Raw genomic sequence first — 56,927 nt, 5'->3', positions numbered from 1 at the left:
GTTAAGCGCGCTTGTAAAGGGGCGCTCCGTGTCCTCGTGCCGAAGGATCCGGTACTGGTCGTCGGTGAGGGCTGCCCGCCATTCGGCATCAGATTTGACGACCTCGAAGGGCTCGATTCCCGCTGCCCATGCAAGCGGCGTGAGCCCGCGCAACGCGAATGCTGCGGCCAATGCCGTGCCTGCCATCAGGAAGACGCGCCGGCTGATCATGCTAACCTCCCACTTGGCCTAAAGCGCGTCACGATCATTCGCGCGGAGCGCTGTACGTTGTCGATTTGTCGGATGTCGCGATAGACGATACCGCCCGGACACACCCGCTGCAAAACAATGCCGTTCAAAGCATCGTGACGCGGTGAAAGGCCATCGGTGATACGACCTATGGTAAGCGCCAGGCCGCCGGCAGCGGCCAGGCGCCGCCGAACTCAGCCTTTCGGCAGGAGCACCTTGTCGATCACATGGATGACGCCGTTCGACTGCTTGACGTCGGCGATCGTTACCGTCGCCATACCGCCGGTTTCATCGGTCAGCATCAGCTTGCCGCCGTCTTCCCTGGCTTTCAGCACACAGCCGCCGACCGTTTTGACGTCATGCTCGCCGCCGTCCTTCTTGATCATCTCGGCAATCGTCGCCGACATCGCGTCGGCGGCAACGACATGGCAGGTCAGGACCTTGGCGAGCTTGTCCTTGTTCTCTGGTTTCAGAAGCGTGTCGACGGTACCGGCCGGCAGTGCGTCAAAGGCGGCATTCGTCGGCGCAAACACCGTGAACGGCCCCTTGCCCTCCAGCGTCTCCACCAGCCCGGCTGCCTTGACGGCGGCGACCAGCGTGGTGTGATCCTTGGAATTAACGGCGTTCTCGACGATGTTTTTCTCCGCATACATCGGCGCGCCGCCGACCATCGGATTTTCGGCATGGGCGACGAAGGCACTTGCTGCGAGGACGGACGCTGTTGCGACCAAGCGGATGGCAGACGTGAACATCTTCTCTTCCTTCCTGTTGAGGGAGGCGGCGCATGGGCCGCCCGCCGAAACTGCCGTTCCCTGCGGGGGAACAAGACAAGCAACGGAAGGACGAGAGAAAGAGTTTCAGGAATTTTCAGGAAAGTTAGTCGATTGATAAATAAGGGTATTTATCGAGATTACGCGCTCAGAGGTTTCGCGCCTTGCCGAGCGCGATGATCGGTCCGGTGGCCACGCCGGTCGGCGAACCGCCGAGCGGCTCGACGCTGACGGCAAGAACCGAGCCGGCGGAGATCCGCGAGCGGAAGGTCGACGGCACGGCGATTTCGCCCTCCCCGGTCTGCGGCAGGACACCGAGCGAGATTGCCGGATTGCTGCCGTTGATCAGCCAAAGTTCGAGGGATTTCTGTTCCGCCTGGCTGGCGGCCACCGGCGTTACCTGCAAGCGGCCCGATGCCCGGTCGAAGCGGGCGACGAGATCGATGGCGCTGCCTTTCCCCGAGAGCTCGGCAACAAGCGAGGCACCGGTCGACCGCGTCTCGAACAGGCCGGCCATGGAGGCGCCCATCACCAGCAGCGCGGCGAACGAGGCAAGCGCCAGTCCTCGCCAGAGCGCCAGCGAGTGCCAGAGCCCGCGGGACCGTACAGGTTCCGACCGCAACGTATCGAAAAGCTGCCGTTCGATCGCGGAGAACGTCCTGGGTGGGGGCACCACCGGATCATAGGCGTCGTCGAAGGAGGAAAGGTTGCTCTGCCAGCGGTCGACCATGGCGGCAAAGTTGCGATCGGAAGCAAGCCGGGCCTCGACCTTGCGGCGATCGTCGGCAGACAACACGCCGAGCACATACTCGCCCGCGATCACCTCGTCGCGGCGAAAGTCCCGGCCCTCTGGGGTTGGTGTCGTCATCGCTCCATACACTCTCGCAACTTCAGGAGACTGCGCCTCAACCAAGTCCGCATAGTGTTCAGCGGCACCGCGAAGACGTCAGCCAGTTCCTGGTAGCTCAGGCCTTCGACGTAGGCGCGCCGCACCGCTTCCGCGCGGTCTTCTTCAAGCTCCTCCATGCAGGCGTCGATCCGCCTGCCTTCTGCTCTCACGACTGCCAACTTTTCCGGATCGGCAGCAGGATCAGCCAAATCGTAGGCTTCGTCAATCACATTGGCAGCCGGTTTGCGCGCCCGGATGAAGTCGATGGCCTGATTACGCGCTATTGCCGCCAGCCAGGAACCCGCAGCCGCCTGTCCTTGCGAAAACCGGCCGGCCCGCTGCCAAATCTTGACGTAGATTTCCTGCAGCGCTTCTTCTGCCTCGCCCCGATTGCCAAGAATACGCAGGCAGATGCCGAAGAGTTTCGGACTGGTCTGCCGATACAGTTCGGCGAAGGCGTCGCGATCGCCGAGCGAAACGCGGCCAAGCAGGCCGGCCATATCCTCATCGATCATAGAACGCGCCCCGAAGCCTCATCTCTCCAGAGATAGGGCGCAGTTCACTTTGAACCAGCCGTATCGTCATTCGGCCTTTATGTTGCTCTCCGATCATTCCATCGATCCGGAACTTGCGCTAAACAGCAGCCGGTATTTTTCGAGGGTCCGCCATGTCCGCCAATGAAAGTGAAATCCAGGCACGCCTGCTCACCCAGGCCCTGCCCTACATGCAGCGCTACGAGAACAAGACGATCGTCGTCAAATATGGCGGCCACGCCATGGGTAACAGCGAGCTCGGTCGCGCTTTTGCAAGCGACATCGCGCTTTTGAAGCAGTCGGGCGTCAACCCGATCGTCGTGCATGGCGGCGGCCCGCAGATCGGCGCCATGCTGACGAAGATGGGCATCGAATCGAAGTTCGAAGGCGGCCTGCGCGTCACCGACGAAAAGACGGTCGAGATCGTCGAGATGGTGCTCGCCGGCTCGATCAACAAGGAGATCGTCGCGCTCATCAACCAGACGGGTGAATGGGCGATCGGCCTTTGCGGCAAGGACGGCAACATGGTCTTCGCCGAAAAGGCACGCAAGACCGTCAAGGATCCGGATAGCAATATCGAGCGCGTCCTCGATCTCGGTTTCGTCGGCGAAGTGGTCGAAGTCGACCGCACGCTGATCGACCTGCTCGCCCGCTCGGAAATGATCCCGGTGATCGCGCCGGTCGCGCCCGGCCGTGACGGCCACACCTACAACATCAACGCCGACACCTTCGCCGGCGCCATCGCCGGGGCGCTGAACGCCACGCGCCTGCTGTTCCTGACGGACGTTCCCGGCGTGCTCGACAAGCAGGGCAACCTGATCAAGGAACTCTCTGTATCCCAGGCCCGCGCGCTGATCGCCGACGGCACGATTTCCGGCGGGATGATCCCGAAGGTCGAGACCTGCATCGACGCGATCAAGGCGGGCGTTCAGGGCGTCGTCATCCTCAACGGCAAGACGGCCCATTCGGTGCTGCTCGAAATCTTCACCGAGCGCGGCGCCGGCACGCTGATCGTGCCCTGACGCACCCCGATCGGCAATGACATGACGAGGATCCGGAAGCCGTCTCACACAGCTTCCGGATTTTTTATGCGGCCTCGCTGTCCGATGGATGGCGCCTGCGGGGCGGTAACATCGATTCCTCCTCGGCCTCCTGCGGCGCTCCCCAGAACACCTCAAGCGACGGCCCGGCGGCGAAATGGCGGCGGCGGAAGACGAATTCGTAGAGCTCGTGAAACCAGACCCTGCGCCCCATGCGGGTGTACCACCGCATCGAATGGCGCTGCTGCGGGTCGCGGTGCAGGAGGACGCGCGCAAGGGCCTTTGGCCGCGCCTGGATCGCGACCTCGATCAATTTCACGCTCAGAAAAAGCACGACCGGGTGAAGGTGCTTCATCTTCAGCACCTGATGCTTGTAATCCCACTTGCGCATGTCCGGCTCGATGACGGTGCGATCCCTGGCGAGGCCAAAGAACGGGGTCCACCGGTGCGGCGTGACGTAGAGCGCCTGGATCTGGTCCGGGTCGTAGGAAAGAAGTTGCCTGAAACCACGCCAAAGATCGCTCAGGCGTTCCTCCTCGAAGCCGACCACCCAGGTGGCCATTGAAAGAATGTCGTGCTGGCGCAGGAGCGCGATTGCCTGCCGGTCGCTCGTGGTCGTCCCGCCCTTTTTGATCAGCTTCAGCGTCGCGTCATCAGTGTTTTCCATTCCGAGCAGCCAACGCACGACACCGGCCTTGCGATAGAGGTGCAATATGTCGGCATCGCGCACGATATCGTCTGCCCGCGTCGAGCCGACGATCTGCACCGGCACGTTCTCGGCGATCATGGCGTTCAGGAAGGCGAGCCAGCCCTTGCGCGACGAGGTCGGGTTTTCGTCGGCGAGATTGATCAGTTCCACGCCCTCTTCACGGTGGAGGCGGGCGATCTCCTTAGCGAACGCGACCGGATCCCGGTGCCGCCATCGCGTCCAGAAACCGCGCTGGCCGCAATAGTTGCACAAATGCGGGCACCCTCTCGAAAACTGCAGCACGACAGCGCGTTTTCCGCCCCAATAACTGTAGTGCCGATGCTCGATCAACTCCCAGCCGATGCGGTAGGCATCGAGATTGGCGATCGCCTCGGTCGGACGGGTGGCGAGCGCAACCCCGTCATCATCGCGATAGGCGATGCCCGGAACCTCGCTCAAGGGTTCTAAGGATGACAGGGCGCGCACGAGCCGTCGCACTGTCTCTTCGCCCTCTCCCCTGACGATGTAATCGAAGGCGCCGCCCTCGCTTAGAACCTCGCGCCAATGATAGGTCGGGAACACACCGCCATAGATCACCCGGACGGACGGTGCGGTCATTCTGACATCGCTGGCAATACGCTTGGCCGTCGGGTGGGCCGACGTCGACCCCGAATGACCGATCAGCAGAAGATCCGGGCAGTCGTCGAGCACGCGTGCGACAATCTCTTCGAAGCCCAAAGGGCCGAATTCGCAATCGATGAGCCGCACGGCGTGGCCATCATCGATGAGCGGCCCGCCAACGGCGAGCAGGCCGAGCGGCGGAAGATGATCGTCGGGAATACGGCTGCCGATGGCCGTATGCGGCGGATTGAGCAGAACAATCTTCATACGGTGCCTCTTGGGTCGCAAAGAATTGCCAGAGACACGATAAAGCTGAAGATTGCGGAAATAACAGCTCCAGGCTGCGGCCAAAAACGTACGTTTTCGCGGTGAAATCGCGCAACTTGCGCAGCGCGATTTCATCGAGCCCCGAGCTCAGCGCGGAGCGTAGACCTCGGTCGCCGCCGCCTTCAATTCTTCCATCATCACGCGGTATGGGCCCGGACCGTAGCTGGCGCGTGACACGCCGGCGCGGGCGAGCGTCTTCAGGTCGGGTGCGGCCGGGCGCATCATGATGTTGACGGGCAGGATCGAGGCGGCGCAGACCTTGGCGATCAGCGCCTCGTCCACCAGCCACGGTACGAAGAAGCCGCTGGCGCCCGCTTCGGCATAGGCCTTGCCGCGGGCGATCGCCTCGTCGACGAGGCCGGCATGCCGGCTCTCGTCACCCTCCTGCAGGAAGAGATCGGTGCGGGCATTGATGAACAGGGGGATGCCGCGCCGGTCAGCCATCTCGCGGATGGCGCGGATGCGCTCCGCCTGCTTTTCGACCGGGTGCACGCCGCCCTTGCCGACGATCTGGTCCTCGAAGTTGATGCCGATGGCGCCGACGTCGAGGATGCGCGAGACATTGGCGGCACCGGTCGCAGCGTCGTCGGAGTAGGCGCCTTCGAAATCGATGCTGACGGGCAGGTCGGTGCTCGCCACGATCAGGCGTGCGATATCGGCAAGCCAGGCCAGAGGCACCTTCTCGCCGTCGCCGAAGCCGTGGGCGGCCGCCACCGACCAGCTTCCGGTCGCAAGCGCCTTGGCACCGGCCTCTGCCACGGCCTTGGCGCTGCCGGCGTCCCAGATGTTGTAGAGCACTACCGGGTCACCCTTCTTATGCAGGGCGGCGAAGGCGAGCGCCTTTTCCTTCTGGTTCATTGTGTTTCCTCCACCAACAGGCTGACTGGTTTCATTTTCGCCTCGTGCCGAAGCAGCCACTGTTTCCGCCAGAGCCCGCCACCGTAACCGGTCAATGAGCCATCCGCGCCGATGCAACGGTGGCACGGAATGACGATGGCGATCCGGTTGGAACCGTTGGCCTTGGCGACCGCACGTGCGGACTGGATCGTAGCGACCTCGCGGGCAATGTCACCATAGGAACGCGTCCCGCCGGCGGGAATCTTCACGAGCTTCGCCCACACGTTGCGCTCGAAGGGCGTTCCCCCGGGCGCAAGCGGAGTTTGAAATCCGCCCGCCTCGCCGGCGAAATAGCTCTTCAACTCGCCTTCGATCTGATCGATCGGCGCCGTCCGGCCGGGGACGATGGCCGAGCGCGTCGCGCGCTTCAGCGCCTCCAGTTCCGTCGGCAGCGCCTTGCGTTCGTGGAACTCCAGCAAATGGAGGTGCGTCGCATCGGCAACCGCGACCATCGGCCCGATCGGCGTTTCGATCCAGTCGGACGAGAGCAGCGCCCTCCCCTGCGCTGCCGCCGGCGCATCGCCGAGCAGGCGCTGGAAGGCTGCGCGAAACCCGCTCGGCGACTCGTAGCCGGCCTCGAGCTGGGCGTCGATCACCCGACCACCGTCGGCGAGCTGGCGGGCGGCGAGCCCCAGGCGACGATGGCGCGCGAGATCGAGGAAGGTGATGCCGAGCGCGCGCTTGAAGGCACGCCGGACGGTCGAGGGATCAAGCCCGCGGCACACGATGTCGTCCTCGCTCCAACGGCGCTCCGGTGCTGCTTCCAGCGCCTGCAGAAGCTCCTGGACGAGCGGATCCTTGGCGCCGAACGTGGCAAGCGGCCGGCAGCGCTGGCAGGGACGGAACCCCGTCTCCAGGCAGGTGCCGATAGAGCCGACGAAGATCGTGTTTTCCCGCTTCGGCTTGCGGGCCGGGCAGGACAGGCGGCAGAAGACGCCTGTTGTCTTGACGCAGACGAAGGCCGAACCTTCGTATTCGCTGCTGCGCGCCATCAAGGCGTCGTAGAGCGTTTCATCGGAGGGAAGATCGAACAACATGCCGCGGTTCTAGCATGACCACGGCTCGGGAGACGCCGGTTTTCGGGCGTCTATTTTTCAGATCAGCACCAGCATGACGACACCGAGCACGATCAGCAGGCAACCCAATAGCTCCAGTCTGTTGATCCATTCGCGGAAGATGAAAAAGGACGAGGCGAAGGTGAAGAGCATTTCCACCTGGGCGACGACCTTGACGACGGCCGCCTGCTGCAGGGTCATCGCCATGAACCAGCCGAAGGAGGCAGACGCGCCGACGAAACCGACGACAAAGGCCGGCTTCCAGGCAGCCGCGATGCGCGGCAGCTCGTCGCGTTCGCGCACCACGATCCAGATCAGCATGACCACGGTCTGCAAGAGGATGACGAAGCCGAGCGTGAAGCTTGCCTGCATCATGTAGTCGGGTGCCGGCAGGCTCGGCGCCAGTGCCAGCGACGCCGAACGGTAGGCGACGGCCGAAAGGCCGAAGAAGGTGCCGGACAGCAAGCCGATGCCGGCCGTGCGCGAGAATACCGAGGTCACCAGCGTGCGCGCACTCAGGGTCGTGCGCGCCACCGAAATCAGCATCACGCCGACGACCGAGATGGCGATTGCCACCAGCGTGCCCTCGCTCGCCTTTTCGCCGAGGAAAATCAGGCCGAAGAGCGCTGCCTGCGCCGGTTCCGTGCGCGAATAGGCGGTGCCGACGGCGAAGTTGCGGAAGGAGAAGAGATGGACGAGCAGGAAGGTTGCGGCGATCTGCGCCAGCCCCCCGATCACCGCCCAAAGGAAAAAAGTGCCGTTCGGCACCGGAAGCGGACGGCCCACCACCTGCCAGAGCACAACGAGATAGAGGAAGGCGAACGGCAGGCCGAAGCCGAAGCGCACGAAGGTCGCGCCCGTCGTGCCCATGACGCCTTTCAAGTGTTTCTGCATTGCGGAGCGGACGTTCTGAAGGAAGGCCGCGGCGATGGTGATGAGGACCCAGGTTTCCATCGTTTCGAGCTAGCATGCAGGCCGGCTCGTTGCCAAGGACCACCTAACGGACCGGTTGCTAGTCCGCCCTTTCCCGCGCCTCTGCGAGCTCCGTGCTCTCGCTGATCGTGATCCGGGGCGCCTCGTCCTCGAAGGTCTTTACCCGCTGATCGTAGTTCGGCGCGAGCGTTCCGAGCACACGGTCCCAGAAGGAGAAGTAGTTGGCGTAATTGTACCTGAAGCCCGAATGGTGCTGATCATGGAACGTCGTGCACAGCAGCGGAGACGGGTAGCGCGCGGTGGAGGCGGCAAAATACTCGAAGCCGCAATGGCCGATCATGCCGTTGAAATGTTCGAACAGCCGATGGGCGATGAGCACCAGCGGCGGAAACGGCACGACGAAAACGACGACGGCCGAAAAGCTCTGAAGCAGGAAGTTGTCGAAGACGTCCTCGGAATAGGTGCTCCAGATCGTCGGCGCCACGCTTTTATGATGCAGGGCATGCAGCGGATAGAGCCACTTGGTGTGCAGCAGCCGGTGCATGAAATAGAACCAGGCATCGTAGAGGATCATGCTGAGCACGAAGAGCGGCAGGGCGTTCCACCAGGTAAGCGTCCAGGGCGCCGGCGCCCAGCCCTTCTGCTGGGCGTAGAGTCCGATCGTCAGCGGCAGGCAGGCGCTGAACATCGATTTGAGGCTCTGGCGGATCTCGGCGCTGCGGCGCTTGTCGGAACCGCGTCCCTTCTGGATCTTTCGCTCGGGATTGCGCTCGTTGAGCCATGTGATGCCATAGCCAAGCGCGAAATAGGTAACGACGGTGAACGTGTAAAACCCGAACAGAAAGAGCAGATAGAATACTTCGTTCGACATTGGCATCCGCATCCCCGAGCCAAAAACCGCGCGAGCCGGAAGATGCCACGCACAACCGCCAATTCAAAGCGCTAATCTATGCGCCAGCATTACGCCCGGCCCCGCATCGCCATTTTCCCGTTTGCCGCCACGGTCGGTCGTGTCATAAGGCGGTCATGAAAAAGCTCGACCGCCTGCCGACCCGCTCCGAATTCGCCCATGTCACCGACTGGGTCTTCGACCTCGACAACACGCTCTATCCCCACCACGTCAACCTGTTTGCGCAGATCGACCGCAACATGACGGCCTATGTGGCGAAGCTTTTGTCGCTCGATCCGGCCGACGCCAAGAAGCTGCAGAAGGACTATTACCGCGACCACGGCACGACGCTCAAAGGCCTGATGGTCCATCACGGCATCGACCCGAACGAGTTCCTCGAGCAGGCCCATGCGATCGACTATTCGATCGTTCCGGCCGACCCGGCGCTCGGCGAAGCGATCAAGTCGCTTCCCGGCCGCAAGTTCATCTTCACCAATGGCAGCGTTGCCCATGCGCAGATGACGGCCCGGGCGCTCGGGATCCTCGACCATTTCGACGACATCTTCGATATCGTCGCCGCCGACTTCGTGCCGAAGCCCGCGGGCGAGACCTATGACAAGTTCATGAGCCTGCACCGGGTCGATACCCGCAATGCCGTGATGTTCGAGGACCTGCCGCGCAATCTCCTCGTGCCGAAGGCGCTGGGCATGAAGACGGTGCTGCTGGTGCCGCAGAACCTCGAATACACCTTTGCGGAATCGTGGGAAAAGTCGAACGACACCGACGAGCAGATCGACTACGTGACGGAAGACCTCACCGGCTTCCTGCGGAGCCTCCTCACAGATCTCTAGAGTGGCGCTGGCGGACGCCGCAAAGACGGCGTCCCGCCCGCTGCGACACAATTTTGCCGCCGAAAAACCCCTTTTCGGCCAATGACTTAAATTACCAAAGTTTAACTGGCGTCGGCTGCACCCGCGTCTATCCTTGCGATCAGAAACAACCGATCGAAAGGACGCATGATGCCGAACAAGACCCTGATCCTCGGCGTGGCTGCACTCTCCGTCGCCGTCACCGGAATGGCCTCCCCCTCCTTTGCTGCCCGCGAAAAGATGACGCCCGAGCAGCGCGGCCAGCGCATGATAGAGCGCCTCGACACCAACAAGGACCAGAAGGTTTCGCTCACCGAGTTCCAGGCGCGGATCTCCGACAATTTCAAAACCTTCGATACCAATGGCGACGGGCAGATCAGCGCCGAAGAAATGAAGGTCAAGCGCGAGGCCTTCCGTGAGGCGCGCAAGGCCTGGAAGGACGCCAAGGCAAAGACCGGCACGGAGCGCGAGACCGCCCTTGCCAAGCTGAAGGAAGCCCGCCCGGCCATGCTGCCTGGCCTGCGGCCCAAGGCCTTCAAGCGCGTCGATACCGACGGCAACGGCTCCTTGAGTGCCAGCGAGGTTTCAGGCGCCGCGGAAGCCATGTTCAAGCGGCGTGACAAGAATGGCGACGGCGTCATCGACGCGGCCGACTTTACCAAGAAGATCTGACGGGAGCTCTTCTCTCTCCCCACCGCCCGGTGGAGAGGCTCCCGGCTAGCCCATAGCCCCTTGCTCCCCCCAGCGAGGGGCTATGCGCATTGTCGGAGGCGTTCCGCGCGAGATCGTTTCAGCGGCGGCCGTTCGCCATCGGCACCGACTTCGGATCGACCGTTTCGTAGAAGCGGGAGATGATCTCCCAGGCTTCCTCGGCCGTTTCGACGAAGTGGACTAGGTCGACATCGTTGGGCGCGATCGTGCCGAACTCGGCAAGCGCCTCGAAATTGACGATCGAGCGCCAGAATTTTTCCCCGAAGAGAATGAGCGGAACCAGCGCAAGACGCCCGGTCTGCATCAGCGTCATCGTCTCGAAAAGCTCGTCCAGCGTGCCGAAGCCGCCCGGGAAAACGGTGACGGCCTTGGCGCGCAACAGGAAGTGCATCTTGCGGATGGCGAAATAGTGGAAGTTGAACGACAGTTCGGGCGTCACGTAGCGATTGGGCGCCTGCTCGTGCGGCAGCACGATGTTGAGGCCGATCGACGGCGCGCCGACATCATCGGCGCCGCGATTGCCCGCCTCCATCACGCCCGGCCCGCCGCCGGTGACGACGACATATTCCTTGTAGTGCAGCTTGGCCGAATGCTCGGAGCAGAGCCGCGCGAACTTGCGTGCTTCCTCGTAATAGACCGAGGCGGCTTCGAGGTTCTTGCGCTGCGTCTCGTTCTTCGCCGCCCAGGCGTCGCCGCCGGGCTCAGGAATGCGAGCGCCGCCGAACATGACGACGGTGGAGTTGATGCCGCGCTCTTCCAGCATCATTTCGGTCTTCAGGAGTTCGAGCTGCAGCCGGATCGGGCGCAGTTCCTCGCGGCAGAGAAAATCGTCGTCGATATAGGCGAGGCGATAGGAAGGCGAAGCCGATTGCGGCGTGACCGGAACGGTCTGTGCGCGTTGCCGGCTCTGCGAGCTGTCGGCCAGCGGATCCCAGACCCCATCTTTGCGGCGCAGAGCGCGCTTCTTCATGCGTGCCATATTCTCGTCTTTCCCGTCGCGTTCCGGACAATCGGCATCTCGTCCAGACGCGTCCTATCCTCAATCCTCGGTCATGAAGGTCGCAAGCGCATCAGCGCGCTGCGGCGGCCTTTGCGTATCCCGAACGGGTACGCGGCGCTGTAGTGCCGTGTTCGCCTCAGTTTGCCAAGCCCCGGCCACTCCAGGGACCTGAAAAGCCCTTCAACTTTTCAGGATCACGTCGTGCAGCCACCGCCGCTCAGGACGTGTCAAGGTCGCTGCAGCAGCTAGATCTGCTGCATAATTTTGTCCTTAAATCGATTCCGATTTTCGGATTTATGCAGTAGAGCTTTCGCAGGATAACCGCCGAACTTTAAGGAATTCCGATGACGAACCACGACCTCGCCTCCCTGTCGCAGACGATCGAAGCCGCCTTTGAAGACCGCGACTCCGTCAACACCGGAACGCGCGGCGCGGTGCGCGATGCCGTCGAGACGGCGCTGAACCTGCTCGACAGCGGCAAGGTCCGCGTTGCCCAGTGCGGCGAAGACGGCAACTGGACGGTCAATCAGTGGCTGAAGAAGGCCGTGCTGCTCTCCTTCCGCCTCAACCCGATGGAAATCGTCAAGGGCGGCCCGGGCCAATCGGTCTGGTGGGACAAGGTGCCCTCGAAGTTCGACGGCTGGAGCGTCAACGAGTTCGAGAAGGCCGGCTTCCGCGCCGTTCCGAACTGCGTCGTGCGCCGCTCGGCCTACATCGCCCCCAACGCCATCCTGATGCCCTCCTTCGTCAATCTCGGCGCCTATGTCGGCGAAGGCACGATGGTCGATACCTGGGCGACCGTCGGCTCCTGCGCCCAGATCGGCAAGAATGTGCACCTTTCGGGCGGCGTCGGCATCGGCGGCGTGCTGGAGCCGATGCAGGCCGGCCCGACGATCATTGAAGACAACTGCTTCATCGGCGCCCGCTCGGAAGTCGTCGAAGGCTGCATCGTGCGCGAAGGCTCGGTCCTCGGCATGGGCGTCTTCATCGGCAAGTCGACCAAGATCGTCGACCGCGCCACCGGCGACGTGACCTATGGCGAAGTGCCGCCCTACTCGGTCGTCGTCGCAGGTTCGATGCCCTCGGGCTCGACCATGGGCAACGGCCAGCCGGCGCCGAACCTCTATTGCGCCGTCATCGTCAAGCGCGTCGACGAGAAGACCCGCTCGAAGACCGGCATCAACGAACTGCTTCGGGACTGATCGCGATGACACCGGAGGGGCCGCAGCCGAGCATGACCTGGCTGTTCTTCAGCCCCTCCGGTCGCATCGGCCGCCTGCCCTTCTTTCTTTCCTGGCTGTTCTGGTTCCTGATCGGCGGCTTCATGGTCGCCCGGATGGTTGCCAACGAGGGCAATGAGACGGTGCTGGCGCTCTGGACGCTGGCATTCGTCGTCTCGAGCCTCGTCTCGCTGCCCTCCATCGCCATGCTGGCGATCAAGCGCCTGCACGATATCGGCTATCCCGGCCCGCTTTCCCTCACTCTGTTTATCCCGGTCTTGAGCCCGGTCGTCTTCATCGCCCTTTGCCTCTGGCCGGGCGATCAGGGGCCCAACGAGTTCGGCGCGCGCAGCGACGAACCCGGCCCTTGAACCCTTCGCCCCTGTACAAGAACCGCGTGAGCGCGTATGTAGCGCGCCATGACAGGCCCGCGACGTGTTGGCCGCGGCAATTGGCGCCGAGACGATCCGTTCGTCCTGGGCTCTACGACCGATATCCGAAAGACAAGATATGACTGAATTCGAAGGGATCGCGCCTGCGATCGCCGAGGCGTTGGCAAAACGCGGTTACAACGAATTGACGCCGGTTCAACAGGCGATGCGCGATCCGGAACTCGCCGGGCGCGACGCCCTGGTTTCGGCGCAGACCGGTTCCGGCAAGACGGTCGCCTTCGGCTTGGCGCTGGCGCCGACGCTGCTTGGCGACGAACGCCGCTTCGGGCCTGCCGGTGCCCCCCTGGCGCTCGCCATCGCACCGACGCGCGAACTGGCGCTTCAGGTCAAGCGCGAGCTTGAGTGGCTCTACGGTGAGACCGGCGCGACAATCGCCTCGTGTGTCGGCGGCATGGACATGCGCACCGAGAAGCGCACGCTGGAACGCGGCGCCCACATCGTCGTCGGCACGCCCGGTCGCCTTTGTGACCATATTCGCCGCAACTCGCTCGACATTTCTTCGCTGCGCGCCATCGTTCTCGACGAAGCCGACGAAATGCTCGACCTCGGCTTCCGCGAAGACCTCGAATTCATTCTCGAAGAGTCCCCGGACGATCGCCGCACCCTGATGTTCTCGGCGACCGTGCCGAAGTCGATCGCAACGCTTGCCAAGAACTACCAGCGCGACGCCGTACGCATCAGCACCGCTTCCGAACAGAAGCAGCATGTCGATATCGAATACCGCGCGCTCACCGTTGCGCCGAACGATCGCGAAAACGCGATCATCAACGTGCTGCGCTTTTACGAAGCGCGCAACGCCATCGTGTTCTGCTCGACCCGCGCCGCGGTCAACCATCTGACCGCCCGCTTCAACAACCGCGGCTTCTCGGTGGTGGCGCTTTCGGGCGAGCTCAGCCAGAACGAACGCACCCACGCCCTTCAGGCCATGCGCGACGGCCGCGCCCGCGTCTGCATTGCGACCGACGTTGCCGCCCGCGGCATCGACCTACCGGGCCTGGAACTGGTCATTCACGCCGATCTGCCAACCAACTCCGAGACGCTGCTTCACCGCAGCGGCCGCACCGGACGCGCCGGTCAGAAGGGCGTCAGCGCCCTTATCGTGCCGGTCAACCAGCGCCGCAAGGCTGAGCGCCTGCTCGACGGCGGCCGGATTACCGCGACCTGGGCACGCCCGCCGTCGGCCGACGAGGTCAGCCAACGTGACGACGAGCGCCTGCTTGCCGATACGAGCTTTGCCGAGCCGATCCGCGAGGACGAACAGGCGATCGTGGCAGCACTTATCGAGCGCCACGGTGCCGAGCAGATGGCCGCCGCCTTCGTACGCCAGTTCCGTTCCGGACGGTCCGCTCCGGAAGACCTGATCGAAGTCGCTGTCGGCGCCAAGCCGCGCCGCGACGAACGCGCACCGCGCGAGGACTTCGGCGCCGAGCGGGCCGATTTCAGCGACGGCAGCTGGTTCTCGCTGTCCGTCGGCCGCAAGCAGAGTGCGGAGCCGCGTTGGCTTATCCCGATGCTCTGCCGTCACGGCAAGCTGACCAAGCGCGACATCGGCGCGATCCGCATGCAGCAGGAAGAGACCTTCGTCGAGATGACCGCCGAAGGCGCCGAACGCTTCCTGTCGGCGATCGGCAAAGACAAGATGCTGGAGAAGGGCATCCGCGTGAAGCCGCTCGCCGGTGCGCCGGATCTGTCGCAGCAGCGCCAGGAAAAACCGAGTTTCTCGAGGGACAAGCCGAACTACTCCAAGGATAAGCCGGGCTTTGCCAAGAAGCGCCCCTATTCCGACGACGCCCCTCGCAATGACGACCGCGGCGACTTCAAGCCGAAGCGCAAGTTCGAAAAGAAGGCCGCCTATAGCGATGGGCCCGCCCATACCGAGGACAGGCCGCCGGCGAAGGGCGCCGAAAAGCCCTGGGGCAACAAGAAGAAGGGCAAGCCGGACGCTGGCAAGGACGGCGGCTTCAAGCCCAAAACCAAGCCGAAGGGCAACGCCAAGAACCGCCAGGGCTGAGCCCGGCGACGGCAACCCAAAAGCCAATCAACAAGGCGCTGCGATCCGATCGCGGCGCCTTTTTTTGTTACTCCGACGACCGGGGAGCGAGCGGTCCCGGCACTCCGCCCGGACGCTCAGCGCAACGCGGATCATGCATGGCACCGAGCCAGCGCGCGTGACGGTCAGGCAGCGTCGAGCTGCGACTGGGCGACAATCTTGACCACCCAGTCGGCAAAGACGCGCAGCCGGCTGCTCAGGTGCCGGTTCGGCGGATAGACGAGATAGATCGGCATGGGCTCGACTTCCCAATCCTCCAGCACCGGCCGCATGGCGCCGGTCTCGAGGTCCTCGCGCACCATGAAACGCGGCGCCTGAATGACGCCGAGGCCGGCTCGCGCCGCCGCGAGATAGGTGGTGGCTTCATTCGCCGCCACGGCATAGCGGCCGTTCACCTCAATCTCCTCGTTGCCGCGCTTGAAGTAGAACGGCAACTGCTGCCCGGTCTGCGGCCGGAAGTAGCCGACGACGTAGCAGTTCTTCGAGAGATCCGAGGGATGCTGCGGGATCGCGTGGCGCGAGAGGTAATCGGGCGCTGCGCAGGCGACGAAGCTCATCTCGGTGATGCGGCGCGCGATCAGGGACTGGTCGGTGAGCGCACCGACGCGAATGGCGCAATCGACATTCTCGGCCACGTAGTCCACCGTCCTGTCCGAGACCCCGAGGTCTATCTGGATGTCGGGATAACGCTTGTGAAACTCCGGTAGCGCGGGGATCACGATCAGGTTGGCAATCGCGCTTGCCATCTCCACCCTGAGCCGTCCCTTCGGCAAGGTCTGGGCGCTCGAAAGACTGCCGTCGAGTTCGTCGAGGTCGGTCAAAAGGCGTGCAGCGCGTTCGTAATAGAGCGCGCCATCGGGCGTTACCAGCACCCGGCGGGTGGTGCGGTTCAGAAGTTTTGTGCGCAGATGCGCCTCCAATCCCTGGATGAGATTGGTCAATGTCGCCTTGGGCATATTCAGCGAAGCGGAAGCGCGGGTGAAATTTCCGGTTTCGACGACCCGGAGAAAGGCGCGCATGGCCGTGAGCTGGTCCATTTTCAAGAGCCGTAATTGTTCGAGAATACGAATAGTGTAATCAGATTGAAAAGACTATTCCAGACAGAAGACAATGCTATTCTCCTATCGTGGCGTGTTGTCGCCACATGTGGGTTTGGCTCGGGCCGAAGGCAAGAGAGATGGGCGAACAGTTCAAAGTGGAGACGATGCAGACGGGCCAAGGCTCGTGCACCGCACGCGTCTACCGCGGCGAGACCCTGCTCAATCCGCCGCCGATCGTACTGCACCTGCATGGTGGCTCCTTCGTCGGCGGAACGATCGCTGCCGGCGAGCGCGTTGCCGAGGCACTCGCGGCAGCCGGAGCGGTGGTGATATCTCCGGAATATTCCGCGGCCTGCCTCAACCCCTTTCCCGCGGCCCTCGATGTCGCCTATGCCATGCTGTCGTCGATGCGCGCGCGCTGCCCGCAGTTCGCACACAAGAAGTCGTCGCTGTTCGTGGCCGGCGAAGAGGCTGGCGGCAATGTCGCCGCCGGGGCCGCGCTGATGGCGCGAGACCAGTATCTGACCGATCTCAAGGGCCAGATCCTGCTGTCGCCGATGCTGGATCCGTGCCTGGCAACGGCATCGTTCCGTCAATACTGTCCCCAGTCCTCGGCGCAATCGATCGCCGACGGCTGGCAGCGCTATCTCGGCCAGAACGGTGGCTTCACCCACCCTTACGCCGCGCCGGCCCACTGTACGCGGCTCGCCGGCCTCGTGCCTTCGCTGATCGTGACCAGCGAAGAGTGCCCGATGCGCGACGAGGCTGAAGCCTATGCCGAGCGCCTGCGCAAGGCGGGCGTGGCGGTGGAATCCCACGTGCTGCCCGGACGCGCCGGATGGTTGCCGCAGAACGCAGGCACCGGCGAAAGCTGGTCGGCACAGCAGAAGGAAATTACCGGCATCTTCGCCCGCTTCTTCCAGAAGGCGGGGGCAAAGCCGGCGGAAATGACGGTGCGTTAGGCGGGGCCGCTCAGAGGCTCATTCCCCGATCTGGCATCGAACGCAAAGCGCCGGCTCCCAACCGGCAAGGAGAGAAAAGATGACATCGACAGTGACCCGCCGGGCCCTCTGGGGCGCCGGCCTGAGTATCCTTTTGTCTGTCGGCGGCGGCGCCGCCGTCATGTTCGGCCTGCCGCAGCATTTCGAGGCCGATGCCGCGACCGATGCGTCCGCCGCTCCTCCGCCGGCCGTGCCGGTCTCGGTGGCGCGGGCGCAGTCCAAGCGCATCACCACCTGGGAGGAATTCTCCGGACGCCTTGAAGCGATCGAGCGTGTCGAGGTGCGCCCGCGCGTCGGCGGCGCCATCCTGAAAGCCCACTTTCGCGAAGGTGCGCTGGTCAAGCAGGGCGACCTCCTGGTGACGATCGATCCCGAGCCCTATGCCGCAGCCGTCGAGCGGGCAAAGGCCCAGGTCGAGGCTGCCGAAGCGCGTGTTTCGCTCGCCAAGATCGAGCTCGAGCGCGGCCGCAAGCTGGTGACCACCAGCGCCGTGCCGCAGAGCAGCGTCGACCAGCGCGCCAGCGCCTATGACGAAGCTCAGGCGGAGGTGCGTTCGGCCAAGGCGGCGCTGCGCACGGCCGAACTCGATCTGCAATACACAGAGGTCCGTGCGCCGATCTCCGGCCGCGTCGGCCGGCTCGACGTCACCGCCGGCAACCTCGTTGCTGCCGGTTCCGCCTCGCCTGTGCTGACAACGCTCGTCTCGGTCGATCCAATCTATGCGAGCTTCAACGCCAGCGAAGAAGTGGTCACCACCGCTCTCGCCCGGCTCGCAGCATCGGCCGGCGGCAACGCGATCGAGCGCCTGCCGGTCCAGGTCGGCACCGCCGCCGACGAGGGCACGCCGATCTTGGGCCATATCCAGCTCATCAACAACGAGGTGGATGCGGCAACCGGCACGATCCGGGTACGCGCGGCGCTTGAAAACGCCGACGGCAGGCTGATCCCCGGACAGTTCGTCCGCATCCGCATCGGCGAGCCGGACCCCGAGGAAAAGCTTGTGATCAGCGACCGCGCCATCGGCTCCGACCAGGACAAGAAATTCGTCTTCGTCGTCGGCACCGACAACAAGGTCGAGTATCGCCAGGTGAAGCTGGGGCCGAATTCCGACGGTCTGCGCATCGTCGAAAGCGGCCTGAAGTCCGGCGAGAACATCGTCGTCAACGGCCTGCAGCGGGTTCGCCCCGGCGTCGTCGTGGCGCCGCAGCAGGTCGAGGAAACGACCGCCTCTATCGCCAAGTAATCCCGGCGCCTCTTCGCCCGGTGTGAAGAGGCTCCAGCCAAGGCATCACTCTGCAGACATGGCCGCGCGGCGCGTTTTTTCGCCGCGCCCGCCGGAGGTCTGCCCGAACGCATCCCAAGGGGGATACCATGAACTTCTCACGCTTCTTCGTCGACCGCCCGGTCTTCGCGGGCGTATTATCGGTCCTGATCTTCGTGGCCGGCCTGATCGGCATGACCGGTCTGCCGATCTCCGAATATCCCGAAGTCGTCCCGCCGCAGATCGTCGTGCGCGCGCAATATCCGGGCGCAAACCCGGCCGTCATCGCCGAAACGGTGGCGACACCGCTTGAAGAACAGATCAACGGCGTCGAAGACATGCTCTACATGCAGAGCCAGGCGACCGCCGATGGCCTCATGACGCTGACCGTCACCTTCGCGCTCGGCACCGATCCGGACCAGGCGCAACAGCTCGTCCAAAACCGCGTCTCGCAGGCCGAGCCGCGGCTGCCCGAGGAGGTGCGCCGCCTCGGCGTCACCACCGTCAAGAGCTCGCCCGACCTTACCATGGTCGTGCACCTGCTTTCGCCCAACGGCCAGTACGACATCAACTATCTGCGCAACTACGGTGTGCTCAACGTCAAGGACCGGCTGGCCCGCATCGAAGGTGTCGGCCAGGTGCAGATCTTCGGCGGCGGCGACTATTCGATGCGCATCTGGATCGACCCGCAGAAGGCAGCCGAGCGCGGCCTTGCCGCAGGCGACATCGCCAACGCGGTGCGCGGCCAGAACGTCCAGGCGGCGGCCGGCGTCATCGGCGCCTCGCCTTCCGTCCCGGGTCTCGACCTGCAGCTTTCCGTCAACGCGCAGGGCCGTCTGCAGACGCCTGAGGATTTCGAGAACATCGTCGTCAAATCCGGCGCCCAGGGCGAAGTGACTCGGTTGGGCGATGTCGCCCGCGTCGAAATGGGCGCGTCCGAGTACTCGTTGCGCTCGTTGCTAGACAACAAGCCGGCCGTCGGCATGGCGGTCTTCCAGGCACCTGGATCGAACGCGATCCAGATTTCGGACGACGTCCGCAAGGCCATGGCCGAGATGAAGCTCACCATGCCTGAAGGCGTCGACTACGGCATCGTCTACGACACGACACAGTTCGTGCGCGCCTCGATCGAATCCGTGGTCGACACGCTGCTCGAGGCGATCGCGCTGGTCGTGCTCGTCGTCATCATCTTCCTGCAGACCTGGCGCGCCTCGATCATCCCGCTCGTCGCCGTTCCGGTCTCGATCGTCGGCACCTTCGCCGTCATGTATGTCTTCGGCTTCTCGATCAACGCGCTCAGCCTCTTCGGCCTCGTGCTTGCGATCGGCATCGTCGTCGACGACGCGATCGTCGTGGTGGAAAACGTCGAACGCAACATCGAGCAGGGACTGTCGCCGGTCCAGGCGACCTACCGCGCCATGCAGGAAGTCTCGGGTCCGATCATCGCGATCGCGCTGGTGCTCGTCGCGGTGTTCGTGCCGCTCGCCTTCATCACCGGCCTCACCGGCCAGTTCTATCGCCAGTTCGCGCTGACGATCGCCATCTCGACCGTGATCTCGGCGCTCAACTCGCTGACGCTCTCCCCGGCGCTGGCTGCCCTTCTCTTGAAGGACCACCACGCGCCGAAGGACTGGCTGACGCGGGTGATGGACAGGCTTTTCGGCTGGTTCTTCCGCGGCTTCAACCGCTTCTTCGGGGCAAGCTCGGAAGCCTATGGCCGCGGTGTGGGTCGCATCCTGACACGCAAGTCGCTGATCATGGTGGTCTATGTCGTGCTTCTCGGCGTCACCTTCACGCTGTTTCGCGCGGTCCCCGGCGGCTTCGTACCGGCGCAGGACAAGCAGTACCTGATCGGCTTTGCCCAGCTTCCGGACGCAGCCACGCTCGACCGCTCGGAAGACGTGATCAAGCGGATGAGCGAAATTGCGCTCAAGCACCCGGGCGTCGAAAACGCCATCGCCTTCCCGGGCCTGTCGATCAACGGCTTCACCAACTCGTCGAACTCCGGCATCGTCTTCGTCGCGCTCAAGCCCTTCGAGGAACGCAAGACGCCTGAACTGTCCGGCGGCGCGATCGCCATGCAGCTCAACCAGGAATTCGGCGTCATCCAGGATGCTTTCATCGCCATGTTCCCGCCGCCGCCCGTCCAGGGTCTCGGAACGACCGGCGGCTTCAAGCTGCAGCTCGAGGACAAGAACGGCCTCGGTTACCAGGCGCTCGACGAGGCGACCAAGGCCTTCCTCGCCAAGGCCTACCAGGCACCGGAGCTGGCCGGTCTCTATTCGAGCTACCAGATCAACGTGCCGCAGCTCTATGCCGACCTTGACCGCGTGAAGGCACGCCAGCTCGGCGTGGCCGTCACCGACGTCTTCGAGACGCTGCAGATCTACCTCGGCTCGCTCTACGTCAACGACTTCAACGCCTTCGGCCGCACATACAGCGTGCGCGTCCAGGCGGATGCGAACTACCGCAGCCATGCCGACGACATCGGCAAGCTGAAGGTGCGTTCGCAATCCGGCGAGATGATCCCGCTGTCAGCGCTTCTCAAGGTCGAGCAGACGGTCGGCGCCGAACGGGCGATCCGCTACAACGGCTTCCTGTCGGCCGACATCAACGGCGGCCCGGCACCGGGTTTCTCGTCCGGCCAGGCGCAGGAAGCCATCGAACGCATCGCCGCTGAAACCCTGCCTCCGGGCATCGGCTACGAATGGACGGACCTGACCTACCAGCAGATCCTGGCTGGCAACTCCGGCATCCTGGTCTTCCCGCTGGCGCTGTTGCTCGTCTACCTCGTGCTTGCGGCCCAGTATGAGAGCCTGACGCTGCCGATCGCCATCATCCTGATCGTGCCGATGGGCATCATGGCGGCACTCGTCGGTGTCTGGCTGACCGGAGGCGACAACAACGTCTTCACCCAGATCGGTCTGATCGTCTTGGTCGGGCTATCGGCGAAGAATGCCATCCTCATCGTCGAGTTCGCCCGCGAACTGGAACTGTCGGGCAGCACGCCGGTCAAGGCGGCGATCGAAGCGAGCCGGCTGCGTCTGCGCCCGATCCTGATGACCTCGATGGCCTTCATCATGGGCGTGGTGCCGCTTGTCATGTCGACCGGCGCCGGTGCGGAAATGCGCTCGGCCATGGGTATCGCGGTCTTTGCCGGCATGATCGGCGTCACCGCCTTCGGCATCTTCATGACGCCGGTGTTCTACGTGCTGATCCGCAAGCTCGCTGGCGAGCGGCCTCTGAAGCACGCGGGAGCCCATATCGAGGCGCCGCATCTCGCACCCGGAGAATAAGCCCTTCTCCATTCCCTTCGCGATCTTCAGGCGGGCCGGATCCTTCCGGCCCGTTGAAGCTGCGGCGCTGCGCCTCCGCCCAGGCGCGGCGCCGTTCTGCGTTCGACGTCACAGTTCCCGTCTCGCGTGCCCCATCCTGCGTGACAGTTCGCTGGCGATCGGATAAACCAGCAGCCTCCATTCCCAAGGCCCTTCGTGGCCATGCAGACGGCATAACGTTAGATGACCTCCACCGATCCGATCGCCAATCTCGCCACCCTCATTCGTTGCCCCTCAGTCACCCCGGCCGAAGGCGGCGCGCTTGCAGCCCTTGAAGCCATGCTGAAGCCGCTCGGCTTCGCGGTCGACCGCGTGATGGCCAAGGAGGCTGGCACGCCCGACATCGAGAATCTTTATGCGCGGCTTGGAACCGAAGGCCCGCATCTGATGTTTGCCGGGCATACGGACGTCGTTCCCGTCGGCGACGAGGCCGCCTGGAGCCACGGTCCGTTTTCGGCCGACATTTCCGGCGGCGAGATGTATGGCCGCGGCGCCGTCGACATGAAGGGCGGCATCTCCTGCTTCGTCGCGGCAATCGCCCGCCATGTCGAAAAGCATGGCGCTCCGAAGGGCTCGGTCTCCTTCCTCATCACCGGCGACGAAGAGGGACCGGCGATCAACGGCACCACCAAGCTCTTGCAATGGGCGGCCGACAAGGGCGAGCGCTGGGATGCGTGCCTGGTCGGCGAACCGACCAACCCGGAGAGCCTTGGCGACATGATCAAGATCGGCCGGCGCGGCTCGCTGTCCGGCCGCATCACCGTTCATGGCGTGCAGGGGCACGCGGCCTATCCGCACCTTGCCGACAGCCCTGTGCGCGGCATCCTGCAACTGACGCAGGCGCTGATGGACCCGCCCTTCGACAACGGCACCGAGAGCTTCCAGCCGTCCAATCTCGAAGTGACGACGATCGATGTCGGCAACAGTGCCGTCAACGTCATTCCGGCCAAGGCGACGGCCGCCTTCAACATCCGCTTCAACGACACATGGACGGCGGATAGCCTGATGGCCGAGATCATCGCCCGGCTCGACCGTGCCGCGGCAAGCGGTAGCCTGCGTCCGGACCGCGCCCCCGTTCGCTACGAAATCGTCTGGGCCGAGCGCCCGAGCCACGTGTTTCTCACACGCAACAACGCGCTGATCGATTCGCTCTCCGGCGCGGTCGAAGCCGTCACGGGGCGCCAGCCGAAGCTGTCGACGACCGGCGGAACCTCGGATGCGCGCTTCATCAAGGACTATTGCCCGGTGGTCGAGTTCGGCCTCGTCGGCCAGACGATGCACATGGTCGACGAACGGGTCGCCGTCGCCGACCTCGAGACCCTGACCAATATCTATGAAACCTTCATCGCCCGCTGGTTCGGCCATGCCGCTGCTTGATGAGGTGCTTGCCTATATCCGGGGGCTCTGGCTCCTGGCGCAGGGTAACGAAGAAGGCTTCCGCTGGCTCGATTTCAGCGAGAGTGGCCTCTGGCGCTCGTTCACGTCCATGCTCTGGTGCCTGCCGGCGATCGCCGTCACCTGGGCGTCCTGGCGGCTCTACTACCTCTCGGTCATGCCTGATGGCACCACGATCGGCATCGGCTTCATCTTCAAGCTGCTCGTCGTCGATCTCGTCAGCTGGCTCTTGCCGCTGGTGCTGATCGCCGTTCTCTCGCGCCCACTCGGATTTGCCGGAGCGGTGGTACCGATCGTCGTTACCACAAACTGGCTCTCGGTTCCGCTCTCCTACGCCATGGCAGTGCCGGCGGCGATCCGTGTCGTCATTCCCGGGAGCCAGGGGCTGACGAGCTTCATCTGGTTGACGCTGCTCGTCATCAGCGTTGCGGTGCTCTTCCGGCTCTTGCGCATGGTGACCGGCAACCAGACGCTGCTTGCCTCGGCGCTGACGGCGCTGTTCCTGTTGCCGTCGATGATGATCGGCGATCTCTTGCAGCGCTTCTTCGGTCTGATCCCGACAAGCTAGGACTTCGGGATCAGTAGTCCACCTGAAGGAAATAAAGCCCATCGGGCGGCGCCACGGGGCCGCAGGCCTTGCGGTTGCGGGCCTCAAGCGCTGCCTGCAGATCATCCGGCGTCCACTTGCCTTCGCCCGCCAGCTTCAGCGAGCCGGCGAAGGAGCGGATCTGGTTGTGCAGGAAGCTCTGCGCCGTTGCGCGGATCTCTATAACGCCGGCGACAAGCGCGACGTCCAGCCGATCGAGCGTGCGCACCGGGCTCGCCGCCTGGCAATGGGCGGAGCGGAAGGTGGTGAAGTCATGATGGCCGACGAGGCGCTGGGCGCCTGCATGCATGGCTTCATGGTCGAGCGGCTTCGGCACCCACCAGGCGCGCCGGGCTTCAAGCGCCAGCGGCGCGGGCCGCGAGATAATGCGGTAGAGATAGTGGCGGCGCAGCGCCGAGAAGCGCGCGTCGAATTCCTCGGACACTTCCTCGGCCCCGAGGATCGCCACCCGCTCGCCCGCAAGCCCCAGATGGGCATTTAGCGCGTTGCGCAGCGTGTAGGGCTTCCACGGACGCGTGAGATCCGCATGCATGACCTGGCCACTGGCGTGCACACCGGAATCGGTGCGGCCGGCGCCGCGGATCGACACGGTCTCTCCGGTCAGCGACAGGATCGCCTTTTCGATCGCCCCTTGGACGGACTCTCCGTTGTCCTGCCGCTGCCAGCCGACATAGTCCGAGCCGTCATATTCGACGGTCAGCTTGAACCGCGGCATCAGCCGACCCTCGTGCCGGGCGCAACCGGCGTTCCGCGCAGGAAATCGGCCACACCCAACGCCTTGCCGCCGGCGCGCTGCAGGCGGGTGAGCCGAACGGCGCCCTCGGCGCAGGCAATCGCCAGGTTGTCGTCGAGCACCGTGCCGGCCTCGGCCTCGCCGGAAGCAGGCTCCGAGTTCAGAACCTTGATGCGTTCCGGCTTGCCAGCGATCTCAAGTTCGAACCAGGCGCCCGGGAATGGCGACAGGCCACGGATATGGTCGTGCACCTCGCGGGCGGGACGGGTGAAATCGATGCGGGTTTCCGTTTTGCTGATCTTCTGGGCGTAGACGACGCCGTCCTCGGCCTGGACCGTCAGCGGCAGATCGCCGGCCTCGAGCTTCGCCATCGCTTCCCGCATCAGACTGGCGCCGACCTGCATCAGGCGATCGTGCAATTCACCCCCGGTCATCGTCTCGCCGATCTGAACCGTCTTGGTGAGGGCGACCGGGCCGGTATCGAGCCCCTTTTCCATCTTCATCACCATCATGCCGGTCTCGTGGTCGCCGGCCATGATCGCGCGCTGGATGGGCGCTGCACCGCGCCAGCGCGGCAGCAGCGAGGCGTGGCCGTTGTAGCAGCCGAGCTTGGTGCCGGTGAGGATGGCCTCAGGCAGAAGCAGGCCATAGGCGACGACGACGGCGACGTCGGCGTCGAAATCACGGAAGGTCTGGCGGTCCGCCTCGTCCTTGAAGTTGACTGGCGTCAGCACCGGAATGCCCAGAAGCTCGGCCGCCTGGTGCACCGGCGATTTCTGCAGATCGAGCCCGCGGCGGCCACCCGGCCGCGGTGGCTGGGTGTAGACGGCGACGATCTGATGACCGGCCTCGGCAAGTGCCGCCAGTGTCGGCACCGAAAATTCCGGTGTGCCCATGAAGATGATGCGAAGCGACAAGGCGGTAACTCCGTCCTTTCAGATCACTTCATGCGGGGAAACGGCGAAATGATCTCATTCTCTAAAAACAGGACAATTCCAGGAAAGCCGTTTCACGCTCTTCCTGGAATGTTCAATGGGTTCCCGCCTTCAAAATTTCGCGTGATCTTCCGCGATTGAAGGCTCAGATCGCCTTTGCGCCGCGCGTCTTGGCAGCCTTGGTGAACTTGCGGATCACCATGTCGCGCTTGAGCTTGGAGATGTGGTCGATGAACAACACGCCGTTCAGGTGGTCGATCTCGTGCTGCAGGCAGGTGGCGAGCAGGCCTTCGGCCTCGATCGTCTGTTCCTTGCCGTCGCGGTCGAGGTGCTTGACGGTGATGACGGCGGGGCGCTCGACCTCGGCGTAGTAGTCCGGGATCGACAGGCAGCCTTCCTCGTAAACCGAATAGGTGTCGGACGAAGCGACGATCTCGGGGTTGATGAAGACAAGCGGCGTCTTCTCGTCGCCCTCTTTCGAAACGTCGAGCACCAGCATGCGCCTGGCGACACCGATCTGGATCGCGGCAAGGCCGATGCCGGGGGCATCGTACATGGTTTCGAGCATGTCATCGGCCAGACGGCGGACGTCCGCGTCGACGGTTTCGATCGGCGTTGAAACCTGGCGAAGCACAGGATCGGGAAGGATGATAAGCGGCTTGATGGTCATGATGCTCCCATAGCCGATCTTTCCATCGACGCGCAAGGAAATTGCCTTGCCACCTGCGGCACCCGCTCGTCCCTCGTCGGGCGTTAACCGCCGCGCACACATGTTCTCGTTTTGATCTACACTTCGCGAGAGAATCTGTTAGGTTTGGCGCATGGAACCCGCGCCCCTTCCCTTCGCCCAGCCGTTGTTTTTCATCGGCACCCTGCCGATTACCCTGGGCCATCTGGCGATTGCCGCCGGCCTTGTGCTGGCTGTTGCCGGCCTGATGGCGCTCTCGCGCCGGCGCAATCCCCGCGACGACGAGCGGCAGGAACAGATGGCAATGCTGCTGGCAGCACAGACGGAGATGCAAGGGCGGGTCGCGGCCATGGCCGAGGTGTTCGGCGCCCGGCAGGCGGAGCTCAACCAGACACTCAGCCAGCGCATCGACGGCATGACCCATCGCATCGGCGCCTCGATCAGCGAGCAGACCAAGGCGACACACGAGAACCTACGCCGGCTGCAGGAGCGCCTCGCGGTCATCGACACGGCCCAGAACAACATCCAGTCGCTCGCCAAAGACATGGCCGGACTTCAGGCGATTCTATCGAACAAGCAGACGCGCGGCGCCTTCGGCCAGTCGCGCATGGAAGCGATTATCGCCGACGGGCTGCCGATGGGTGCCTTCGAATTCCAGGCGACGCTGTCGAACGGGGCGCGGCCCGACTGCACCATCCGCATGCCGAACGGCCAGCCGCCGCTGGTCATCGACGCCAAATTTCCGCTCGAAGCCTGGAACGCGATGCGGGATGCTCCGACCCCGGAGCGGCGCCTGCAGATCGCCCAACTCTTTCGCCGCGACATGGAAACGCACGTGCGCGACATCGCCGGCAAGTATCTGATCCCGGGCGAGACGCAGGACACCGCCTTCCTCTTCGTACCCTCGGAATCGATCTTTGCGGAGATCCACGAGCATTTCGAAGCGATCGTGCAGAAGGCGCATCGCCAGCGGATCGTCATCGTCTCGCCCTCCCTGCTGCTGTTGTCGATCCAGGTGATCCAGGCAATCCTCAAGGATGCGCGCATGCGCGAGCAGGCGCACCTGATCCAGGGCGAAGTCGCGCGGCTGATGGAGGATCTCGGCCGTCTCGACGAGCGCGTGCGCAAGCTGCAGGGCCATTTCGCCATGAGCCAGAAGGATGTCGAGGACATCCTCGTTTCCTCCAGCAAGCTCACCCGCCGCGGGGCCAAGATCGAGGCCCTAGAGCTGCAAGCGGAAGGCGGCACACGGGACGCGGACGAACCACGTGCCGCGGTCGACAATCGGGTCGGGCAATTGCGCCTGCGGGTGGTTGACGAGGACTGAGGCTGTCGGGCACTCTCCGGCCCAATTCGCAAAGCCGACAGGATAGTTTCACATGATTACTGTTTTTGGGTCCATCAACATGGATCTGATCGCCACCACCGCACGCCTTCCGAAGCCCGGCGAAACCGTCGCCGGCACCAGCTTCTCAACCGCCGCCGGCGGCAAGGGCGCAAACCAGGCGCTGGCCGCACGGCGTGCCGGCGCGACGGTGCAGATGGCAGGCGCAGTAGGAAAGGACAGCTTTGCTGACGGCGCGCTCGAGCTGTTGAAGGGTGCGGGCACCGACCTGTCGTTGACCAAGACGGTCAGCGAGCCGACCGGCACCGCCCATATCCTCGTCGGCGGCGACGGCGAAAATGTCATCGTCGTCGTCGCCAGCGCCAATGCGACGGTCGATGAAGCCGATGCGGTGAAGGCCGTCGACGGCATGAAGCCCAGCGATACCTTGATGCTGCAGCTCGAAATTCCGGCCGCCTCGGTCGAGAAGGCGCTCACCGCCGCCAAACAGAAGGGCGTGCGTTCGGTCATCAACATCGCGCCGCTGACACCGGAGGCAGCCCGCCTCGGCCGCCTCGCCGATATCGTCATTGCCAACGAAACCGAATTCGAACTGCTGGCCGGCAAGAGCGGTATCGGGAGTACTGAGCGCGAAGAAGCGATGAAGGCGCTGCACGCGGAGACCGGCCAGACGGTCATCGTCACGCTTGGCGCCGAAGGCGTGGTGGCCGTACATGAAGGCGAGATCCAGCGCGCCAAGGGCCTGAAGATCGAGCCGGTCGATACCGTCGGCGCCGGCGACACCTTCTGCGGATATCTCGCAGCCAGCCTCGATGCCGGCATCGCCTTCCCCGACGCTCTGCGCCGCGCAGCAGTCGCCGGCTCTCTCGCCTGCCTGAAGAGCGGCGCCCAGCCCTCGATCCCGCTTGCTGCGGACGTGGCCTCGCGTCTCTAAATCCTGCGCGAAAAAGCACGCACTTGAGACGGGCGAAGTCGCCCGTCTCATTTTTCCCAGGCCCTGGCCCGCATAGATTTCACCCTCCCGACGGCCGCTTGCGCAATCCGGACAGCCGATGTCGCGGACATAAAACTTTGCGTGCAATTTTATGCAAGCGATGCGTAAAACAGCGTCCGTGTTGGCCCTATCTTAAGAATCTCCAGTCTATTCAGGACCGTGAGAAAACCGGCCGAAGCGCCTGGTCGTCTCCAACATGCCGGTCGGCATCTGACGCTCCATGATGGAGTTCACCCCCATTGCGAAATGCGTCCACCGCAGGTGAAAACCTGCGAACCTCCCAGCACGTGAGGATTTCATGTTCAAGTTCCAAGCCAAATCGCTGGCGACCAAACTGATCGCGGTGACAGGCGGCACGATCGCACTTGTCCTGCTTGCCTCGAATTTCGTTCTCATATCCCAGACCCAGGACCGCGTCGAAACGCTGGTCCTCGAACAGGCTGGCGGCGAAGCCCGCGCGATAGCCTCCGACATTGCCGGCGACATCGGCGAGCTTGCAAGTGCTGCCCGCTCGATGGCGGGCATCCTCGGCCGCGCACACGCCGAAAAGTCGCTGGAGCGCACCGGGGTGATCAACATCCTCAGGGCAAACCTCGAGCAGAACCCGTTCGCCTTCGGCAGCTGGTTCGCGGAAGAACCCAAGGCTTTCGATGGTCGCCAGGAAGACCTCGTCAACAACAAGGAACTGGGCGGTAACGACAAGGGCATCTTCACGCCCTACTGGTCGAAGAGCCGCACCAACGAAATCCAGTACTCCACTTTCGGCGCTGACTATGCGGCCGAGTGGTACAAACTCGCTGCAAAAAGCGGCAAGGGTGCAATCACCCAGCCCTACACCGCGCAGGACACCGACGTTCCGACCGCGATGAGTTCGATCGCCTACCCGGTCATGTCCGGCGGCAAGCTTCTCGGCGTCACCGGCGTCGACATTTCGCTCGCCTCGCTCGGCGATGGCCTCTCGAAGCTGAAGCCCTTCGACACCGGCCGCGTCTACCTGCTGTCGCAGACCGGCAAATGGCTGGTCGCGCCGATCCCGGACCTTCTGCTCAAGGAGTATGACGGCGAAGGCAACGAGGTCGTCAAGAACGCGCTCGCCTCCGGCAAGCCGGGCATCATCTCCAACCTCTCCTATGACGGCAACGAGCCCTTCGACCGTCTCGTCTATCCGTTCACTCTCTCGGGCGTGAACACCAGCTGGGTCGTGCTCGTCGACGTGCCGCGTACCGCGATCAATGCGCCGGTCAAGGATCAGACCTACATGATGATCGTCGGCGGCCTCGTCGTGCTCGGCGCTGTGTTGCTCGGTCTCTATCTCGCGGTTCGTGGTTTCGTGCAGAAGCCGCTGGCAAGCCTCGTCAAGGACGTGAACGACCTCAGCCACGGTGACTACACCAAGGCGATCGCCGGCCAGGATCGTTCCGACGAAACCGGTGAAGTCGCCAAGGCGCTCGAAGGCTTCCGCCATCAGCTTGCCGACACCAAGCGCCTCGAAGGCGAAGCCCGCCATGAGCGCGAACAGGCCGAGCGCGAACGCGGCCGCTCGGAAACCGAGCGTGCAGAATCGAGCGCGCTTCAGCGCGACATCGTCGCCCGCCTCGGCAAGGGTCTCTCGCATCTGTCGTCCGGCGATCTCGCATTCCGCATCACCGACGATTTCCCGGGCGAATACGCGCAGCTCAAGCGTGACTTCAACGCGGCGATGGAAAGCCTCGAAGAGACGATCCGCACCGTCAACCATTCGGTCGTCAACATCGGCAACGGTACCAGCGAAATCAGCAGCGCCGCCAACGACCTGTCGCACCGGACCGAACAGCAGGCTGCAAGCCTGGAAGAGACAGCAGCGGCTCTTGACGAGCTGACCTCGCAGGTCAACGCCAGCGCCGAAAACGCCAAGGTCGCCGCCAAATCGGTGGATGTGGCCAGCAGCGATGCCGGACAGTCGGGCGAAGTGGTGCAGAAGGCGATTGCCGCGATGAAGGGCATCGAGCAGTCCTCGCACGAAGTCAGCCGCATCATCGGCGTCATCGACGAAATCGCCTTCCAGACCAACCTTCTGGCGCTGAACGCCGGTGTCGAAGCAGCGCGTGCAGGTGAGGCCGGCAAGGGTTTTGCCGTCGTCGCCCAGGAAGTGCGCGAACTCGCCCAGCGCTCTGCCAATGCCGCCAAGGAGATCAAGACATTGATCAACACCTCGGCCGGCCAGGTGCGCGAAGGTGTTGATCTCGTCGGCAAGGCCGGTGGCGCGCTCGAAAAGATCGCCGAGCAGGTCGTGCAGATCAACGGCCTCATCCGCCAGATCTCCAGCTCCGCTTCGGAACAGGCCGTCGGCCTGAAGGAGATCAACTCTGCCGTCAACCAGATGGACCAGGTAACCCAGCAGAACGCCGCGATGGTCGAGGAAACGACCGCGGCCGGCATGGCGCTCAACGAAGAAGCCCGAACGCTCAACACGCTCGTGGCCCGCTTCCGGGTCGCGCAGGCGACCGCATCGGCCCAACCGTCCTCGGCGGCTATGCTGCGTGGCACGGCCGAGCGCATGCGCGCGGCCGAACGCCCCGCTCCGGTCCCGGCCCCCGCCCGCGAGGCGCGGCCCGCTCCGGCGGCGAACCCATCGCGAAGCAATTACTCGGCTTCGACGCAGCGGGTGCTGACCCAGACCTCCGGCGCCAACGCGCTTGCCCAGGACAACTGGGAAGAGTTCTGATCAACGGAACGACAAAAGAAAACGGCGCCTCTCGGGGCGCCGTTTTTGTTTGGACTACGATGATTGAGCCGAGGCTCAGATGCGAGCCAGCCGCTCGGTCAAAAGGTCGAAGAAGCCCTGGTCGTCGACGAAGCGCATGACCTTGGCGTTGTGCGGCCGGCCGGTGACCTGCCACCAGTCGACGACGGTCATGCCGGCCGTCAGCTCCGACTTGGTCTCGATCTCGACGTTGCAATCGCGGCCGGTGAAAAGCTCGGGGCGCAACAGATAGGCAATGACCGTCGGATCGTGCAGCGGGCCGCCATCGGTGCCGTACTTCTCGATATCGAAGCGCTCGAAGAATTCGAGCATCTCGGCCATGGCGATCGCCGGGCGGCTGCCGATGTCGCGGATCTTCTGGACGCGCGCCTTGTGGGTCAGCACCCGGTGGGTGACATCGAGCGGCATCATCACGATCGGAATGCCCGAACGGAAGACGATGTCGGCTGCCTCGGGATCGACGTAGACGTTGAATTCGGCGGCGGGCGTGATGTTGCCGCCTTCGAAGAAGCCGCCACCCATCATCACCAGTTCCTTGACCCGCTGCGCAATGTCAGGCGCCTTCTGCAGGGCCAGCGCGATGTTGGTGAGCGGGCCGAGCGTGCAGAGCGTCACGGTGCCCTCTGGCTCCTTTCGCAACGTCTCGACGATGAAGTCGACCGCATGCTGCTCCTCGAGCTTCATTGTCGGCTCGGTAAGCTCTGGGCCGTCGAGGCCGGTCTTGCCGTGCACGTGCTCGGCGGTCACCAGCGGGCGAGCAATCGGCTTGTCGGCGCCCGAGAACACCCGAACCTTCGGCCGGTCGCAGAGCTCGCACAGGATGCGCGCATTGCGGGCCGTCAGTGCCAGCGGCACGTTGCCGGCGACCGCGGTGATGCCGAGCAGGTCGATCTCTTCCGGACTGCCGAAGGCGAGCATGATGGCGGCGGCATCGTCCTGCCCGGGGTCGGTGTCTATGATTATCTTTCTCGGCACGGGCACTTTCTCGTCCTCCCTGGACCACGTTGTTCGGCGCGATCGATACGTTGCATTGGGCCGGACGGGAGTAAACGCCCTGGCGTTCCTTTGTCCCATTCCCGGATTCTGCGAGAGCGGACTATGATTTGCGTGCACGCCGGAGGCAAGCGGCTTGCACTCATTGCGCACAGCTACCATATTGCGGAAAGGATGCTGCAAGGCAGGTCCGAACAACGGTCGCTTGATCTCGCAAGGACTTGAAGAATGAGCCGTATTACCCCTTTTACGAGCCCGCTTCTGCTGGGTTTCGATACGATGGAAAAGACCCTTGAGCGGATCGCCAAGGGCAACGACGGATACCCGCCCTACAACATAGAACGCGTTCGCGGCGATGCCTCGACCGACGAACCGGAACGGTTGCGCATCACGCTCGCCGTGGCAGGCTTTTCCGAAGAAGACCTCGAAGTCACCACCGAAGAGAACCAGCTCGTCATCCGCGGCCGGCAGATCGACAACGGCGACCGCGATTACCTGCACCGCGGCATTGCGGCACGCCAGTTTCAACGCACTTTCGTGCTCGCCGACGGCATGAAGGTTCTGGGCGCGGAACTGCGCAACGGCCTGCTCTCCGTCGACCTCGTTCGTCCCGAACCGGTTCGTATGGTAAAGAAAATTAACATTTCAGTCCCAGAGTAGGATAACCGGCGGGATTCTCCCCTCACCGGCGACCACGGAGTGTCACCATGGGACTGAAAGACATCAGCTCGTCGCTGTCGAAGAACGACCTCGCACATCTCGGCGAAGGCGAAATCGGCTACATCCGGAAAATGCGCTCGGAAGAAGTCTCGCGCTGCTTCCCGGAAGCGCCGGAGATGGGACCGGGTATCGATCTCTGGGCGCTCTTCGGTGCCGACGGTACGCCGATCCTTCTGACAGACAACCGTTCCAGCACCTTCTTCAAGGCGGCCGAGGACGATCTGAAGACGGTCACCCTGCACTGACAGGCTGCCGTCGGTGGAGACGGCAATCGGACGCTTGAATGGAAGCCGTCGCTCTCGAGAGCGACGCAAGCGCGAGCGGAAAACCGCTCCGCACTTTTCCTGGAATTGATCTTCCAGTCCGCAATTCCGGACGGAAAACCGCTTCGCACTTTTCCTGGAACTGATCTGCTAGTCCGCAATTCCGGACGGAAAACCGCTTCGCACTTTTCCTGGAATTCTTCCAGTCCGCAATTCCGGACAGAAAACCGCTTCGCACTTTTCCTGGAATTGATCTTCCAGTCCGCAATTCCGGACGGAAAACCGCTTCGCACTTTTCCTGGAATTGCTTTAGACGCGCCGGAAGGTGAGATAGGCGGAGCTTCGCCCTTCCCTGCGTGCCTTGGCCTCGTAGCGCGTGCTCGGCCATCCCTCATAGGGCGTCAGCCAATCGGAAGCCGTCTCTGCCGTCCACTCGAAGGCTGCGTGATCGCGGCAGTGCAACAGCGTCCAGTTGACATAGGTATCGATATCCGAGGCGAAGCAGAACACGCCGCCGGGCTTCAGCACGCGGGCGAAGCGATCGAGATTGACCTTGGAGACGAAACGGCGCTTCCAGTGTTTGCGCTTCGGCCACGGGTCCGGATAGAGCAGGTCGATCTGGTCGATCGACGCGGCCGGCAGCCAATCGAGGACCTGGGTGGCATCGTCGTCATAGAGCCTGACGTTGCTGACGCCGCGCTCCTCGATATGACCGACGAGCTTGGCCATAGAATTGACGAAGGGTTCGACGCCGATGAAGCCGGTCGACGGCGCTTCGGCCGCACGGTGGATCAGGTGCTCGCCGCCGCCGAAACCGATTTCGAGGCGCATGCGGTCCACGCCCTGCGGATAGAGGGTCTTCAGGTCCGCCGGAGGCGGGCTCGAAAGGTCGAGCTTCAGGGTCGGCAACACGGTTTCCAGATGCGCCGCCTGCCGCTCGCGCAACGGCTTGCCCTTGCGGCGGCCGAAAAAGGCCTCGGTTGCTCTGGCGCGGCGCGGTTCGGTCATGTCGTCTTTCCCTTGGTCATACCGATCTGGATCAGGCCAACCCAAAATCAAAATGAACGAAGCGGGCGCTCCTTGTCGGAGCGCCCGCCTTGATTTTCGCAAACGCCTGATAGCAGGACGTTGCGCTATCTTCAATGCGCGGCGTCACGCCGCGCCCCATCGCCTGTTAGGCGGCAGCGCGGCCGTTGACGGCGCCGCTCTGCTCGATCGCAGCCTTCAGCGGCTTCACGAGGTCGAGCTTCTCCCAGGAGAAGGAACCGTCGCGGCCAGCCTTGCGGCCGAAGTGGCCATAGGCAGACGTCTTGGCATAGATCGGCTTGTTGAGGTCGAGATGACGGCGGATGCCGGTCGGCGACAGGTCCATCGTCTTGCGGATCGCATCCTCGACCTGGTCTTCCGAAACCTTGCCGGTGCCGTGCAGGTCGACATAGATCGACAGCGGCTGGGCGACGCCGATGGCGTAGGACAGCTGGATCGTGCAACGGTCGGACAGGCCGGCGGCAACGACGTTCTTTGCCAGGTAACGGGCAGCATAGGCGGCCGAACGGTCGACCTTGGTCGTGTCCTTGCCCGAGAAGGCGCCGCCGCCGTGCGGTGCGGCACCGCCATAGGTGTCGACGATGATCTTGCGGCCGGTGAGGCCAGCATCGCCATCCGGGCCGCCGATGACGAACTTGCCGGTCGGGTTGATGTACCAGGTGCAGTCGTCGGCGATCTTCAGATCGTCGAGGGCTTCGCGGATATAGGGCTCGACAACCGAGCGAACCTTGACCGAATCCCAGGTGTCATCGAGGTGCTGCGTCGACAGAACGATCGAGGTGACTTCCGCCGGCTTGCCGTCGACGTAGCGTACGGTGACCTGGCTCTTGGCGTCAGGGCCGAGCTTGGCGACTTCGCCCTCGCCCTTCTTGCGGGCAGCGGCGAGCAGGTTGAGGATGCGGTGCGAATAGTAGATCGGCGCCGGCATCAGCTCGGCGGTCTCGCGGCAGGCGTAGCCGAACATGATGCCCTGGTCGCCGGCACCTTCTTCGCCCTGCTTGTCGGCAGCGCTGTCGACGCCCTGAGCGATGTGAGCGGACTGGAAGTGCAGGAGCACGTCGATCTTCGCGGTCTTCCAGTGGAAGCCGTCCTGCTCATAGCCGATCTCGCGGATCGCCTTGCGGGCGGCGGACTTGAACTTCGAGGGGTTGATGACGTCGTTGCCGTCCTTGTCCTTCTTGAGAAGGCTCGGCGGCAGGCGCACTTCGCCGGCAATCACGACACGGTTGGTGGTCGCCAGCGTCTCGCAGGCGATACGCACGCCCCAGGGATCGACACCGGTCTTGGCCGCTTCGCGGTAGACCAGGTCCACGATCTCGTCGGAGATACGGTCACACACCTTGTCCGGATGACCTTCGGCTACGGATTCACTCGTGAACAGGTAGTTTGCACGCATGCGGGAAGTCCCCTCAATGAAGAAAAAGCGCTGGCACGGTGTTAGTGGTTTTGCGACCGAAAAACAAGCACACAACGACATAAATATATCTTTATATCGCCATTGCGGCCAATCACTTTGGTGCACCGGAGGGAAAGGTGCGCAAGAAAAAAGCGGCACAAATGGCCGCTTTGTTTTTCAAGTCCCGACGGGGAACGTTGGAACTATTCGCTTTCTGCTTCCGCAGCGAGTGCCTTGACGAGATCGACGAGCCGACGGCGAACCTTCGGGTCGGTGATCTTGACGAAAGCGCGGTTGAGCTGCAGCCCCTCGGAGGACGACAGGAAATCGACGACGTAGTTCGAGCTGGAAGCTTCTGCCATGCCGGACTGACCGGCAGCGTTATCGCCCGGGGCATCTTCGAAGAAGAAGGAAACCGGAACGTTCAGGATGCCTGAAATGTTCTGCAACCGGCTGGCGCCGACGCGGTTCGTGCCCTTCTCGTACTTCTGGATCTGCTGGAAAGTGATCCCCAGACTTTCGCCGAGCTTCTCTTGGCTCATGCCAAGCATCGTACGGCGAAGACGAATCCGACTTCCGACATGAATGTCGATCGGGTTCGGCTTCTTCTTGTTTTCGATCATATCTGCGTTCCCAAACACGCTGTTTCGTTTATCCATCGCCCAGCATGAGACCTACGCTCACCGAAGCGACCGCCAGGGTGATAAGGACAGAGCCAGCACAACAAGGACGATGGTGCGGACCACTATGCAATTTTAGGGGTTTTAGGTCAATTCTTCCTAATATTAAAACCAACACGCGAAAACACTGCAACCAGAAGGAGGAAGATCGCACCCAGCCAGAAAACGCGGCTTCGCATAGCGTCGTCCAACGGGGTAGGCATCCTTCCCGGCAGAAGTGTGTCGACCACTCCCCTATAATTGTAGGATAATCCTACCATTAAAACCCCACGTGCATCAACAATTGCTGATATACCGCTGTTTGCCGCTCGGACAAGGGGGGTGCCGGTTTCAACGGCCCTTAATTGTGCCTGATGGAAATGCTGGCGCGGGCCTGGCGTATCTCCGAACCAGGCGTCGTTGGTAACATTGAGAAGCACATCGGCCCGGCGCGCGGCCCCATCGATCTCGTCCGGGAAGATCGCCTCGTAGCAAACGAGCGGATAGAGCGTGCGGCCGCTGGGCAGCGTCAGCAACGAACGGTTCTTGGCCGCTGTGAAGCCACCGGGCATCGACGCGGCGACCGAACTCAGGCCCCAGGAAGACAACAGATCCTCGAAGGGAAGATATTCGCCGAAAGGCACCAGATGCACCTTGTCGGCAGCGCCGATGATCTGGCCCCGACCGTCGATCATGTAGATCGAGTTGTAGTAGCGGGGCGGCAGACCGGCGCCGGCATCCTCTACGCGCACCGCGCCGGCAATCAGGATCTGGTCGTCATCAAGCACCTCGGCGATACGCGCCAGTGCGTCCGGATTGTCGGTGAGGATGAAAGGGATCGACGTCTCGGGCCAGACGACGATATCCGGCCGCTTGCCGTCTTTCTCCGGAGCCACGGCAGTCAAAGCCAGATGCTCCTCGAACACCGCGGCACGCTCGCCGTCATCGAGCTTCTTTGCCTGGTCGATCACCGGCTGGACGAGGCGCACGGTCAGCGGCGGCTCGGGCGAGGCCGGCGCCGGCTGCGCCAGGCGATAGAAGCCGAAGCCCACATGGCCGGCAAAAAGCACGACGGCGATCGTGAGCCCGATCCGGCTCCCGCGGCCCGTCGCGATCAGGGCGGGAGCGGCAAAGACGAAGACGGCGAGCATGTTGACGGTCGCGAGATTGATGACGCTTGCCGACTGCATCATCAGCGGCATCGGCATGGCCGCATAGCCGATCGCATTCCAGGGAAAGCCGGTAAAGAGGAAGCTGCGCAGCCATTCGGCAAGCCCGAAGCCCAGGGCGAGTGCGGCGATGCGCCCGACGCCGTCGGACCAGAAAAGGCGGGCGATCAGCGTCGCCAGCGCATAGAACAGCGCGAGAAAGGCCGGCAGGCCCACGACGGCGAGCGGCAGCGCCCAGGCGAACTCGTCGGCCTCGACGAGCAGCGCATTGCCGAGCCACCAGAGACCACCGAGGAAGTAACCGAAGCCGAACCACCAGCCGACAACCGCAGCCGGCCAGAGCCGGCGGATGAAGCCACCGTCCGGACTTCCGGTCGCACCGTCGAGCAGCCAGACGAGAATCGGGAAAGCGACGAAAGCAACGGCGAAGATGCCGAAGGGCGGCTGGGCCAGAACCGCGAGCAGCCCCGCGAAGAAAGCAAGCAAAGCCCGGGGGAACCCGGAAAGTAGCATCACCCTGCCAGCCAATCTTGCCATACAGCCTCCAGTCGATCCCGCAGCCTGCCACGGCGAAGGAGCGAAACAACACCCGAATCAATCGGGGCCAGTCTTCCAAAAAACCGGCTGCTTGTCCCCTTTCGGGGCTGGATTAGGGGGCGAGACGACGGTTCCGGCCCTTGGTCGGTGTTTACGACACAGCCTCGGGAGACGTCAAAGGGGGGGGGGGACTTCCCGCGCGCAGAAACGCGCGGGAACCGGACAATTACTGTTCGTCGGCCGCTGCCTCGGGGGCGGCTGCACCGTTGGCGCGATTGAGCGCACCGGCCTCCGCAATCGTCTCGCCTTCCGGTCGCAGGACGCGGCGGCGGGCGGGCGGGCGCTTGCGCATGATGCGGACGCGCTTCACGCGGCGCGGGTCGGCGTCGAGGATCTGGAACTCGAAGCCCGGGATCGCCTGAACGACCTCGCCGCGTACGGGAATGCGGCCCAGTGAAGCGAAGATCAGGCCGCCGAGGGTGTCGACGTCTTCGAGCTGTTCGCGCACGTCGAAGTCGGGACCGATCGCCGCGGCGATCTCTTCCAGCTCGACACGAGCGTCGGCGATAAAGACATCGTCCGAAGTGCGCGCGAACATGACTTCGTCATCGTCGTGCTCATCCTCGATGTCGCCGACGACCATCTCGACGATGTCTTCGAGCGAGACGAGGCCATCGGTTCCGCCATATTCGTCGATGACAAGCGCCATCTGGATACGGGCCGCCTGCATGCGCTGCATCAAGTCGGAGGCCAGCATAGAGGGCGGCACGAAGAGAAGCTGGCGGACGATGCCCGCCTCTTCCAACGACTTGCCGAGATCGACACGTGAAAGGTCGAAACTTGCCTTGGGCGAGCGCGGCGTCTTTTCGGACGCAGCCGTCGTCGACGCCTGGGCCTTGCCGTTACGCCGGCGATTGCGGGCCTGTTTGGTGACGTAGGACAGCAGGTCGCGAATGTGGACCATGCCGCGAGGGTCATCGAGCCCGTCGCTATAGACCGGCATGCGCGAGCGGCCGGATTCCTCGAAGATCACCATCAGCTCGCCGATGGTGATGCTCTGGTCGACCGCCTCGATGTCGGCGCGCGGGACCATGACGTCCTCGACCCGGACCTCGCGGAAACGCAGGATGTTGTTGAGCATCGCCCGTTCGCCGGGCGAAAAGACCGTGTTGCTGTCGGCATCGGTCTGCAGCGCGTCAGCAAGATCCTCGCGCAGGCTCGATGGACTTGCGCCGCGCAAAAGGCGCGCGGCCCGGCTCCAGAAGGTGGAAGTGGATTTCGTGCCCTCGTGTCGAGTGGCGGTGCTACTACTGCCCGCCTCCGCCTCTCCGGAGGCATCTGCCTCCTCGGTCGCCAGCGCGACAGGCTGTGTTTTATAATCGCTCATCGGTCCAAACTGTTAATCCGGGGTACGATCCCCGTAGGGGTCAGATAAGCCAAGACGCGCCAAAATGCGAGTCTCCAGGCTTTCCATTCTTTCGGCTTCATCATCTTCCATATGATCATAGCCGAAAAGATGCAGGAATCCATGCACGAGAAGATGCGTCAGATGCTGATCGAAGGACTTCTCGAGCTCCACCGCCTCGCGCTCAAGGGTTTCGCGGGCAACGATGATGTCGCCGAGCATCGGTCCGGGCATCGATCCGGGCGTCACGGGAAAGGCCGGGAAGGACAGAACGTTGGTCGGCTTGTCCTGGTTGCGCCACTCGGCGTTTATCGCGCGCATGGAGGCATCGTCGGTGAAGACGAGCGAGAGCTCCGGCGGCATCTTCGGCAACGGCTGCTTTTCTTCGCTTGCGAGAAAGGCTGCCGCCGCTTCGAGCACGGGCGACGAGAAGGCAAGCAACGCCTCTTCGTCCGGCCAGTTGCCCTCTTCCACGCTGATCTGGATATCCAAAGCCGTCATGATCGCAGCGACCGCCTGTCAGCGGTCGCCCTGCTCGCTTTCGTCGTGCACGGCCGTATGGGATTCGTAGGCCTTGACGATGCGCGCCACCATCGGATGGCGAACGACATCGACATCCTTGAAGCGGACGACCGAGACGCCCTCGACCCCTCTCAGGATCTGCAGGGCCTCGACCAGGCCCGATTTAACGCCGCGCGGCAGGTCCACCTGGCTCGGATCGCCGGTGACGATCATCCGGCCGTTTTCGCCAAGACGGGTCAGGAACATCTTCATCTGCATCGATGTGGTGTTCTGTGCCTCGTCGAGGATGACGGCAGCATTGGCGAGCGTACGGCCGCGCATGAAGGCGAGCGGCGCGATTTCAATGACCCCGGCGGTGATCGCGCGTTCGACCTTGTCGCCCGGCATCATGTCATAGAGCGCGTCGTAGAGCGGCCGAAGATAGGGATCGACCTTCTCCTTCATGTCGCCCGGCAGGAAGCCCAGGCGCTCGCCCGCCTCGACGGCAGGGCGAGAGAGCACGATACGATCGACGGCGCCGCGCTCAAGCAGCTGTGCGGCGTGGGCGACGGCAAGATAGGTCTTGCCGGTACCCGCGGGGCCTACGCCGAAGACGAGCTCGGACCGCTCGAGCGCTCGGATATAGGCATCCTGCGTTGGCGTGCGCGCGGCGATCGTCTTCTTGCGCGTTGAAATCTGCGCCATTGTCAATTTGGCTTTACGCTCCATGGTCGGCAATTGTAGCTGATCGTCGGCGGCAACCGCCATACGGATCGCACCCTCGACATCAGACGTATCGATCGACGCGCCGCCCTGCAACCGCCCGTAGAGATAATCGAGAGCACGGCGGGCCTGGTTGGTGGCGACGACGTCACCCGAGATCGCGACGGAATTGCCGCGCGGCCGAGCGTCGATGCGCAGGCGCTCTTCGAGAAGCTTCAAGTTCTGATCGAACTGGCCGAAGAGCTCGCTGGCGAACCGATTGTTCTCGAAGGTCAGCACGAAGTGATTGGCGTCTGTCGCAGTTGTTTTCGACTGGCGCGTGGATGAAGAGATCAATTCGTGTCCGTTCAAGCGGTTCAGGCTCCTTGTTTTCGGTCCTTACCCGATCATCTCTGCAAACAGGCTGTTCGGCCCGGCCTTGATGATTCGCACCTTGATAATGTCACCGATTTGCGATGCTTTTGCATCAACATTCACCGGCTGCAGCCACGGCGAACGCCCGACGAGCTGGCCGGGCATGCGCCCTTCCTTCTCCAAAAGCAGGTCGATTTCGCGGCCGACGCAGGACTCGGCAAAGGCGCGCTGCTGGGAAAACAGCAAAGCCTGCAATTTTTCCAAGCGCTTGGCTTTCACGTCCTCGGGAACCTGGTCGCCGAGCTCGGCGCCCGGCGTGCCGGGACGGGTCGAATATTTGAATGAAAATGCCTGTGCATAACCCACGGCCTCGACGAGGCGCATGGTGTCCTCGAAGTCTTCATCGGTCTCGCCGGGGAAGCCGACGATGAAATCGCCCGACAATGCGAGGTCCGGCTGGACGGCGCGGATGCGCGCGATCAGCGCCAGATATTCCGCCGCCGTATGCCTGCGGTTCATCGCCTTCAGGATACGGTCGGAGCCGGACTGCACCGGCAAGTGCAGGTAGGGCATCAGCTTTACCATCGAGCGATGCGCCTCGATCAGGCTGTCGTCCATGTCGCGCGGGTGGCTGGTGGTGTAACGCAGCCGGGCAAGACCCCCGATCTCGCCAAGACGCGAAAGCAGGTCGCCAAGGCCCCATTCGCGGCCATCGGGCCCGACGCCGTGCCAGGCGTTGACGTTCTGACCGAGCAGGGTGATCTCGCGCACGCCGCCCTCGACCAGCTTTTCCGCCTCCGAGACGATCTGGGCGACGGGGCGGGAAACCTCGGAGCCGCGCGTGTAGGGCACGACACAGAAGGTGCAGAACTTGTCGCAGCCTTCCTGAACCGTCAGGAACGCGGTAACGCCGCGCATGCGGGTCTTTGCCTTGTCGGGTGCCGGCAGGTGTTCGAACTTGTCTTCGACGGCATACTCCGTCTGCACGACACGCTCGCCGCTGCGGGCGCGCTTCAGCGCCTCGGGCAGCCGGTGATAGGTGGTCGGGCCGATCACCAGGTCGACGGCCGGTGCGCGCCGCAGGATCTCGTTGCCTTCGGCCTGCGCGACGCAACCGGCAACGCCGATCACCATCTCGCGGCCTTCCTTGGCCCTTTCCTTCTTCAGATCGCGCAGGCGGCCGAGTTCGGAATACACCTTCTCTGCCGCCTTCTCGCGAATGTGACAGGTGTTGAGCAGGACGAAGTCTGCGTCTTCCAGCACATCGGTCGAGACGTAGCCGTCGCGCGACAGGGCGTCCGTCATGCGGTCGGAATCGTAGACGTTCATCTGGCAGCCGTAGGTCTTGACGAAGACCTTGCGGGCCGGGGCGCGCTCGTCGCCCGTGGCGGGCGTCGTCGACAGAAGGGCGGTTTCCTGGGTCATGCCGGGTTCTTTAGTGCAAAGCGGTCGGAAGTTGAAGTATTTTCGGCGCAGCGGTCCTTGCCCGGGGCGTTTCAAGCCCGCCCGCGCAGACGATCCGACAGCATGCTGCGGATGCGCTGCTCGACCGTACGGCTCACCTCCTTGCGATTGGTATGGCGGTCGTAATCGATGGCCTCACCAAAATCGACGTCCACTTCGATCGCGCCCTCACGCAGGATGCCGAGCAAATGCGGCACCAGTTCGGTGTCGCCCGGCCAGGCGGCGATCGGCCGGTTGAAGCGGCCCATCGGCATGCCATGGATACCGGTATAGGAGATCGCGACCGGCTGCACATGCACGAGACCGGTCGGCGAATGCGGCACGGCGGAAGCGGCCGCACCGAAAAGCGAGGTCTTGATCTCCAGCAGACGGTTGCCGTCGGAGGTCGTTCCCTCGGGAAAGAGCACGACGATTTCACCGGCCGCCATGCGCTCGCCGATTTCGCTCACCTGCTTGCCGGTCGAGCGCTTCTGCTCGCGCTCGACGAAGATCGACGCCTGCAGCCGGGCAAGCACGCCGAAGAACGGCCAGCCCTTCACCTCGGACTTGGCGACGAAGACGACGTCGGCAACCGAGGAGAGCACCAGAATGTCCTTCCAGGAGGCGTGGTTGGCGCAGATCAAAAGCGGCCAGCGGCGATCCGCCATGCCGTGGACGCGCACCTTTATGCCGAGAAGATAACAGGCGAGCCGGTGCCAATATCGCGGCAGACGGCGCCGGGGTTTCAGATCGAGCCAGAGGCAGACGACCTGAATCGGCATCAGCACGAGCGAAACCAGCGCCAGAAGCGCTGCGAAGATCGCGATCCGTAGCCAATTGACCATCCGGGAAGAGTTTTCCTGCGCGAGACCTTGAGAATCGCGATGATCTGGAGCCGAACCGCGGCGCGATCATCGTGACCTGTTCTAATAGGGTAATGCCGGATGCGGGCGGAAGACCGCCTTGGCCTTCCTCATCCTGCCCCTGTCCGTGTCGGGACTAGCGAAGATCGAGGCGCATGACAAGCGCGGCGGTCCGCTGGCCGGCCTTGTCCTGGTAATAGGCGCGGCGTTCGCCGACCTTGTTGAAGCCGAGCTTACGGTAAAGCCCGATTGCGGGCTGGTTGGTCTCGTCGACTTCGAGGAACAGGGCCTCGGAGCCCTTGACCAGCGCCTCGCGCATCGCCGCCTGCATCAACCGCCAGCCGAGACCGGAGCGCGCATAACGCGGCTCGACGCCGATCGTCAGGATTTCCGCCTCGCCGGCAACGGCACGCGACAGGACAAACCCACCGAAGGCCGGGCGAAAGCTGCCATTGGTCTGCCGGGCGACAAAGCCGAACACCGTCTCCTGCACCAGAAGCGCATGGATTTCGCCATCGCTCCACGGGGACGCGAAACGCTGACGGTGCAGCGCCGCCGCGGCAATCAGGTCCGCTTCCTCCAAGGGGAAGATGTCGAACTCGGTGCGGCGGGTGAAGTAATCGGTGAAGCTCATCTCGGTCTATGCTCGGGCAATCGCGAAGCCCGCCTGCGGCTTGGCGTCGGGGCCTCGGAGATATAACGGACGCGGCTTGGCCGAGGCTGGATCGGCAGCGGCACCAAGTTTGGCGACGGCGGCGACATCGATGAGTTCTGAAGGCTTGAGCGGTAGATCGGCAGCGACGAGATGCGCGCCGGAGCCGCCTATGACGCCGTCGAAACCGGCAAATCGTTCGCGCGCACTTCCGACGGAGAGTGCTTCGGGCTCACCCGTGGCGCTACCGGTCGCATCGAAAGCCTGGAGATAGACCTCGTCCCGCTTGGCGTCGATGGCGACAAGGACGGGCTTTCCGGCGGCCGTCCGGCGCAGCCCCTCGGCCACGACCGCAAGTGTCGAGACGCCGACGGCGGGTTTGCCGAGCGCAAGCGCCAGGCCGCGAGCGGCCGCTACGCCGACGCGAATGCCGGTGAAGGATCCCGGGCCGACAGTGACGGCGATGCGGTCGATAGCGTCAAGCGACCGGCCGGACGCAGCCAATGCCTCGTCGACGAACTCCATCAGCCGCTCGGCGTGTCCCTTGCCGAGATCGGCCCCGGAACGCCCGAGCACGGCTTCCGTTTCGCTGTCATAGACGGCAACGGAGCAACCGGAACCGGACGTGTCGAGCGCAAGTACAATCATTTCAACGCAGGATCTTTCAGACGCCACAAGCCGCAAAGCCGATCGGGCTTTGCGGCAAAATCGATACGCGAAACCGGCGCGCCGGACAGGCGCGCGCTATATCAGACGGCCTCGACGGCCTCCACCTCGGGAACGAAGTGGCGCAGCAGGTTCTGCACGCCATGCTTCAGCGTCGCGGTGGACGACGGGCAACCGGAGCAGGCGCCCTTCATGTTGAGGAACACAGTCCCATCCTTGAAGCCGCGGAAGGTGATGTCACCGCCATCCTGGGCGACGGCCGGACGTACGCGGGTTTCCAACAGTTCCTTGATCGTGGCGACGATCGTTTCGTCACCCTCGTCGAAGAACTCGTCTTCCTCGTCGGACTGCTCGGCGCGGCCGCTGCCAGCCATGATCGCCTGGCCCGACATGAAGTGCTCCATGATCGAACCGAGGATCGCCGGCTTCAGGTGCTGCCATTCCTGGCCTTCCTTGCTGACGGTAATGAAATCGTAGCCGAAATAGACGCCGGTGACGCCGGGGATCGAAAACAGCCGTGCCGCGAGCGGCGAGCCGGCGCGTGCTTCTTCCTCGTCGCGGAACTCGGCCGTGCCGTTTTCCAGGACGACCTTGCCCGGCAAAAACTTCAGCGTCGCCGGATTCGGCGTGGCTTCGGTCTGAATGAACATGTCTGTCTCCGTTTCGCCGGAGCGGCATCCGCCCAGCTTTTTAGAATAATTCAAAAGAATATAGGAGCATGGCCGTCTGGTCGCAAGAGCACATAGCGACGCAGGTCAGCTGAGCGCGTCGATCTCCTCATCCGTCAAGGCATCCGGGATGACCGTGACGGGGATCGGAAAGGCCGCGGCCTTGCCGGCAATGGACGACACCAGCGGACCGGGGCCTTCTTTCGCCGAGCCGGCCGCGAGAACCAGAATGGCGATGTCGCGATCTTCTTCGATCGCCGCGTGGATCTGCTCCGTGGCCGTGCCCTCGCGGATGACGACCTCGGGCTCGATGCCGATCCGCTCGCGGACCGATTGGGACACCTTGGCGAGCGTCGCCTCGGCCTCCTCGCGTGCTTCCGCACGCATGATTTCCTCGACCCCCAGCCATTGCTGGAAGTCGCCGTCGGCGATCACATAGAGCAGGACGAGGCCACCATTGGAATTCTTGGCGCGCATGCCCGCATAGTGCACGGCGCGCCCGCATTCCGGGGTATCGTCTATCACCGCCATGAATTTGCGGCGATGTCCTTCAAGTCGAGAGAGTCGGGTCGAGACCATAGGGTGAACAATACATCCCGCGCGAGCCGCCGCAAGGTCTGATTTTTGCGTTTCGGACGAGGACACGGAAAAGTGCCCGAGGCTTTCCGGTCGAGGTTCACTTCGGCTAGCGAAGGCCGACCATGAAAATGAAACAGGGTCCGGGAGTGCCCCGGACCCAATCAATTTACTGCAGGAAGCCTATGATTTCGCGCACTTCGCGCATCGTCTTTTCTGCCCGCGCCCGCGCCCGCTCGCCGCCATCCCTAAGGATCGCGTCGATATGGGCGGTGTCGCCCATCAGGCGGCGCATCTCGGCCGTGATCGGCGAGAGAATCTCGACCGCAAGGTCGACCAGCGCCGGCTTGAAGACCGAGAACTGCTGCCCACCGAATTCGGCGAGCACCTGCTCCTTGGTCTTGTCCGACAGCGCCGCGTAGATACCGACGAGGTTGTCCGCCTCGGGACGGCCCTTCAGACCGTCCACTTCGCTCGGAAGCGCGTCCGGATCGGTCTTGGCCTTGCGGATCTTCTTCGAGATCGTCTCTGCGTCGTCCATCAGGTTGACGCGCGAGAGATCGGAGGGATCCGACTTCGACATCTTCTTGGTGCCGTCACGCAGCGACATGACGCGCGGCGTAGCGCCACCGATCAGCGGCTCGACCGGCGGGAAGTAGGCATGGATCGGCTCTTCGCCGACGACCATGTCGACACCGTAACCAGCGCTGCGAATATGCTCCATGAAGTCGATGTTGAACTTCTGGGCGATATCACGCGTCAGCTCCAGGTGCTGCTTCTGGTCGTCGCCGACGGGAACATGGGTGGCGCGATAGACGAGAATGTCAGCCGCCATCAGGCTCGGATAAGCCAGCAGGCCGAGCGACGCATTCTCGCGGTCCTTGCCGGCCTTGTCCTTGAACTGCGTCATGCGGTTCATCCAGCCGATGCGGGCGACGCAGTTGAAGATCCAGGCGAGTTCCGCGTGCTGCGGCACGGCCGACTGGTTGAAGACAATATGCTTGTTCGGATCGATGCCCGAAGCGATGAAGGCTGCGGCGATCGAGCGGATCTGCCCCTTCAGGTCCTCATGTACGAGCTGCGCGGTGATCGAGTGCAGGTCGACGACGCAATAGATGCAATCGTTGTTTTCCTGCAGCGCCACGAACTTGCGGATCGCGCCGAGATAATTGCCGAGATGGAGATTGCCCGTCGGCTGAACGCCGGAGAATACGAGCGGCTTGAATTCGTTCATGTCGTCCTCAATAGGCTGGTGGAGGGCCCCAGGGCCGGCTGGCCCATGTTGCTAACGGCATGGCTTATGCACGGGTGGCGGGAGGCAATCAAGAGGTCGAGTCCTGTAGGTTCACGCCGCCGGTTGCAAGAGATCCCAATGGTTGCCGAACGGGTCGCTGAACACGGCTACGGTGCCATAGGGCTCATGGCGCGGCGCCTCCAGGAAGACGACGCCTGCGGCCAGCATCGCCGCATGGTCTCGGGCAAAATCGTCGGTGAACAGGAAGAACCCGACCCGACCGCCGGTCTGGTTGCCGACCGCCGCCTGCTGGCGCTCGCCGTCAGCCTTGGCAAGCAGCAGCGCCGTTTCGACGGCCCCCTTGGGACGGACGACGACCCAGCGCTTGGTGGCGTCGAGAACGGTGTCCTCCACGAGATCAAAACCGAGCTTGCCGCAATAGAAGGCGATGCCGGCGTCATAATCCGGCACGACCAGGGCAATGCGTGCGATCGTCTGGCGCATCAGTCACCCGCCTCCGGCGTTGCTGCAGGCTCCGCAGGCGCTTTCGCGCCCCGCTTGATGTTGCGGCGGATCATGCCGAGGCTCGCGCCGCCGAGGCCGAAGGCGAGCCCGAAGTAGATCACCATGGCGACTGCGACCAGGCCCGTCAGCGTCGTTGCCCGCGTCAGCAGGGACGCGGCAGAGGACAGTTCGAAAGCGAACCAGCCGACAGCGTAATACAGCGCCGCCGCCATACCCGCCGCCGCGAGGACGAGACGCGGGATACGGGTCAGAAGCGGGATGTCCCTGCCCCAATGGCCGCGCCAGACAAGCGTTGCGAAAAGCAGCACGGCATTCACCCAGCCGGCAACGATCTCGGCGGTGGCGATGCCGCTCGCGCCAAGCCGTGGAAACAGGGTGAGCGCCAGGGACACGTTCACGACGACGGAAATCGCGGCGAAGATCATCGGCGTGCGCGTGTCCTCGCGCGCGAAAAAGCCGGGAATGAAGGCCTTGATCAGCACGAAAGCCGGCAGGCCGAGGCCGTAAATTGCCAGGATATGACCGACGATGATGGTCGATTCCGGCGAGAACTTGCCGCGCTCGAACAGCAACCGGACGATCGGCTCGGACATGACGAGCAAAGCGGCGGCGGCCGGCAGCGTCAGGAACAGCGTGAACTCGACCGAGCGGTTCTGCAGGTTCGAGGCCTCGTTGACATTGCCCGAACGCAGCGCGCGGGCGAGTTCCGGCAGAAGCACGGTTGCGACGGCAATGCCGACGACGCCGAGCGGAAGCTGATAGATACGGTCGGCATAGACGAGCGACGACACCGCACCTTCCTGGGCAGACGCAATGTTGGTGTTGATCAGGAGGTTGATCTGGGTGATGCCGCCGGTGATCGCCGCCGGCAGCGCCAGTACGAGCAGGCGCTTCACGTTGGCGGTCATCTTCGGGCGACGAAGGCCGATCTTGATGCCGGCATCGCGCACGGCGATCCAGACGATTGCGAGCTGGACGAGACCGGCGGCCATGACGCCCCAGGAAAGGCCGTAGCCGACCGCGATCGGATCCTGGCCCGCATACCAGGCATAGCCGAGCACGCCGATGAGGATGAAATTGAGGAAGACCGGCGCGATCGCCGCCGCGAAATAGCGGTGCAGCGAATTCAGCATGCCCGCCATCATCGCAGCCAGCGACATACAGGCGAGATAGGGGAACATGATCGCCGCAAAGACGATGGTGCTTCCGAGTTTTTCCGGGTCGTCGGCAAAGCCGGGCGCGATCAGGTTGCTGACGATGAAGGGCATCGTCAGTTCCATCGCGATCGTCAGGAACAGCAGCACGGTGAAGAGGACGCCAAAGACCTCCTCGGAGAAACGCCGCGCGCCATCCATGCCGTTCGCCTCGATTTCCCGGGCAAAGAGCGGCACGAAAGCGGAATTGAAGGCGCCCTCGGCAAACAACCGGCGGAAGGTGTTGGGCAGACGGAAGGCGGTGTTGAAGGCGTCGGCAACCGGGCCGGTGCCAAGCGCTGCCGCCATGAAGGTTTCGCGGATGAAGCCGAACAGGCGGCTTCCGAGTGTCGCGCCGCCGACGGTTGCAAATTTCTTGACCAGACTCATGTTTCGGCTTTTGTCGTTCTGTGAGCGGAGGAAACGCCCGGGGGCGGCGCGATGATGCCCGAGGGCATGCGGTCGCGCGCCTCGTCCCCCTCCCCGGCCATGACGGCCTTGAGGCGGGCGGCAATGTTCATCTGACGGTTTTCACTCGTCACCTTCTGGCCGACGAGATCGGTGACGTAGAAGGTGTCGATCACCTTTTCACCGAAGGTGGTGATGTGGGCCGAGGCGATGTCGAGTGAAAGATCGGACAGCACCGCGGTGATCTCGGACAAGAGGCCCGGACGGTCGAGGCCTTCGACTTCGATCACGGTGAACTTGTTCGACAGCGTGTTGCTGATCGTCACTTCCGGCGTCACCGTGAAAGCCTTGGTGCGCTTCTTCACCTTGGTGCGGCTGGCGATGACTTCCGGCAACCGCTTGCGGCCCGAAAGCACGTCCTCGATCAGCTTGCCGATGCTCGCTGCCCGGCGCATCTCGTCCTCGTCGACAGCGAACTCGCGGTTGACGAGAATGGTATCGAGCGCACGGCCATCCGAGGTCGTGAAGATCTGCGCGTCGACGATGTTTGCGCCGGCGGCCGCACAGGCACCGGCAATCACCGTCAGAAGCCGCGGATGGTCCGGCGAAAGCACGGTGATTTCGGTGATCGCGTGGAACTGGTGGGTGCGCACCATCGTCGCCAGCGCCTTGCCGGCGGCATCCGCCTCGCGAATGAAGCGCGCATGCCGGATCTGGTCCTCCAGCGCCACCGTCAGGAGATAGGGCTGGTAGTGCAGGCGCACGTAATCCTCGCGCTCCTTCTCGGACCAGTCCGTCAAGGCCTCGCCGAGCATGACAGCGGCATGGGCCGCACGCTCCTTGCGCGACAGCTCGGAGAAGCCGCCCGACAACAACAGCTCGGTCTCGTAGTAGAGCGTGCGCAGAAGCTGTCCCTTCCAGCCGTTCCAGACACCCGGGCCGACGGCGCGGATATCGCAGACGGTCAGGACGAGCAGCATCTTCAACCGATCAAGCGACTGTACCCGCTCGGCAAAGTCGACGATCGTCTTGCGGTCGTTGAGGTCGCGGGTCTGGGCGACCATCGACATCAGCAGATGCTCCTCGATCAGCCAAGCGACGAGTTCGGTCTGTTTCGGCGACAGCCCGAAGCGCGGGCAGAGCTTGCGTGCCACCTTGGCGCCGGCGGTCGAGTGATCCTCCGGCCGGCCCTTGGCGATGTCGTGCAGCAGCACGGCGACATAGAGCGCCTCGCGCTCCTCGATCCCCGGCATCAGCTTGGCGACGAGCGGATGGGCCTCCTCCTCGATGCCACCTTCGATGCGCGACAGCACGTCGACGGTGCGCAGCAGATGCTCGTCGACCGTATAGTGATGATACATGTTGAACTGCATCATCGAGACGATCTTGCCGAAATCCGGAATGAAGCGGCCGAGCACGCCGGCTTCGTTCATGCGCCGGAGGATCAGCTCCGGCTTGCGGCGGGACGTGAGGATCGACAGGAAGAGGCGGTTCGCCTCCTCGTTTTCGCGCAGCGCCGGCTTGATCAGGCTCAGCGACCGCGTGACCTGGCGCAGTGCCGCCGGATGGAATTCCAGCCCGTTGATATCGGCGATGTGGAAGAAGCGCAGCAGATTGACCGGATCGCGCTTGAAGACGTCGGGGCTTGCAAGCGCAATGCGACCGCCATCGTCGACGAAATCGAGCGTGCCGGCAATCTTGCGGCTACGATGGGTGAAGCGGCCGATGAGCCCGGAAATGCCGGGCGCGTCCTTGGCCTGCTGGTCTTCGAGTGCTGCGCAGAAGATACGGGTGAGATCGCCGACGTCCTTTGCCACCAGGAAGAAGTGCTTCATGAAGCGTTCGACGGCCGAAAGGCCCGGATGGTCGTGATAGCCGAGTGCCTCGGCGATCTCGCGCTGGATGTCGAAAGAGAGCCGTTCCTCGGATTTTCCGGTGAGGAAATGCATGTGGCAGCGCACCGCCCAGAGGAAGTCCTCGGCCTTCTGGAAGAGCTGGTACTCCTGCCGCGAAAGTACGCCGAGCTTGACGAGGTCGGCGGTGTCCTTCAGCCGGTAGAAGTACTTGGCGATCCAGAACAGCGTGTGCAGGTCGCGAAGCCCGCCCTTGCCTTCCTTGACGTTGGGCTCGACGAGGTAGCGCGTGTCGCCGGCCTTGCGGTGGCGCTCGTCGCGTTCGGCAAGCTTGGCGGCGATGAAATCCGGGCCGGTGTTGCGCACGATCTCATGATCGAAGCGCGTTTCAAGCTCGGCGCACAATGTCTCGGAGCCACAGATATAGCGCGTCTCGAGGATGGCCGTGCGGATCGTCATGTCGGCGCGCGATAGCCGGATGCACTCGTCGATGGTGCGGGTGGCGTGGCCGACCTTGAAGCCCAGATCCCAGAGGATATAGAGCATGAACTCGATCGCCGGCTCGGCCCAGACCGCCTTCTTGACCGGCAGCAGGAAAAGAAGATCGATGTCTGAACCCGGCGCCAGCGTGCCGCGGCCATAGCCGCCGACCGCCGTCACGGCGATCCGGGACGCGGGCGGCGCATTGGCGGCGTCGAAGATCTCGTTCAGCACGAAATCATGCAGCACTGTGATCAGTTGATCCTGCAGCCAGGAAATGCGTTCGGCGCAGAGAATGCCGGCACCATCGGCGTTGAACAGCTCGCGGGCCTTCGCCCGGCCGGCGACATTTGCCTGCTTGAAAGCCGCCAGCAATGCCTGACGCATCGGGTCGCGCTGTTCGGCGTGGGCCGAGGCGATGAAGTCGCATTTTGCCCGGAGCGCTGCGACGTCGAGGATTTCGGGAAAGAAGGTTTCGTGTCTGCCCATGAAGTGCCGAGGGGCGTCCTGTCCGACTGGTTGCGTGGTCGTTCGCTGTCAAGCGCTCCTGCATGATCCTTGCGACCGAGGCCGAATAAAGACCACACAACAATTCGAGCGCCGCGCCCGCAAAAGCGTGCGGCGCTGTATAGCCTTTTTACAGACGGCTTGCACAGGAAAAAGGCGCAGCGCCGCTTAGGCAACGGTTGGCGGGATGCGGGCGGAAAACCGCACGCATTTTCTTCATCCCGCCTTGGCGGCGCTCAGTTCCTTCTTCAGCGCATAGAGCGCATCGAGCGCCTCGCGCGGCGTCATGTCGTCGGGGTTCAGCGCCTTCAGCGCCTCGTCGATCTTGGAGTTTCCGGCGGGCTTCACCTCTTCACGACGGATCGCCACCTGGAACAGCGGCAGATCGTCGATCAGTTGGCTCGCCGGGTTCTTGCGATCGGCGTCCTCGAGCTTGGCGAGCACGTCCTTGGCGCGAGCCACGACCGAGGCCGGCAGGCCAGCGAGACGCGCGACCTGAATGCCATAGGAGCGGTCGGCGGCGCCCGGACCGACCTCATGCAGGAAGATCACATCGCCGTGCCATTCCTTGACGCGCATCGTCGCGTTCGAGAGACGGCCGAGTTTTTCCGAGAGCACGGTCAGTTCATGGAAGTGGGTGGCAAAGAGGCCGCGGCAGCGGTTCGCCTCATGCAGGTGCTCGACTGCCGCCCAGGCGATTGACAGGCCGTCGAAGGTGGCGGTGCCACGACCGATCTCGTCGAGGATCACCAGCGAGCGGTCGGTCGCCTGGTTGAGGATCGCCGCGGTCTCGACCATCTCGACCATGAAGGTCGAGCGACCGCGCGCCAGATCGTCGGAGGCGCCGACGCGGGAGAAGAGCCGGTCGACGATGCCGATATGGGCGCTCGCGGCAGGCACGAAGTTGCCCATCTGCGCCATGATCGCGATCAGCGCGTTCTGGCGCAGGAAGGTCGATTTACCGCCCATGTTGGGACCGGTGAGCAGCCAGATCGCACCGCCCTCTTCGCCCTCGGGCGGAGAGAGATCGCAGCCATTGGCGACGAAGGCATTTGATGCCTGGCGCTTCAGCGCCTGCTCGACCACCGGATGGCGGCCGCCGTCGATGGCAAACATGCGCGAGCGGTCAACGGTGGGGCGGGCATAGGCCTGTTCTTCGGCAAGCACCGCGAGACCGACGGAGACGTCGACGGTCGCAAGAGCCAGTGCCGCCGCCTTCAACGTCTCGGCAGCAGCGACGACTTCTGCCGTCATCCGGTCGAAGGCTTCAAGTTCGATCGACAGCGCCCGGTCGGCGGCGTTGGCGATCTTGCTTTCAAGCTCGGCCAGTTCCGTCGTGGTGAAGCGCATCGCGTTCGCCATCGTTTGGCGATGGATGAAACGGGCGCGACCGGCGTCGGTGTCGGTCATCGAGCCGGCATTGCCCGCCGTCACCTCGATGAAGTAGCCGAGCACGTTGTTGTGCTTGATCTTCAGCGACTTGATGCCGGTCTCTTCGGAATATTGCAGCTGCAGCCCGGCGATCACCCGGCGCGACTGGTCGCGCAGGCCCCGGACCTCATCGAGCTCGGCATTGGCGCCTTCGCAGACGAAACCGCCGTCGCGCTTCAGAAGCGGCAGCTCGTCGCCAAGCGTCGCATCGAGCAGGCCGAGCAGGCCTGCGGGAAGCGCATCGATTGCGGCGCGCGCCTCCTTCAGTTCGTCCGAGAGCGTTCCTGCGGCCATCAGCCGTGAAATGGACGCGGACGCATGCAAGCCGGCCTGAATTGCGCCGAGATCGCGGGGGCCACCACGGCCGAGCGCCAGCCGCGACAGGGCGCGCGGCATATCCGGCGCGCGACGTAGCGCATCGCGCAGGTCGCCGGCAAAGGACGGCTGGTCCGCCAGGATCTCGATGGAATCGAGACGCTCATTGATACGGTCCGGGTCGGTCAGCGGCGACATCAGCCGCTCGGCAAGAAGGCGGGCGCCGCCGCTTGTCACCGTGCGGTCGAGCGCCTTCAGCAGCGTGCCCTCGCGCGCGCCGGACAGCGTCTTCACCAGTTCGAGATTGCCGCGGGTCGCCGGATCGATGAACAAGGTCGAGGCGGCACTTTCGCGCTCCGGCGTGCCGAGTGCCGGGCGTTCGGCAAGCTGGGTCTTCTCGACATAGGAGATCGCCGCGGAAGCGGCTGCGAGTTCCGCACGGGAAAACGTGCCGAAGCCATCAAGCGTCTTGACGCCGAAGTAGCGGCTGATGCGCCCTTCCGCCGTGGCGCTGTCGAACAAGACCGCCGGCTGCGGCACGGCAACGCGGCCGAGCACGTCGAAGACGGGCCTTAGTTCCGGGTCGTGAAACACGGTGTCTGCAAGGATCAGTTCGCGCGGCTCGATACGCAGGATGTCCGCAAGCAGCCGGCTCTCGGCTGTCTCGGCGAGGCGGAAGATGCCGGTCGAAATGTCGATCCAGGCGAGCGCGTAGGCAGGCTCGGACCCGCTCTTGATGCGCGCCAGCGCCATCAGATAGTTGGTCTCGGACGGCGAAAGCAGTTTCTCTTCGGTGATCGTGCCCGGAGTGACCAAGCGCACGACGTCGCGGCGCACCACCGACTTGCTGCCGCGCTTCTTCGCTTCCGCCGGGTCTTCCACCTGCTCGCAGACGGCGACGCGAAAGCCGAGACCGATCAGTTTCTGCAGGTAATCGTCGGCCGCATGTACCGGCACGCCACACATCGGAATTTCCTGACCCATGTGCTGGCCGCGCTTGGTGAGCGTGATGCCGAGCGCGCGCGAGGCTTCGACCGCGTCCTGGAAGAACAGCTCGTAGAAGTCGCCCATGCGGTAGAACAGCAGCGAATCCGGGTTGTTCGCCTTGATCTCGATGAACTGTTCCATCATCGGCGTCGCCGTGGAACGGCTTTCCTCGCTCGCCAATTCGGCTGCGGATAAAACCTCCCCCGCGCGGGTCGAATAGTCTGTCACGAAATTCATGATTGTCCCGAAAAAAGAGATGGCACACTATCGCCAAGGAATTATAGACGACAACCATAAAGAGGCGCGCCGCAAGGCTCGCCCACAGGAGGATTGAGGAAACATGCCGGCCACCGACAAGACCGATCGCACCATGACGAGCGTCACCGCGCAGGAAGCGCTCGATTTTCACTCGCAGGGTCGTCCCGGAAAGCTGGAGATTTCTCCCACCAAGGCGATGGCCACCCAGCGCGACCTGTCGCTTGCCTATTCTCCGGGCGTTGCAGTCCCCGTGAAGGCGATCGCCGAGGACCCCAACACCGCCTATGACTACACGACGCGCGGCAACATGGTGGCCGTGATCTCGAACGGCACGGCCATTCTCGGCCTCGGCAACCTCGGCGCGCTTGCGTCAAAGCCTGTCATGGAAGGCAAGGCCGTGCTGTTCAAGCGCTTTGCCGACGTCGATTCCATCGACCTTGAAGTCGATACCGAAAACGTCGACGAGTTCATCAACTGCGTGCGTTTCCTCGGGCCCTCTTTCGGCGGCATCAATCTTGAAGACATCAAGGCGCCGGACTGTTTCATCATCGAGCAGAAGCTGCGCGAGGTCATGGACATCCCGGTGTTCCACGACGACCAGCACGGCACGGCGATCATCGCCGCAGCAGGCCTCATCAACGCGCTGGCCTTGACCGGCCGCGACTTCAAGACGACGAAGCTCGTCTGCAACGGTGCGGGTGCGGCGGCAATCGCCTGCATCGAGCTCATCAAGTCAATGGGTTTTGCCTCTGACAACATCATCCTCTGCGACACCAAGGGCGTGATCTTCGAAGGCCGCACCGAGGGCATGAACCAGTGGAAGTCGGCGCATGCGGTCAAGACCGACCGCCGCACGCTCGCCGAAGCGCTCGACGGCGCCGACGTGGTCTTCGGCCTCTCGGCCAAGGGTGCCCTTTCGGAAGATATGGTGCGCTCGATGGCGCCGCGGCCGATCATCTTCGCCATGGCCAACCCGGATCCGGAAATCACGCCGGAAGAAGTCGCCCGCATCCGCGACGACGCGATCGTCGCCACCGGCCGTTCTGACTATCCGAACCAGGTCAACAACGTGCTCGGCTTCCCCTATATCTTCCGTGGCGCGCTAGACGTGCGCGCGACGACCATCAACGACGAGATGAAAATCGCAGCGGCTGAAGCGCTGGCGAGCCTTGCCAAGGAAGACGTTCCCGACGATGTCGCCGCAGCCTACCAGGGCAACCGTCCGCGTTTCGGTCCGCAATACATCATCCCGGTCCCCTTCGACCCGCGGCTGATTTCGGCGATCCCGATGGCGGTCGCGAAGGCGGCGATGGAAAGCGGCGTCGCCCGCAAACCGATCACCGACCTCGAAGCCTATGGCCGCCAACTCTCCGCCCGCCGCGACCCGATCGCCTCGACGCTGCAGCGCATCTACGAGCGCGTCCGGCGCCAGCCGAAGCGCATCGTCTTTGCAGAGGGCGAAGAGGTGCAGGTCATGCGTTCTGCAATCGCGTATGCCAACCAGCAGCTTGGCACCGCCATCCTGCTCGGCCGCGAGGAGCGCATGCGCGAGACGGCAGAGCGCGAGGGCATCGACCTCGACCGCCCCGGCATCCAGATCGTCAATGCGCGGCTTTCCAAGCGCGTCGGCGCCTATACGGACTATCTCTATGCCCGCCTGCAGCGGAAGGGCTTCCTGTTCCGCGACGCCCAGCGCCTGATCAACAACGACCGCAACCACTTCGCCGCCTGCATGGTGGCGCTCGGTGATGCCGACGGCATGGTGACGGGCCTGACCCGCAACTATTCGACGGCACTCGAAGACGTGCGTCGCTGCATCGACCCGAAGCCCGGCCACCGCGTCATCGGCGTC

Annotated in this window: 50 protein-coding genes (2 of these 50 running past the window's edge); 17 read left to right on the top strand and 33 right to left on the bottom strand. The window is 63.6% G+C overall.

Features of this window, described 5'->3' with window-relative positions:
* The 4 genes from msrB to IB277_RS16825 all read right to left on the bottom strand — a co-directional run.
* On the bottom strand, positions 1 to 210 hold the start of the coding sequence (msrB, locus tag IB277_RS16840) for a peptide-methionine (R)-S-oxide reductase MsrB (protein ID WP_090295070.1). 282 nt of this gene lie to the left of the window's left edge; only the first 210 of its 492 coding nucleotides appear in the window; its start codon is at positions 208 to 210; its stop codon lies beyond the left edge, outside the window.
* Between the two features lie 212 nt (positions 211 to 422).
* Positions 423 to 980 carry a fasciclin domain-containing protein gene (locus IB277_RS16835; protein WP_090295071.1) on the bottom strand — a complete coding sequence of 186 codons (558 nt, stop codon included), beginning with the start codon at positions 978 to 980 and terminating at the stop codon, positions 423 to 425.
* A gap of 166 nt (positions 981 to 1,146) precedes the next feature.
* Positions 1,147 to 1,866, bottom strand: a complete 720-nt coding sequence (locus IB277_RS16830; protein ID WP_060607221.1) for an anti-sigma factor domain-containing protein — start codon at positions 1,864 to 1,866, stop codon at positions 1,147 to 1,149.
* Positions 1,863 to 2,402, bottom strand: a complete 540-nt coding sequence (locus IB277_RS16825) for a sigma-70 family RNA polymerase sigma factor (protein WP_090295073.1) — start codon at positions 2,400 to 2,402, stop codon at positions 1,863 to 1,865. The genes IB277_RS16830 and IB277_RS16825 overlap by 4 nt, the downstream gene beginning before the upstream one ends.
* Before the next feature lie 152 nt (positions 2,403 to 2,554).
* Here IB277_RS16825 and argB point away from each other — a divergent pair, with 152 nt between their 5' ends.
* Entirely contained in the window at positions 2,555 to 3,442 is an 888-nt protein-coding gene (argB, locus tag IB277_RS16820; protein WP_034797321.1) for an acetylglutamate kinase, read from the top strand.
* Between the two features lie 64 nt (positions 3,443 to 3,506).
* Here the strand turns inward: argB and bchE are convergent, their stop codons facing one another.
* The 5 genes from bchE to IB277_RS16795 all read right to left on the bottom strand — a co-directional run bounded on the left by bchE (position 3,507) and on the right by IB277_RS16795 (position 8,852).
* Positions 3,507 to 5,036 carry a magnesium-protoporphyrin IX monomethyl ester anaerobic oxidative cyclase gene (bchE, locus tag IB277_RS16815; protein ID WP_110818538.1) on the bottom strand — a complete coding sequence of 510 codons (1,530 nt, stop codon included), beginning with the start codon at positions 5,034 to 5,036 and terminating at the stop codon, positions 3,507 to 3,509.
* 147 nt (positions 5,037 to 5,183) lie between these two features.
* The gene (locus tag IB277_RS16810; RefSeq protein ID WP_090295077.1) at positions 5,184 to 5,954 is read right to left on the bottom strand and encodes an isocitrate lyase/phosphoenolpyruvate mutase family protein; all 771 of its coding nucleotides are present in this window, start codon (positions 5,952 to 5,954) and stop codon (positions 5,184 to 5,186) included.
* Entirely contained in the window at positions 5,951 to 7,030 is a 1,080-nt protein-coding gene (locus IB277_RS16805; protein WP_089043201.1) for a bifunctional transcriptional activator/DNA repair enzyme AdaA, read from the bottom strand. Before IB277_RS16805 ends, IB277_RS16810 begins: the two co-directional genes overlap by 4 nt.
* A gap of 57 nt (positions 7,031 to 7,087) precedes the next feature.
* Complete coding sequence (locus IB277_RS16800) at positions 7,088 to 8,002, bottom strand: DMT family transporter (RefSeq protein WP_090295078.1); 915 nt, start codon at positions 8,000 to 8,002, stop codon at positions 7,088 to 7,090.
* 58 nt (positions 8,003 to 8,060) lie between these two features.
* Entirely contained in the window at positions 8,061 to 8,852 is a 792-nt protein-coding gene (locus IB277_RS16795) for a sterol desaturase family protein (RefSeq protein WP_162731809.1), read from the bottom strand.
* Positions 8,853 to 9,007: 155 nt separating this feature from the next.
* Between IB277_RS16795 and IB277_RS16790 the strand changes: the two genes are divergently transcribed.
* Together IB277_RS16790 and IB277_RS16785 are read left to right on the top strand one after the other, a co-directional pair.
* The gene (locus IB277_RS16790) at positions 9,008 to 9,721 is read left to right on the top strand and encodes a pyrimidine 5'-nucleotidase (RefSeq protein ID WP_090295082.1); all 714 of its coding nucleotides are present in this window, start codon (positions 9,008 to 9,010) and stop codon (positions 9,719 to 9,721) included.
* Positions 9,722 to 9,889: 168 nt separating this feature from the next.
* The gene (locus tag IB277_RS16785; RefSeq protein WP_162728662.1) at positions 9,890 to 10,411 is read left to right on the top strand and encodes an EF-hand domain-containing protein; all 522 of its coding nucleotides are present in this window, start codon (positions 9,890 to 9,892) and stop codon (positions 10,409 to 10,411) included.
* Between the two features lie 118 nt (positions 10,412 to 10,529).
* Here IB277_RS16785 and IB277_RS16780 read toward each other — a convergent pair whose 3' ends face one another.
* A complete protein-coding gene (locus IB277_RS16780; RefSeq protein ID WP_077962548.1) occupies positions 10,530 to 11,429 on the bottom strand; it encodes an LOG family protein in 900 nt (299 codons plus the stop codon).
* 365 nt (positions 11,430 to 11,794) lie between these two features.
* Between IB277_RS16780 and dapD the strand changes: the two genes are divergently transcribed.
* The 3 genes from dapD (at position 11,795) to IB277_RS16765 (ending at position 15,133) form a co-directional block, all read left to right on the top strand.
* Positions 11,795 to 12,652, top strand: coding sequence for a 2,3,4,5-tetrahydropyridine-2,6-dicarboxylate N-succinyltransferase (gene dapD, locus IB277_RS16775; protein ID WP_090295087.1), 858 nt, complete (start codon positions 11,795 to 11,797; stop codon positions 12,650 to 12,652).
* A gap of 5 nt (positions 12,653 to 12,657) precedes the next feature.
* On the top strand, positions 12,658 to 13,041 hold the full coding sequence (locus IB277_RS16770; RefSeq protein ID WP_034797357.1) for a DUF805 domain-containing protein: 384 nt from the start codon (positions 12,658 to 12,660) through the stop codon (positions 13,039 to 13,041).
* 139 nt (positions 13,042 to 13,180) lie between these two features.
* On the top strand, positions 13,181 to 15,133 hold the full coding sequence (locus tag IB277_RS16765; RefSeq protein WP_090295088.1) for a DEAD/DEAH box helicase: 1,953 nt from the start codon (positions 13,181 to 13,183) through the stop codon (positions 15,131 to 15,133).
* Between the two features lie 164 nt (positions 15,134 to 15,297).
* On the opposite strand, the gene IB277_RS16760 is transcribed toward IB277_RS16765, so the two are convergent.
* Positions 15,298 to 16,209: a LysR family transcriptional regulator gene (locus IB277_RS16760; protein WP_034797362.1), complete on the bottom strand. Its 912-nt coding sequence runs from the start codon at positions 16,207 to 16,209 to the stop codon at positions 15,298 to 15,300.
* Between the two features lie 140 nt (positions 16,210 to 16,349).
* Between IB277_RS16760 and IB277_RS16755 the strand changes: the two genes are divergently transcribed.
* From IB277_RS16755 to IB277_RS16735, 5 genes are all read left to right on the top strand, one after another.
* Complete coding sequence (locus tag IB277_RS16755; RefSeq protein WP_034797364.1) at positions 16,350 to 17,174, top strand: alpha/beta hydrolase fold domain-containing protein; 825 nt, start codon at positions 16,350 to 16,352, stop codon at positions 17,172 to 17,174.
* A 79-nt stretch (positions 17,175 to 17,253) separates the two neighbouring features.
* Complete coding sequence (locus tag IB277_RS16750; protein WP_034797366.1) at positions 17,254 to 18,456, top strand: efflux RND transporter periplasmic adaptor subunit; 1,203 nt, start codon at positions 17,254 to 17,256, stop codon at positions 18,454 to 18,456.
* A 128-nt stretch (positions 18,457 to 18,584) separates the two neighbouring features.
* Positions 18,585 to 21,770, top strand: a complete 3,186-nt coding sequence (locus tag IB277_RS16745) for an efflux RND transporter permease subunit (protein ID WP_060519801.1) — start codon at positions 18,585 to 18,587, stop codon at positions 21,768 to 21,770.
* A gap of 222 nt (positions 21,771 to 21,992) precedes the next feature.
* Positions 21,993 to 23,186 (top strand): succinyl-diaminopimelate desuccinylase, encoded by a 1,194-nt coding sequence (gene dapE, locus IB277_RS16740; protein WP_090295090.1) that lies wholly within the window; start codon positions 21,993 to 21,995, stop codon positions 23,184 to 23,186.
* Complete coding sequence (locus IB277_RS16735; protein WP_090295091.1) at positions 23,173 to 23,772, top strand: hypothetical protein; 600 nt, start codon at positions 23,173 to 23,175, stop codon at positions 23,770 to 23,772. The genes dapE and IB277_RS16735 overlap by 14 nt, the downstream gene beginning before the upstream one ends.
* A 10-nt stretch (positions 23,773 to 23,782) precedes the next feature.
* Here IB277_RS16735 and truA read toward each other — a convergent pair whose 3' ends face one another.
* From truA to def, 3 genes are all read right to left on the bottom strand, one after another.
* Positions 23,783 to 24,526, bottom strand: a complete 744-nt coding sequence (truA, locus tag IB277_RS16730) for a tRNA pseudouridine(38-40) synthase TruA (RefSeq protein WP_090295093.1) — start codon at positions 24,524 to 24,526, stop codon at positions 23,783 to 23,785.
* Positions 24,526 to 25,461: a methionyl-tRNA formyltransferase gene (gene fmt / locus IB277_RS16725; RefSeq protein ID WP_090295095.1), complete on the bottom strand. Its 936-nt coding sequence runs from the start codon at positions 25,459 to 25,461 to the stop codon at positions 24,526 to 24,528. Before fmt ends, truA begins: the two co-directional genes overlap by 1 nt.
* 163 nt (positions 25,462 to 25,624) lie before the next feature.
* Positions 25,625 to 26,149, bottom strand: coding sequence for a peptide deformylase (def, locus tag IB277_RS16720; protein ID WP_034797616.1), 525 nt, complete (start codon positions 26,147 to 26,149; stop codon positions 25,625 to 25,627).
* 151 nt (positions 26,150 to 26,300) lie between these two features.
* On the opposite strand from def, the gene IB277_RS16715 reads away from it, so the two are divergent.
* From IB277_RS16715 to IB277_RS16705, 3 genes are all read left to right on the top strand, one after another.
* Entirely contained in the window at positions 26,301 to 27,494 is a 1,194-nt protein-coding gene (locus IB277_RS16715; protein ID WP_090295096.1) for a DNA recombination protein RmuC, read from the top strand.
* A gap of 52 nt (positions 27,495 to 27,546) precedes the next feature.
* Positions 27,547 to 28,446, top strand: a complete 900-nt coding sequence (locus IB277_RS16710; protein WP_090295098.1) for a ribokinase — start codon at positions 27,547 to 27,549, stop codon at positions 28,444 to 28,446.
* 358 nt (positions 28,447 to 28,804) lie between these two features.
* Entirely contained in the window at positions 28,805 to 31,210 is a 2,406-nt protein-coding gene (locus IB277_RS16705) for a methyl-accepting chemotaxis protein (protein WP_110818539.1), read from the top strand.
* A gap of 75 nt (positions 31,211 to 31,285) precedes the next feature.
* Here IB277_RS16705 and IB277_RS16700 read toward each other — a convergent pair whose 3' ends face one another.
* Positions 31,286 to 32,230 (bottom strand): nucleoside hydrolase, encoded by a 945-nt coding sequence (locus IB277_RS16700; RefSeq protein WP_060519791.1) that lies wholly within the window; start codon positions 32,228 to 32,230, stop codon positions 31,286 to 31,288.
* 240 nt (positions 32,231 to 32,470) lie between these two features.
* Between IB277_RS16700 and IB277_RS16695 the strand changes: the two genes are divergently transcribed.
* On the top strand, positions 32,471 to 32,902 hold the full coding sequence (locus IB277_RS16695) for an Hsp20 family protein (RefSeq protein WP_034797386.1): 432 nt from the start codon (positions 32,471 to 32,473) through the stop codon (positions 32,900 to 32,902).
* Between the two features lie 47 nt (positions 32,903 to 32,949).
* Complete coding sequence (locus tag IB277_RS16690; protein WP_034797387.1) at positions 32,950 to 33,207, top strand: DUF1150 family protein; 258 nt, start codon at positions 32,950 to 32,952, stop codon at positions 33,205 to 33,207.
* A gap of 327 nt (positions 33,208 to 33,534) precedes the next feature.
* Here the strand turns inward: IB277_RS16690 and IB277_RS16685 are convergent, their stop codons facing one another.
* The 18 genes from IB277_RS16685 to mutS form a co-directional block, all read right to left on the bottom strand.
* A complete protein-coding gene (locus IB277_RS16685) occupies positions 33,535 to 34,233 on the bottom strand; it encodes a tRNA (guanosine(46)-N(7))-methyltransferase TrmB (protein ID WP_034797389.1) in 699 nt (232 codons plus the stop codon).
* A gap of 166 nt (positions 34,234 to 34,399) precedes the next feature.
* Complete coding sequence (gene metK, locus IB277_RS16680; protein ID WP_034797391.1) at positions 34,400 to 35,668, bottom strand: methionine adenosyltransferase; 1,269 nt, start codon at positions 35,666 to 35,668, stop codon at positions 34,400 to 34,402.
* Positions 35,669 to 35,871: 203 nt separating this feature from the next.
* Entirely contained in the window at positions 35,872 to 36,291 is a 420-nt protein-coding gene (locus IB277_RS16675) for a helix-turn-helix domain-containing protein (RefSeq protein WP_034797393.1), read from the bottom strand.
* Positions 36,292 to 36,437: 146 nt separating this feature from the next.
* Entirely contained in the window at positions 36,438 to 38,033 is a 1,596-nt protein-coding gene (gene lnt, locus IB277_RS16670; RefSeq protein WP_192371321.1) for an apolipoprotein N-acyltransferase, read from the bottom strand.
* 226 nt (positions 38,034 to 38,259) lie between these two features.
* The gene (locus IB277_RS16665; protein WP_090295101.1) at positions 38,260 to 39,420 is read right to left on the bottom strand and encodes a hemolysin family protein; all 1,161 of its coding nucleotides are present in this window, start codon (positions 39,418 to 39,420) and stop codon (positions 38,260 to 38,262) included.
* 12 nt (positions 39,421 to 39,432) lie between these two features.
* Positions 39,433 to 39,939 carry an rRNA maturation RNase YbeY gene (gene ybeY, locus IB277_RS16660; RefSeq protein ID WP_060519781.1) on the bottom strand — a complete coding sequence of 169 codons (507 nt, stop codon included), beginning with the start codon at positions 39,937 to 39,939 and terminating at the stop codon, positions 39,433 to 39,435.
* Between the two features lie 18 nt (positions 39,940 to 39,957).
* The gene (locus IB277_RS16655) at positions 39,958 to 41,013 is read right to left on the bottom strand and encodes a PhoH family protein (RefSeq protein ID WP_034797402.1); all 1,056 of its coding nucleotides are present in this window, start codon (positions 41,011 to 41,013) and stop codon (positions 39,958 to 39,960) included.
* 27 nt (positions 41,014 to 41,040) lie between these two features.
* The gene (gene miaB, locus IB277_RS16650; RefSeq protein ID WP_034797403.1) at positions 41,041 to 42,441 is read right to left on the bottom strand and encodes a tRNA (N6-isopentenyl adenosine(37)-C2)-methylthiotransferase MiaB; all 1,401 of its coding nucleotides are present in this window, start codon (positions 42,439 to 42,441) and stop codon (positions 41,041 to 41,043) included.
* A gap of 71 nt (positions 42,442 to 42,512) precedes the next feature.
* Positions 42,513 to 43,304 carry a 1-acyl-sn-glycerol-3-phosphate acyltransferase gene (locus IB277_RS16645; RefSeq protein WP_090295103.1) on the bottom strand — a complete coding sequence of 264 codons (792 nt, stop codon included), beginning with the start codon at positions 43,302 to 43,304 and terminating at the stop codon, positions 42,513 to 42,515.
* Between the two features lie 154 nt (positions 43,305 to 43,458).
* Positions 43,459 to 43,956: a GNAT family N-acetyltransferase gene (locus IB277_RS16640; protein ID WP_043615664.1), complete on the bottom strand. Its 498-nt coding sequence runs from the start codon at positions 43,954 to 43,956 to the stop codon at positions 43,459 to 43,461.
* A 6-nt stretch (positions 43,957 to 43,962) separates the two neighbouring features.
* Positions 43,963 to 44,622: a tRNA (adenosine(37)-N6)-threonylcarbamoyltransferase complex dimerization subunit type 1 TsaB gene (gene tsaB / locus IB277_RS16635; RefSeq protein WP_034797409.1), complete on the bottom strand. Its 660-nt coding sequence runs from the start codon at positions 44,620 to 44,622 to the stop codon at positions 43,963 to 43,965.
* Positions 44,623 to 44,723: 101 nt separating this feature from the next.
* Positions 44,724 to 45,290, bottom strand: coding sequence for a NifU family protein (locus IB277_RS16630; protein WP_034797411.1), 567 nt, complete (start codon positions 45,288 to 45,290; stop codon positions 44,724 to 44,726).
* A gap of 105 nt (positions 45,291 to 45,395) precedes the next feature.
* Positions 45,396 to 45,887 (bottom strand): universal stress protein, encoded by a 492-nt coding sequence (locus IB277_RS16625; RefSeq protein ID WP_034797413.1) that lies wholly within the window; start codon positions 45,885 to 45,887, stop codon positions 45,396 to 45,398.
* A 166-nt stretch (positions 45,888 to 46,053) separates the two neighbouring features.
* Positions 46,054 to 47,118: a tryptophan--tRNA ligase gene (trpS, locus tag IB277_RS16620; RefSeq protein ID WP_090295104.1), complete on the bottom strand. Its 1,065-nt coding sequence runs from the start codon at positions 47,116 to 47,118 to the stop codon at positions 46,054 to 46,056.
* Positions 47,119 to 47,229: 111 nt separating this feature from the next.
* Positions 47,230 to 47,622 carry a VOC family protein gene (locus IB277_RS16615; RefSeq protein ID WP_060519771.1) on the bottom strand — a complete coding sequence of 131 codons (393 nt, stop codon included), beginning with the start codon at positions 47,620 to 47,622 and terminating at the stop codon, positions 47,230 to 47,232.
* Positions 47,622 to 49,226 carry a murein biosynthesis integral membrane protein MurJ gene (gene murJ / locus IB277_RS16610; protein WP_034797419.1) on the bottom strand — a complete coding sequence of 535 codons (1,605 nt, stop codon included), beginning with the start codon at positions 49,224 to 49,226 and terminating at the stop codon, positions 47,622 to 47,624. The genes IB277_RS16615 and murJ overlap by 1 nt, the downstream gene beginning before the upstream one ends.
* Positions 49,223 to 52,066: a [protein-PII] uridylyltransferase gene (locus IB277_RS16605; protein WP_090295106.1), complete on the bottom strand. Its 2,844-nt coding sequence runs from the start codon at positions 52,064 to 52,066 to the stop codon at positions 49,223 to 49,225. The genes murJ and IB277_RS16605 overlap by 4 nt, the downstream gene beginning before the upstream one ends.
* A gap of 234 nt (positions 52,067 to 52,300) precedes the next feature.
* Positions 52,301 to 55,054 carry a DNA mismatch repair protein MutS gene (gene mutS, locus IB277_RS16600; protein WP_090295108.1) on the bottom strand — a complete coding sequence of 918 codons (2,754 nt, stop codon included), beginning with the start codon at positions 55,052 to 55,054 and terminating at the stop codon, positions 52,301 to 52,303.
* A gap of 103 nt (positions 55,055 to 55,157) precedes the next feature.
* Between mutS and IB277_RS16595 the strand changes: the two genes are divergently transcribed.
* A protein-coding gene (locus IB277_RS16595; protein ID WP_060519765.1) for an NADP-dependent malic enzyme crosses the window boundary here: on the top strand, positions 55,158 to 56,927 show its 5' portion. 516 nt of this gene lie beyond the right edge of the window; only the first 1,770 of its 2,286 coding nucleotides appear in the window; it begins with the start codon at positions 55,158 to 55,160; the stop codon falls past the right edge of the window.

It is taken from the genome of Ensifer sp. ENS07, assembly GCF_014852185.1.
Lineage (GTDB): Bacteria > Pseudomonadota > Alphaproteobacteria > Rhizobiales > Rhizobiaceae > Ensifer > Ensifer adhaerens.
This window is presented reverse-complemented; position numbering and strand designations above follow the sequence as displayed.

Excerpts from the sequence above, each read along its gene's own strand:
- tsaB (WP_034797409.1), bottom strand. The coding sequence starts at position 44,622 with ATGATTGTACTTGCGCTCGACACGTCCGGTTCCGGTTGCTCCGTTGCC.
- IB277_RS16630 (WP_034797411.1), bottom strand. The coding sequence starts at position 45,290 with ATGTTCATTCAGACCGAAGCCACGCCGAATCCGGCGACGCTGAAGTTT.
- IB277_RS16615 (WP_060519771.1), bottom strand. The coding sequence starts at position 47,622 with ATGCGCCAGACGATCGCACGCATTGCCCTGGTCGTGCCGGATTATGAC.
- IB277_RS16825 (WP_090295073.1), bottom strand. The coding sequence starts at position 2,402 with ATGATCGATGAGGATATGGCCGGCCTGCTTGGCCGCGTTTCGCTCGGC.
- IB277_RS16690 (WP_034797387.1), top strand. The coding sequence starts at position 32,950 with ATGGGACTGAAAGACATCAGCTCGTCGCTGTCGAAGAACGACCTCGCA.
- IB277_RS16755 (WP_034797364.1), top strand. The coding sequence starts at position 16,350 with ATGGGCGAACAGTTCAAAGTGGAGACGATGCAGACGGGCCAAGGCTCG.
- IB277_RS16795 (WP_162731809.1), bottom strand. The coding sequence starts at position 8,852 with ATGTCGAACGAAGTATTCTATCTGCTCTTTCTGTTCGGGTTTTACACG.
- IB277_RS16800 (WP_090295078.1), bottom strand. The coding sequence starts at position 8,002 with ATGGAAACCTGGGTCCTCATCACCATCGCCGCGGCCTTCCTTCAGAAC.
- IB277_RS16760 (WP_034797362.1), bottom strand. The coding sequence starts at position 16,209 with ATGGACCAGCTCACGGCCATGCGCGCCTTTCTCCGGGTCGTCGAAACC.
- IB277_RS16625 (WP_034797413.1), bottom strand. The coding sequence starts at position 45,887 with ATGGTCTCGACCCGACTCTCTCGACTTGAAGGACATCGCCGCAAATTC.
- IB277_RS16765 (WP_090295088.1), top strand. The coding sequence starts at position 13,181 with ATGACTGAATTCGAAGGGATCGCGCCTGCGATCGCCGAGGCGTTGGCA.
- dapE (WP_090295090.1), top strand. The coding sequence starts at position 21,993 with ATGACCTCCACCGATCCGATCGCCAATCTCGCCACCCTCATTCGTTGC.
- metK (WP_034797391.1), bottom strand. The coding sequence starts at position 35,668 with ATGCGTGCAAACTACCTGTTCACGAGTGAATCCGTAGCCGAAGGTCAT.
- argB (WP_034797321.1), top strand. The coding sequence starts at position 2,555 with ATGTCCGCCAATGAAAGTGAAATCCAGGCACGCCTGCTCACCCAGGCC.
- IB277_RS16645 (WP_090295103.1), bottom strand. The coding sequence starts at position 43,304 with ATGGTCAATTGGCTACGGATCGCGATCTTCGCAGCGCTTCTGGCGCTG.
- miaB (WP_034797403.1), bottom strand. The coding sequence starts at position 42,441 with ATGACCCAGGAAACCGCCCTTCTGTCGACGACGCCCGCCACGGGCGAC.
- IB277_RS16780 (WP_077962548.1), bottom strand. The coding sequence starts at position 11,429 with ATGGCACGCATGAAGAAGCGCGCTCTGCGCCGCAAAGATGGGGTCTGG.
- IB277_RS16785 (WP_162728662.1), top strand. The coding sequence starts at position 9,890 with ATGCCGAACAAGACCCTGATCCTCGGCGTGGCTGCACTCTCCGTCGCC.
- IB277_RS16790 (WP_090295082.1), top strand. The coding sequence starts at position 9,008 with ATGAAAAAGCTCGACCGCCTGCCGACCCGCTCCGAATTCGCCCATGTC.
- IB277_RS16685 (WP_034797389.1), bottom strand. The coding sequence starts at position 34,233 with ATGACCGAACCGCGCCGCGCCAGAGCAACCGAGGCCTTTTTCGGCCGC.
- IB277_RS16665 (WP_090295101.1), bottom strand. The coding sequence starts at position 39,420 with ATGAGCGATTATAAAACACAGCCTGTCGCGCTGGCGACCGAGGAGGCA.
- IB277_RS16805 (WP_089043201.1), bottom strand. The coding sequence starts at position 7,030 with ATGTTGTTCGATCTTCCCTCCGATGAAACGCTCTACGACGCCTTGATG.
- IB277_RS16705 (WP_110818539.1), top strand. The coding sequence starts at position 28,805 with ATGTTCAAGTTCCAAGCCAAATCGCTGGCGACCAAACTGATCGCGGTG.
- lnt (WP_192371321.1), bottom strand. The coding sequence starts at position 38,033 with ATGGCAAGATTGGCTGGCAGGGTGATGCTACTTTCCGGGTTCCCCCGG.
- dapD (WP_090295087.1), top strand. The coding sequence starts at position 11,795 with ATGACGAACCACGACCTCGCCTCCCTGTCGCAGACGATCGAAGCCGCC.
- trpS (WP_090295104.1), bottom strand. The coding sequence starts at position 47,118 with ATGAACGAATTCAAGCCGCTCGTATTCTCCGGCGTTCAGCCGACGGGC.
- def (WP_034797616.1), bottom strand. The coding sequence starts at position 26,149 with ATGACCATCAAGCCGCTTATCATCCTTCCCGATCCTGTGCTTCGCCAG.
- IB277_RS16695 (WP_034797386.1), top strand. The coding sequence starts at position 32,471 with ATGAGCCGTATTACCCCTTTTACGAGCCCGCTTCTGCTGGGTTTCGAT.
- ybeY (WP_060519781.1), bottom strand. The coding sequence starts at position 39,939 with ATGACGGCTTTGGATATCCAGATCAGCGTGGAAGAGGGCAACTGGCCG.
- mutS (WP_090295108.1), bottom strand. The coding sequence starts at position 55,054 with ATGAATTTCGTGACAGACTATTCGACCCGCGCGGGGGAGGTTTTATCC.
- truA (WP_090295093.1), bottom strand. The coding sequence starts at position 24,526 with ATGCCGCGGTTCAAGCTGACCGTCGAATATGACGGCTCGGACTATGTC.
- murJ (WP_034797419.1), bottom strand. The coding sequence starts at position 49,226 with ATGAGTCTGGTCAAGAAATTTGCAACCGTCGGCGGCGCGACACTCGGA.
- IB277_RS16605 (WP_090295106.1), bottom strand. The coding sequence starts at position 52,066 with ATGGGCAGACACGAAACCTTCTTTCCCGAAATCCTCGACGTCGCAGCG.
- IB277_RS16750 (WP_034797366.1), top strand. The coding sequence starts at position 17,254 with ATGACATCGACAGTGACCCGCCGGGCCCTCTGGGGCGCCGGCCTGAGT.
- IB277_RS16735 (WP_090295091.1), top strand. The coding sequence starts at position 23,173 with ATGCCGCTGCTTGATGAGGTGCTTGCCTATATCCGGGGGCTCTGGCTC.
- IB277_RS16675 (WP_034797393.1), bottom strand. The coding sequence starts at position 36,291 with ATGATCGAAAACAAGAAGAAGCCGAACCCGATCGACATTCATGTCGGA.
- IB277_RS16830 (WP_060607221.1), bottom strand. The coding sequence starts at position 1,866 with ATGACGACACCAACCCCAGAGGGCCGGGACTTTCGCCGCGACGAGGTG.
- IB277_RS16810 (WP_090295077.1), bottom strand. The coding sequence starts at position 5,954 with ATGAACCAGAAGGAAAAGGCGCTCGCCTTCGCCGCCCTGCATAAGAAG.
- IB277_RS16835 (WP_090295071.1), bottom strand. The coding sequence starts at position 980 with ATGTTCACGTCTGCCATCCGCTTGGTCGCAACAGCGTCCGTCCTCGCA.
- IB277_RS16715 (WP_090295096.1), top strand. The coding sequence starts at position 26,301 with ATGGAACCCGCGCCCCTTCCCTTCGCCCAGCCGTTGTTTTTCATCGGC.
- IB277_RS16710 (WP_090295098.1), top strand. The coding sequence starts at position 27,547 with ATGATTACTGTTTTTGGGTCCATCAACATGGATCTGATCGCCACCACC.
- IB277_RS16770 (WP_034797357.1), top strand. The coding sequence starts at position 12,658 with ATGACACCGGAGGGGCCGCAGCCGAGCATGACCTGGCTGTTCTTCAGC.
- IB277_RS16640 (WP_043615664.1), bottom strand. The coding sequence starts at position 43,956 with ATGAGCTTCACCGATTACTTCACCCGCCGCACCGAGTTCGACATCTTC.
- IB277_RS16745 (WP_060519801.1), top strand. The coding sequence starts at position 18,585 with ATGAACTTCTCACGCTTCTTCGTCGACCGCCCGGTCTTCGCGGGCGTA.
- bchE (WP_110818538.1), bottom strand. The coding sequence starts at position 5,036 with ATGAAGATTGTTCTGCTCAATCCGCCGCATACGGCCATCGGCAGCCGT.